Here is a 57671-nt window from a genome sequence, read left to right as displayed (position 1 = left end):
ATGAGGGACTGCGCCGGATAACCGGCCCTGGCCGCCTGGTTGAACACCTTGGGGAAGCTGTTCTCCTGCCCCCAGGAATTCATCGCGTCGAGGGTGTCGACCGCTGTCCGCAGCCGCGCCGCGTCGGAGTTGATGCCGAGCTGGTCGGCGGGCTGGATGAATTCGAGGTTGATGGTGTTGTCACCGGGGTGGATGTCCCTGGTGTCCGAGCCCTGCATGGTGCCGGCGGTCGCCAGCGAGAAGACGGTCTTGCCGTTGTACACCGCGGTCGGCTGGGCCGGCAGGTTGGTGAGGATGTTCTGCCAGGTCGTACGCCTCCCCGCGTCGACGCCGAGCTTCTGGCTGCCGGCGATCAGCGCGGACAGGACCCGCTTGAGCAGCCCGAGGTCGGCGGAGGAGTTCTGGCCCCACGTGCCCTCGTGCGGACCGCTCCAGAGGCTGTAGCGGCCGGCGGCGTCGCGCTCCAGGTAGCTCTCGAAGAACAGTGAGACCTCGTTGAGGAACGGGTACGCCTTGTTCCGCAGGAAGTCGACGTCCTGGGTGTATTCGTAGTAGTCGACGAACTGGGAAGCGGTGAAGAGGGAGTTGGAGACCTGCTGGTGGTACTGGTCGTCCGTGGTCGATCCGTACGGGCCGATGCCCACGGGGAACAGGACCCCGGCCGGGACGCCACCACTGGGGAAGCGCCCGCTGATGTAGTCGGGCTTCACCCGGTTCAGATCCTGCTTCGCCCGGCGCTGTGCCTCCGGCACATAGGCCAGGATCGTCTCGTGGAAGGGCAGCGACAGTTCGGGGCGGTTGCTGGAGTAGACACCGTAGAACGGTGCCTGCGCGTTGTAGTTCAGGTGGAAGTCACCGTTGAACTGCGGATTGTCCGTCGTGGTCCAGATGCCGTAGAGCGCGGGAGCGAGCTCGCCCCGGCGGCTGGCGGAACCGATGAAGTACTGGGCGGCGTAGTAGAACTTCTCCAGGGTGGCGTCGCCCAGTTCCACGCCCGACTGCATCCAGTAGGTCTTCCACCAGTCGACGCGCTGGGTGTCGAGGGTCGCCAGCGATCCGGTGCTCTGGCCGCGCACCTGCGTCACCGCGTCGTTGTGCGGAGCGGCCGGGTTCTGCCCGCCGCCGCCCACCGTGGTCACGACGGTGACGGTCTGTCCCGCGGGGACGGTGAAGACGGTCTTCGCGGTGGCGCCCGACACGGTGGGCTGCTGTACGGCCGTCCCGCCGAGGACGGTGGTGGCCAGGGCGGCCCTGGACACCCACTTGCTGCCCGACGCGGTGGCCCGCTCGGCCCACATCACCTGGCCGTCGGTCCCCGCCGTGTTGCTGTAGGCGGAGTTCGGGGTGGTGGCGCCGGCGAACGTCGACGCCTGGAGCTGCACCGGCTGCGAACCGGTCGACGTGATCGAGGTGACCATGACGTTCTTGTCGGCGGCGAGCCAGGTCTTCATCGACACGGGCGCGTTGCCGAGCGACATCGACGTACCGACGGTGCCGTCGACGATGTTCTGTTCCTCGCGGAAGGGCTGGGCGGGCGGCGGCGTGCCGCCACCGCTCTGCTGGTACAGCTCGATCTGGCCGATACGGGCCCGGGGGTTCTGGATCGAGTCACCCGTCGTGCCCTGTGTGGGCTCGGTGATGTTGAGCCGGATGTACCGCGCCTGCACGGAGCTGATGGTCCGGTCGATGACATCGGCGGTGTTGTTCTGGACCGTGTCGACGCTGTTCCAGGTACTGCCGTCGTTGCTGGTCTGGAACGCCAGCGTCTTGGTGTTGAAGGCCTCGTTCCCCGGGCGGGCGGCATTGTCGTTGCGCACGACGTAGCGGCCGATGGTCTTGACCGAGCCGAGGTCGAGGGAGATCCACTGCGGCTTGCCGACCTGCGAGACCCAGCCCTCGTATCCGCCGCCCCACTGGCCGTTGACGGCGCGGTCCGGTGTGAAGGAGCCCTCGGTGGTACTGGCGGTGGCGCGGGCGCCGAGGGCCAGGTTCTGGCTGGTCTGCGGGGCGGTGCTGGTGATGGTCACCCCGCCGATGGGGGCGGGCTTCGGATTGGGGTTGGCGTTCCAGAAGTCCCCCTTGGAGACATAGAACGTCTTCACGCCCGTGCTGCCGCCCGAGGTGATGCCGACGTCACCATTGCCCAGGAGGGCGGTGTTGGGCATGGCGTTCGTTATGGACCCGGCGTAGCTCTGGTCGGTCCATACACCCTTGATCGCCGAGAGCTTGGCCTTCATGGTGTCCCACTGCTGAGCCGCCGTGGGCGGGCCCGCGGCCGCCGCCCGCGCGGCCGTGTCCCCGGCCAGTGCGGTACCGGGAACCATGAGCGGTACGGCGACGGCCAGGGCGAGCAGCCCCGCGTAACCGCGTGCCCGCCCTCGTCCCTGTCCGCGTCCTCGTCCGAAGCTGCGGGAAACTCCCCGCGTCGTTCTCTCCTGCCCCATTCTGGCTCTCCCTTGAGTCGGGGTCTTGCGAGAGGTCGGTGCGTGTGCGTTGCGCTGCCCTGCGGCCGGGTGCTGTCCGCACCCGGCCGCAGAGGTTCGGGGGACCGCTCTATCCCAGCGGTCTGGGCAGGTCGAAGCCGATGGCCCGGACGTTCTCGAGGCGGCCGTAGGGGGTCAGGGCCGTCCCGATGTCCTTGCTCAGGCTCTCGACGCCCGCTTCGATTCCGAAGAGTCCGGCGATGACGGCCTCGGTCACGGCCACGCCGGCGTTGCTGTCGCGGTTCGCCACCCCGCGTCCTGCCACGCGGTAGGTGCCGTCCGCGGTGACTTCCATCGCCTGGCCCCACAGCCCGCCGGAGGTGGCGCGGTGCGCGCGGCGCAGTACACCGGCCGCGATCTCCGGCCGGCCGAGCCGGCACAGACCGAAGGCGGTGGCCCCCGGCCAGGCCCCGAACGCGCCGGCCGCGCCGTGGTCCGGGCGGTCCGAGAGCGGCGCGATCGGGTCGTCGGGGTCGAGGGCGCGCATCCAGTCGCCGTCCAGCAGGCGTTCGGTGACGAAGCGGACCATCTCCCCGCGCTGGTCCGCCGACAGGTCCTCGGCCATATCGGCGGCGACGAGTTCGAAGTCGAGGCAGTGGCCGATGACCTCGTTGCCCTCGGGGTGGGAGATCATCCAGCGTCCGTCGCCCGCGTACTGCGCCAGGACGGCCGCCGACAGCGCGCCGGCCTCGCGCTCCGCCTCGGCGGCCTCGGCCTCGTTGCCGTCACCGAGCGCGCGCAGCAGCGCCGCCAGCGAGCGCAGCATGCCGACGTAGCCGGCGTTCAGCGAGACCACGGCGTCGCGGTAGTTGGGGACGCACTCCAGCAGCTCCCAGGCGTCCCGGCCGAAGTCGGCGAGCACTCCCCCGCCGAACGCGGCGCGCAGGCCGCGCGGGCGGAAGGCCATCGCGCGCAGATGATCCAGCACACTGCGTCCTCCCGCGCTCTCGCCGAGCAGCGCGAGATCGCCGGTCACTCCCACGTACGCCTTCACGACGCGGAAGAGGGAGTGGTCGTTGGCCGAGTAGTGGTTGCCGACCGGCAGCAGATTGCGGGTGTCGAAGGAGTGGCAGCGGTCGTACGGCTGCGCGAGCGCGGCCAGGACCCAGCGGCGCAGACCGTCCGGCTCCAGCAGCGCCGCGGTCCTGGCCCATTCCGAGATGTCCCAGAAGAAGGTGGTGGTGGCTCCCAGCCGCGGTCCGCCGGTCAGGAACACCGGGCCGAGCGGGCTGACGGTGGTGTTGCGCAGATAGATCGCCAGCAGTGCGCCCAGGTAGTACGTACGGGCGAGGTCGGCGTCCTCGGTGTGCAGCGTGGGCAGATGGCCGGAGAACTCGGAATTGCCCGGCTGGAACGCGCTGCGCCAGGTCCGGCGCCAGCGGCCGGCCACCGCGTCGAACTCCGTACGGAAGGAGGCGGCGGCTTGGACGGCGTCGCGCGTCACGCCCTCGGCCGAGTCGCCGATGTCGAGGACGATGCCCAGCTCGGTCTCCTCGCCGGGCTCCAGAGTGACGCTCCAGCGGGCGACCGCACGCGCTCCGGCCGTTTCGACGGAATCGGGCGCCGTCGAGAAGGCGTAGGCGCTGCGGGCGACCGTGCGGGAGTCGGCGACGGACACGGTGGCGCCGTCGGTCGTAGCCCGCCAGCGCTGCCCCTCCCACCAGGCGGCGGTCCCCAGCAGGGGCGCGTCGTCCAGCCGCAGTTCGGCCCCCTCGTCGCTGACGAGGACCGTCACGGTGTGCCAGCCGCCGGTCGCCAGGGGCGCCGGCGCGGTCAGGTGCTCACCCGCGATCCGCAGCGACAGATGCCCGTCCTCCAGGGCGACCTGGAGCGAGTCGGGGTGGTTGCCATGGGTGAGGACGACTCCGGTACGGTCCGGCTCGTCGGCCCGTACGTCGAAGCGGAGGACATCGCCGTCGCCGAGCCGCACCGTGCCGATCCGCAGATCCGTGTCGGGGCGGACCGTGTGCTCGGCCGCTTCGCCGATCGCCACGGCCTCGCCCGTGGCGCGGCGTACGGAGATCTCCCGGACCCGGCAGGCGGCGCCCGGGGCCCGTACCCGCCCCGAGTCCGGTGTCGAGTGGTCCGGCAGCTCCGATTCCAGCAGCATCGGTTCGGAGTCCTCGTCGCGCTGGATTCCGGGGATACGGGGACTGCCCAGCCGCACCCATCGCTCGCCGATGGGCAGGAACTGCACCTGTCGCGGCCGGTCGGCGGTGGCTTCGTCGCGGAGCCGCTCGGTGGTGAAGTAGTCGTGGTAGTGGCCGTCGTTCCACGGGCTGCCGTAGAGCCAGCCCCAGTCCACCTCCGAGTGGGCGAACGGCGCGAGCAGTTCCTGCTCCACCACCGCCGTCACCGGCACGGCCGACGCGTTGCGCAGGACGAGCCGCCACAGGAGCCGGCTCTGCTCGTATCCCATGCGTACGTCGGTGGTCACCGCCAGCGCGCCGGCCGTGGCGGACCGCCGTACGCCCCACGGCGCCCATCGCATCCGCTCGGCGGCGGGGACGGATCCGTCGATCCGCAGCACGCCCGTGTGGTAGCCGCCGCTGTACGGGGGGAACGCCAGCCAGGACAGCGAGGTGAGGTCGCCGTTGACATGGCCTTGACCCCACTGGTTGCGCAGCGAAGGGAGGTGGTTGAGTTCCGCGCGGTCGATCCAGGCGCCGGCCAGGTCGTCGAGGGCCGGCACGCCGTTGATCGGCTGGTTCACTTGGACGCTCCAGACATGAGTCCGTGAATGAACTCGCGCTGGCTGACCAGATATCCCACCACGGGGATGACAGCGGCGAGGAACATGATTCCGAAGAGCTGGCTGTAGTCGGTCGAATAGGCACCGAGCGAGACATAGATGCCGGTGGTGATCGTCTGGCCCTGGAGCGGTCCGAGAATGAACTGCGGATTGAGGAAGTCGTTCCACACCCACAGTCCGAGGAAGATCGCGACGGTCGCGGTGGCGGGACGTACGACGGGGAAGACGATGCGCCACCACAGCCGCAGATCGCCGGCGCCGTCCATCCGGGCGGCCTCGATGACCTCGCGGGGGATGGTCCGCAGGAATCCGACATAGACGAAGACCGCGAACGAGAGATACCCGCCGCCGACGTTGGACAGGATCAGGCCGGCGTAGGAGTTGGCCAGACCGATCGAGCGCAGCAGCGTCACGATCGGAAGCAGGATGACCTGCGGCGGGACCATCAGCCCGAGCGCGAACACCGCGAGCAGGACGGCCCTGAGGCGGGGCGCGCGCTCGGATATGTAGAAGGCGAGCATGGAGCTGAGCGGGACGAGGATGACGAGGGTCGCCGTCGTCACCAGGATCGAGTTGAGCAGCCCCGCCTGGACGAGATGGTCCGGCCTCTGTAGCGCGTTGAGGATGTTGTCGAAGGTGAACGGGACCGGCGGAGAGGCCGGATTCGAGACGATCTGGTCCTGTGTCTTGAACGCGCTGACGAACGCGACGTACACGGGCAGGATGAACGCCAGGGTGATCAGCCAGGCGCCGATCAGATGCGACTTCTTACGGAGGTTCGGTCCGGCGGACCGGGCGGACCGGGCGGACCGGGCGGCGGGAGCGCTCACAGGTTCGTCTCCCTTCGGCGGAGCAGGGTGGTGACGCCGTACGAGACGACGGCGGTCAGCGCCAGCAGGAACATCGCGATGGACGAGGCATAGCCGAACCGGTTGTCGGTGAAGGCCACGGAGATCAGGTAGAAGGCGGTCGACCGGGTCGACTCCGCCGGGCCGCCGCCGGTGAGGACCGCGATCACGTCGTAGAGCTTGAGCGTGGTGATCAGGCACAGCACGACGCTGATCGTCATGCCCGGCGCGATCATGGGAAGGGTCACGTGCCGGAACCGGCTGAGGACCCCCGCCCCGTCCATCCGGGCCGCCTCGTAGAGCTCCTGCGGCACGGACTGGAGTGAAGCGGTGTAGACGACCGTGGCGAACGCGATGGTGATCCAGCTGACGACCGCGCAGACCGACACCACCGCGAGAGTGTCGTCGCCGAGCCAGGCGATGGGCTCGTCGATCAGGCCGATGCGGGACAGCGCGCTGTTGAGCAGGCCGTTCTGGGTGAGGATGGATCGCCAGATGAAGCCGACGATGACACCGGAGAGGACCTGCGGGATGAAGATGAGGGTCCGCATGACGCGGTAGTTGGCGGAGGAGCGGTTGAGGACGACGGCCAGCAGCAGCCCCACCACGTTGGCTATGACGGTGACCGCCACGACCACGATCATCGTGAACAGGAGACTCGACAGCAGCCGGTCGTCCGAGAAGAGCTCCCGGTAGTTGGCGAGGCCGACGAAGTCACTCCCGGCCTGCAACGGGTTCTTGTCCGTGAAACTGAGGAAGAGGCTCTGCACCAACGGGTACAGGAGGAACACCCCGTAGAGGATGACCGCGATCCACGCAGCGGGGGCCAGCCCGAGGCTTCGGCCCGCTCGTGGAGATCGACTGGGCACAGCTTGATCCTTTCTGTCCCCCGTGCCTCGCTGCGGCCGCTCGGGGGTGGGTCGGCGCCCCGGAGGGCCGCACGGCGACCGAGGTGGTGAGCGAGGAAAAGGCGGGAGCCGCGGCCGTCCGTTGTCGTACGGCGTCGGTCCGTCGACGTCAGGGTGTACACCGTCAGGTCCGCCCGGCGGGGGGCGTACGGCGTCAGGTCCGTACGCTATATCCCGCCTGGCCGAAAAACACCTGACAACGATGTCACCCTTGGCCGGACCGCGGCCCCCGCCCGTCTCTTCCGCGGGCGGCGGTTACTTGGCGGCCTTGTCCCAGTCCGCGTCGAGCGTGGCGAGCGCGCCCTTGGTGTCGGAGCTGGTGAACAGCTTCTGCGCCAGGGAGTTGAACTGCTCGACCACCCCGGGCGGGAGCGCGTCGTCATTGTTGACCTGACCGAACGCGCTGACCTTCGCGTTGTCGTCGGTCACGAGCTTGAACCCGTCGGTGTAGAGCGGGGTCACCTTCGCGCCGAAGTCCTCGAAGGGGACGTTCTTCAGCATCGGGAAGGCGCCGTCGGTCTCGATGAGCGTCTTCAGGTTCGGCTTGGACAGCGACCACGCCTGCGCGAACGTGGCCGCGGCGTCGACGTCCGAGGACTTGGCGCTCACCGAGGTGGTGCCACCGGTGTTGAACGGCACGATCGCCTTGCCGGTCTCGCTCGGCAGCAGGAACGTACCGAAGTCGTCCGCGTCGGCGGCGGGGATCTGGCCGATGAACCAGCTGCCCATCGGGTACATGGCACTCTCGCCGGCCAGGAACTGCTTGTTGGCGTCCGCGTAGCTCACGCTCAGGGCGCCCTTGTCGAACGCGCCCGCGCCGATGAGCTGGCGGTACTTGCCGACGGCGGCGGTCATCTCGGGACCGGTGAACGCGACCTCACCCTTGTAGCGCTTCTGGATCCACTGCGGATCCGAGCCCAGGACATCCGCGGTGATGATCCCGGACAGCGGGATCCCGGCCGACCACGGCTCGCCGCCCGCCATCTCGACCGGAGTGACGCCGGCCTTCTTGAGGGTCGTGACGACCTTCGTGAACGCGTCCCAGGTCTGCGGGACCTGGAGGTTGTGCTCGGCGAAGATCTTCTTGTTGTAGAAGATCATCGGGATGACCTGGGAGTTGGTGGGCGGGATGTACGTCTTGCCGTCGATCGCGTTGCCGTTGGGGTCGGTGAAGTTCTCGTCCAGCCACTTCTGGTCGAACGGCTTCAGCAGCCCGGCCGCGGTGAAGTCCTTCGGGTTGATGGAGGAGAGGATGTCCGGGAACTGCCCCGACGCCTGGAGCTGCTTGGCGTAGGCCGTCCGGTCGGCGTCCGGCGAGACGATCTTCTTGACCTTGACGTCGGGGACCGCCTTCTGCGCCTCCGAGATGGAGGTGTCCCAGAACTTCGCGGTCAGCGCCGGGGTCTCGAACGTCATGAACGTCAGGCCACCACCGCCGCCGCCCGCCGCTGTGCCGCTGGTGGAGCAGCCCGTGATCGCCAGGGCGCTCACCAGACCGGTGACCGCCGCCATGAGGGCAGGTCTGCGCTTCATGTCATCCTCCTTGATGCTTCACGCGATGCGGCCGGACTCCGGCCGCCCTGTGCCGTCGTGCGAATTGCTTGTCCTGAAAACCCGCGTGCGGAGGCGGGGTGGGGCAGTGCGCGAGAACCGGCCCCTCGGTTCTGAGGCCCGGTAAACACCCTCGTTTCGTATACTTTTCAGAAGAGTAGCCAGCGTCCCGGCACAGTCAAGACTCGTACCGACCTTTACCGGATCGAGATCGGAGGCGATGCGGCCACGGCGCCACATTTTCGCGAAAAGACCTGCTCACACGAGGTATTGACAATCCGGCCCGGGAGAGGACCACACTGGTGGGGCACGGAGGGACAGCGGCGGACGCCGCCGGCTCCGGGCCTCGCGAGAGGGAAGAAAAAAATATGATCGATGGGCGGTAGCATCGCGGGACGCCCAGGAGGGACGGCGGGAGCCGTCATTTCACAGGCCGTCACGTGGGTGTGAGACCGAAACGAGGAGCAGCACGATGGCAGGCACGCCTCGACGGCAGGCACTGGCGGACACCGCCTACGACACGATCCGTCAGCGGCTGGTGGACCACGACATCGAGCCGGGGTCGAAGATGAACATCAACACCCTCGCCCAGGAGCTGGCGATCTCGCCCACGCCGCTCAGGGAGGCCCTCGCGCGGCTGGAGGCGGAAGGCCTGGTCGTGAAGCGGTCGTTGGCCGGCTACACGGCGGCCACGCTGCTCAGCAGCCGCAGTCTCGGTGAGCTCTTCGAGGTACGTCTCCTGCTCGAACCGACCGCGGCCGCGCACGCGGCGAGACAGATCAGTGAGGCGGATCTGCTCCAACTCGCCGAGCAGCTGGCCGAGATGCGCACGGCGGCGCAGGACTTCCGCAGCCGGTCGACGCTTCTGCTGTACATGCACCACGACTCGGTGTTCCACGACCGGATCGCGCGCCTGAGCGGCAACGCGTTCCTCCGCGCGACGCTGGGGCGGCTGCACGCGCATACGCATCAGTACCGGCTCTCGTTCCGCGAGGGGTGGGCGGAGGAGACCTGTGGCGAGCACGAACGAATCCTGGAGGCGCTGCGCGAGGCCGACGAGGAGACCGCGTTCGCCCGGATGCGCACGCATCTGCGCAGGGCGCACACCCGGCTGACCGACGCGGCGGAGCAGCACTAGGCCGCGTCCGCAAAGTTTCGCCTGGCCGACGACGCCCGGCACGCACACTCGCCGCGTTGTCGGAATCATCCGAGTACATCCAGTACACGAATGATCCTCCGCCTTGCGATCGCACGCACCGAACGCCGCCGGCCCCGCCCTCCGGGCGGACGGCGCTACTTTGCGGACACGACCTAGGCGGGCCCGTACGGTCAGGACCCGCCGGGAGAGCGGTGGTGACGCCCGCGCGCGTCCGCCGCGCCGCCGAGCCGCTCCGTCGGTCCGCCGAACGGCAGAAACGCCGACCGCGTGGCGAGGAGCCAGCTGTTCCCGACCTTGCGGAAGGTGTCTTCGTAATGGCCGATGTTCGCCGGTAGCCGGGGCGGTACCAGACCCTCGGTGTAGCCGTCGACGCGATATGTCGCGAAGTACGAGGTGGCCGTGGCTGTCGTCGCGGAGTCCACGGTGACGAGGATGTTCGTACACATCCGTCGCGACAGACGGTCCACGGGCCGGGACCCGAAGTAGCGCCGGAGGGCGTCCCGGCCCTCCACCCGACGGCCGTCATGCGGCCACTCCCACACCCCGTCCGAGGTGAACAGGTCCGCCACCGTGCCCGGTTCCCCGAGGTCGAGCCGGCGGACGAAATCAATGATCAGACGCTCGCAGGCGCGCTCGGCGAGCAGGCACTGCGTCGGGTCCGGGGATTCGGTGGTCATCTCCCCTTCCTACCAGCCCCGTTCGCGGCCCCACCAGGGATTTTCCCCCGGCGCGACGAAGCCGGCGGGCCACTGTGGGACGCGCATCGCCGTGCGGGGCGAGGTGGCTGAAACTCGGCGATCAGCCAATGGATTGGTCTGGACCACATGGGCGGCGACCGCTAAGGTCCCTGCCAGCCGACGACCCGTACCGAGCGTCCCCCGACCGGCTCCACCCTGTCCCGCTCCCCCTGTCGGCTCCGTACCGAGGACCGAAGTCCGTGATCGATATCGTTGTCGTACTCCGGGCCGAGGACGCCGTCCTCGACTTTCTGTCCGTGCTCGCCGATGACCGTGGCGGGGAGACCCGGGTGATCCTCGGTGACCGCGCCGAGGCGCTGACGCTCCCCGCGGGTACGGACCTGGCCGAGCGCCTCGACCTGCTCGCCCCATATGTCGGGCCCGTGGCCGGACACATCACCTCACCCGGTCCTGACGCCCTCGCCGGGCTGATCCGCGACGCGGGGGCCGGGGCCGTACGGCCCGTCCGGATCTGGACGCACTCCCCGGCGGACAACCGGCGCAGCCGCGGGCGGCTCGGCCGTGACACCGCCATCGCCTGCGCCGGTCCGGGTCAGGGGCCTGTGCGCCATGCCGTCGGATACTCGCCGTATCTCCAGTTCCTCAGCGATCTCGACCGCCCGCTGGACCGGCGGCTGATCGCGGCGAAGCTGGATTTCGTCAATCGTTCCTGCGGGCACCTGCTGGCCGAGGAGGCTCCCGAGTACGTCGTACAGACGCCGCGCATCCCCGCCACCGAGCGCTTCTTCGACACCGAACCCGACCAGCGCGAGCGGCTCTTCGCCCTGCTCGCCAGCCTGGACGACGAGGCCGCTTCCGTGGTGGACCCCTGGGAGTTCGGCAGTTCGCCGTACGAGTCGGAGCGGCTGGACGCGACGGCGGCCTGGGTACGGGACCGGTGCCCGGCCACGGACGGCACGCTCGTGGAGGTGGGGGCGTGCGAAGGAGCACTGACCCACCGGCTCGCCGCCGCGGGCTTCGCCGTACGGGCCACCGAGCCCAACCCCGTCTTCCGGCCGCGGCTGGCCGCGGCGCTCGCCGGCGCCGGGGCGGTCACCGTGGACGACGCGGATCTCGCCGGGCTGGCCAAGGAGGACGGCGGTCCCCGCGCCGCCGCCCATCTGCTGATCGAGATGCTCTATTACGGCCAGGATCTCGCGCTGCTCGACGACCTGGCCACGGACCTCGTGTTCGTCGCCCTCGAACCCGACGCGCTCCGCACGCGCGTACGCCCCTGGCTGGAGCGGTCGACGACCTGGCGCGCGGACGGAGAAGTCGTCCTGGTGCCGCCACGGGTCGAAACCGTCTGCGCGGGACGCGCCTATCTGAGCAAGCGCGGCAGCGTGGGACTGCTCCTGCGGCGTACCGCGGCCTCCTGACCCTCGCTCATTCCTGAGCCATTCCTGAGCCGTTCCTGACCCTTTCCTGTTCCTGACCCGCCCAGGAGAACAGACATGTACGACAGCTGCGTCGGGCTGGGCTACCACTGCGAGTCCACCCACCAGATCCGGCGGATCACCGGCGACGACCGCGCGCACTTCTTCGACTGGCTCGACCTCGACTTCGAGTCGGTCGTGGAGACGATCGCAAGCGACTTCGCCGACGTGCTGCGGCCCGGCATGGTCGAACCGTTCAGCGACGGTCTGTGCGCGCTGGACCGCGGTTCCGACATCCGGTTCTTCCACGACTTCCGCCCCGCCGCGGGCAGCACCCTCGGACAGCGGGACATCGACCGGCAACTCCCCGATGTGCGCGCCAAGTTCCAGGCGCTGGCCGGGCGCTGGCGCACCCTCGCCCAGTCGTGCGCACGCGTGCTGTACGTCCACCACGACGCCTTCGACGAAGTCACCGCGGCTGATCTGCGCCGGCTGCGCCTGGTCCTCGCGACGGCGCACCCGGGCCACCGCTTCGATCTGCTCTGGCTGCGCCGCACCCCGCCGGGGGACGGCCACACCCTCGGCCCCGGGATCCGCTGGGGCACCGTGGCGGCCGCCCCCGGGCGGTGGCAGGGCGACGACGCCCAATGGAACGCCGCGTTCCGCGATGTGCGATTCACCGACGCGCCACGGCTTCGGCCCGCGACCGACAGGAGTACGTCCGTATGACACCGCCCTCGCCCGCCACCGTGATCCTCTCCCCGCACTTCGACGACGCCGCGCTGTCGCTCGCGGGGCTGATCCCCGGGCTGCCCTCCCCGGTCACCGTCGTGACCGTCCACGGCGGTGCGCCCTCCCCCGGTCACGACGTCTCCTGGTGGGACAGCACCTGCGGCTTCTCCTCGCCGGGCGAGGCGTATCTCGCGCGGCTGGCGGAGGACGCGCGGGCCTGCGCGCTGCTCGGTGTCGAGAGCGTCGTCCTGGGACATCCGGACGGCCCGTACGGGGACGGGGAGGTGCCCGACGAGATCGACACGTACCTCGCGGGCCTCGCTCCTGAGACCTGTCTGCTGATCCCCCTGGGCACCAACCAGCCCGATCACGCGAAGGTCCGCGACCGCGCCCTGCACCTCCTCGACACGCTCGGCAGGCCACTCCCCCTTGTCTACGCCGACCTGCCCTACACGGGGCATCTGCCGGAGTGGGGCACTCCCGGCACGGAGGCGGGACTCGCCGGGAGTCTGGACTACGGGCCGGCCTACCGGGACCTCGCGGGCCGCTACCGGACCCGGGTCGCGTACGACCTGACCCTCTCCGACGCACAGTGGGCGGACAAGCGGGCGGCGGTGCTCTGCTACGCCTCGCAGCTCGCGCCGCTCGCCGTCGATCACGGAAGTCTGCTGGCCCGCGGCGGGCCGCTGCGGGCCGAACGTGCCTGGTCGCTGGAGGACGCGGGCCGCGCGAGCGGCTGACCGGCCGCACGGCCCGGGGCGGGATCCCGCCACCGACGACCGGCACCCATCCGGGGGCCCCGCCCGGAGCGGGGCGCCCTTCGGGGTAGTAGACGACCTATGACCCGAAAGCGTTTCGGTGCGCCGGAGGACCGGCACCGGTTCCAGAACCTGTACCGCAGGATGACCACTTCTTCTGCCGTGCTCGCCTGGAACCGCGGCCGTGAGATGGAGCTGATGCATCGGGCCATGAGCTTCGCCGCCCTCGGGTTCCTGACCCTGGTGCCCCTGCTGATCCTCGTCGCCGCGGCCGACCCGGCGAGCGGCACGGGATTCGCCCGCTGGCTGGGGCAGGGGCTTGGGGTGTCGGCGTCGTCGCAGGGAGAGCTCCAGCAGCTGTTCGGCAGACCGGGGCAGGCGTTGCAGCGCACGACGGCGTTCGGCCTCGCCGCGCTGGCCGTGTTCGGGCTGACGTTCGGATCCGCCGTACAGACGGGGTACGAGAGGGTCTGGGAGCTGCCGACGGCTCGCTGGCACACCATATGGCGGCATGTCCTGTGGCTCGCGGTACTCGTCGCCTTCCTCCTGGCCTTCGTCAATACGCCCGTCACCTCCGCGTCCGCCGTCACGACGGTGCTCAGCACCGTGGGCGATGTGATCGGTACGTTCCTGTTCTTCTGGTGGTCGCAGCGCGTGCTCCTCGCCGGGCGGGTCCGCTGGCGAGCCCTGCTGCCCGGCGCCGTGGTGACCGCCGTGGGCCTGCTCGGCCTGAGGGTCTTCTCCCGCCTTGTCTTCTCCCCTCTGATCGCCTCGAACGCCGTCACCTACGGCCCGTTCGGAACGGTTCTGGTCATTCAGTCCTGGCTCGTCGGCGTCGGCTTCGTCGTCTACGGCGGCGCGCTCGTGGGCCGCCTCGTCCACGAACACCACACCCACCGGCGCCTGCAGGAGGCGATCGAAAGGGCCGTGGAGGCGGAGCGGACCGGCCGGCCCGGCGGGCGTGGCGAGGCGCCCGGGTAAAGTGACCGTCCCTCGTGCGAGCCGTCGAAGTCTCCGCACCACCCCGCCCGCTGGAGACCCGGTCCCCGATGTCGTCGATCGCCGCACCCGCGCCTGCCCTCGTACCGCGCCGGGCCTGGCTCACCGATCTGCCGGTCCTGCTGGTCGCCGTGTTCTGGGGGACCAGCTATCTCGCCGCGAAGGACATCACCACCAGCCACACCGTCGTCGCCGTTCTCGTGCTGCGCTTCGCGGTGGTCCTTCCCGTGCTGGCCGTCGCGGGGTGGCGGAGACTGAGGGCGCTGGACGCGGCCCAGTGGCGCGGCGCCGGGCTGCTCGGGCTCGTACTGGGCGGGATCTTCCTGCTGGAGACGTACGGGGTCGTGCACACGTCGGCGACCAATGCCGGGCTCATCATCAGCCTCACCATGATCTTCACGCCGCTCGCGGAGGCCGTGATCACCAGGAAGCGGCCGCCCGGGGCCTTTGTCGCGGCCGCGGGGCTCAGTGTCTCCGGGGTGGTGCTGCTGACGCAGAGCGGCGGATTCACCGCCCCTTCGGCGGGCGATCTGCTGATGCTGCTGGCCGCGCTCGCCCGTACCGTCCATGTGCTGGCCATGGCCCGGATCAAGGCGCTGCGCGGCGCCGACTCGCTGTCGCTGACGACCGTCCAACTCAGCGGCGCGGTGGCGGTGTTCGCGGTACTGGCCACGCTGCCGGGCACCGGCTCCGCGCCCTGGGCCGTGGCCGCCGGCTTCGGTCCGCGCGCCTGGGCGACGCTGCTCTTCCTCGCCGTCTTCTGCACCCTCATCGCCTTTTTCGTACAGATGTGGGCGGTACGTCGCACCTCACCGTCCCGGGTCGGTCTGCTGCTCGGCACGGAGCCGCTGTGGGCGGCCGCGGCGGGCATCGCGATCGGCGGCGAACACCTGGGTCCTGCCGGAGCGCTGGGCGCGGTACTCGTCCTGGCGGGCACGGCCTGGGGACGCCGCGCGGCGGGGCCGCGACCCGGCTGAGGACAAGAAGGGCGTGCCGCGGGGAAGGCGGCACGCCCGGTTCCTGACCGTCAGAGGTCGAACTCGCTCGGCGCGATGCCGACGGCGAAGCAGGCCTCGCGGACGACCGCGCGCTCCGTCTCGTCGAAGTCGCCGTCGGCTCCGCCGATGACGATGCCGATCTGGATGACCGCGCGGGCCTCGGTGGGCTTCTTGGCGACCTTGCCGATGGTCTGCAGGATGCCGACCTTGCCGAAGTCGAAATCGGCCGTCAGCTTCTGGCAGTAGTCGTTGAAGCGCACCTGCAGGTCCTGGGCGGGGAAGTTCTGGAGCACCTCGTTGGTCATGATCAGCGAGGCGACGCGCTGCCGCTCGGACGGGTCGATGGAGCCGTCGGCGGCGGCGACCAGGGCGCACATGGCCATGCTTGCGTCACGGAAGGCGCCGCTCTTGAGGTCGTTCTTCTTGGCGTTGAGCTGCGTCTGCATCGACGAAGCGGAATCCTTGATGCGGTCCCACAGGGCCACGTGACTCTCCTGAGCTGGTTGGTTGTCCGAGGGCCGTAAATCTACAACACTGTAGAAGTTAGCTGGGAGCCAGTAGAGTCGAGCGCGTCGCGCGGCGACGCCCGGCGCGTCCGGTGGTTGGGCGGGCCGGGAACGGGGCACGGAGGATCAGCGTGGACACGGAATCCAGGGGGCGGCGCGGAAGCACCCCACGCAGAGGTCGTCCCCTCGGCCACGGAACCGGCAGGACCAGGCTGACCCGGCGCGGCCGGACAGTCGTGTGGTCCGGCGGTGTGCTGGCCGTCGCACTCCTCGCCGTGGCGGGTGCGGCGGCATGGGTCTACCAGGATCTCAACGGCAACATCCACTCCGCGGACGTCGACAACAAGATCGGCGGCGGACGGCCGGTCAACATGAGTCCGGGTTCCAAGAACATCCTCGTCGTGGGCTCCGACTCACGGAAAGGCGCCAACGCGAAGTACGGCAAGGATCTGACCACCATGCAGTCGGACACGCTGATGGTCCTGCACGTGGCCGCCGACCGGAAATGGGCCACGGTGGTCTCGCTCCCCCGCGACTCCTGGGTGAGCATCCCGGTCTGCGACCGCGGAGACGGCAGCACATCCGCCCCGCACCACTTCAAGATCAACGAAGCGTTCGCCATCGGCGGTACGGGCGGCGAGGTCGCCGGCGCCGCCGCCTGCACCATCAAGACGGTGGAGCGGAACACCGGGCTGCGCATCGACCACTTCATGTCGGTCGACTTCCAGGGCTTCAAGGGCATGGTCGACGCGCTCGACGGTATCGAGGTCTGCCCCGGGACACCGATACACGACAAGAAGGCCCACCTCGACCTGGCCGCCGGCTGCCGGACGGTGCGGGGCGAGCAGGCCCTGGGCTATGTCCGTACGCGCTACAGCCTGGGAGACAGTTCCGATCTGGGGCGGATCGGCCGGCAGCAGGAGTTCATGGAGGCCCTGGCCGCCAAGGCCCAGCAGAAGCTGACCAGCCCGAACGCGCTGTACCGGTTCCTGGACTCGGCCACCGGATCACTGACCACCGACAGGGCGCTGGCGGGGATCAAGCCCCTCTCCGGCCTCGCCTCCGAGGTCAAGGGCATCCCCGGCGACCGTCTGACGTTCCTGACCGTGCCGAATTACCCGCGCGAGGCCGATGTGCCGGCCGACAAGGCCAATGTCCTCTGGCAGTACCCGCAGGCCGCCGGCCTGTTCGCCGCCCTGGCGAAGGACCAGGAAGTGGACAAGAAGCAGCTGGAGGCCGCCTCCAGGAACCCGGTCCACGCGCATACGGTGCGCGTCCAGGTCCTGAACGGCACCGGCACCCCGGGGCAGGCGGCGAAGGTCGCGGACACGCTGCGCACGGTGGGATTCACCATCGCGGGCGTCGGCAACGCGCCCCTGGCCGCGGACCGGACCACCGTCGCGTATCCGCAGGGCCTGGCGGCGCAGGCCCGGGTACTGGCCTCCCGGCTGCCGGGCGTCGGGGCGCGGCAGGACGCGGAATCCGCGCCGGGCGTGGTGACGCTGACCGTGGGGGCGGATTTCCATGCCCTCAGATGACACCGCATAATGCCTGACACTGTCCGAAATCATCTGATGTGATCAGCCGACATCCGACGACGCGGGCGGTGGCCGACACCAGCCACCGCATTGCACTGCTTTGCGATTCCTTTACTATTGGCGGACGGGGTGCCCCCCGTCCCGACCACCTGATCCGAGAAGGAGCTGCGGTCCCGCAATGGGTGAGCCTCCCAGTACGAGCCGTGCCATTCCCGACCCCTCGATCCATGGGGCGGAGGTGACACGGTGACCGAAGTACTTCTGCTGCTCCTCGCCCTCGCACTCACCCTCGCTTGTGCGGTGTTCGTCGCGGCCGAGTTCTCCTTGACCACCATCGAGCGCGGCGAGCTCGAACGGGCCGCCGCCGCGGGCGAGCGCGGAGCCGCCGGCGCGCTGGAGGCGGCCAAGCGGCTGACCTTCCAGCTCTCCGGCGCCCAGCTGGGCATCACCGTGACCTCGCTGGTGATCGGCATGCTCGCCGAGCCCTCCCTGGCCGTGCTGCTGCGCGGGCCACTGGAAGCCGTCGGCCTGCCTCACGGGGCGGTGCCCACCGTCGCCACCCTGCTCGGTGTCTCCCTGTCCACCGTGGTGCTGATGGTGATCGGCGAGCTGGTCCCGAAGAACTGGGCGATCTCCAGCCCGCTCGCGGTCGCCAAGGTCGTCGCGGGTCCGCAGCGCGGCTTCACCGCCGCGTTCGCCCCGCTGATCCGCCATCTCAACAACACCGCCAACCGTCTCGTACGGCGGTTCGGCCTGGAGCCCGCCGAAGAGCTGGCCTCCGCCCGCACCCCCGAGGAGCTGGTCGCCCTGGTGCGGCACTCGGCCCGGGAGGGCGCCATCGAGGCGGACTCCGCCGAGCTGTTCGTACGGACCCTGCATCTCGCCGAGCTGACCGCGGAGAACGTCATGACCCCCCGCGTGGATGTCCGGGCCCTGGAGGCGCACGCCACCGCCACGGACGCCGCCAACCTGACCCTGGCCACCGGCCTGTCGCGCTTCCCCGTCTACCGCGACAGCCTGGACGAGGTGATCGGCACGGTCCATATCCGTGATGTCCTCGCCCTGGACGAGACCAGGCGCGACCACACCCTCGTCACCGAACTGGCCACCGGCCCGCTGCTCGTCCCCGACTCCCTCCCGGTGGACCGGCTGCTGCGGCGGCTGCGCGAGGCGCGGACGATGGCCGTGGTCATCGACGAGTACGGCGGCACCGCCGGCGTCGCCACCGTGGAGGACATCGTCGAGGAGGTCGTCGGAGAGGTACGCGACGAACACGACCCGGACGAGACCCCCGGCCTGGCCCCCGGCAAGCCGGCCGCGGACGGCCGCCGCGTCTGGGAGGCGGACGGCAGCGTCCGGCTCGACCAGCTCGAAGAGATCGGTCTCAGCGCGCCGGAAGGCCCCTACGAGACCCTCGCCGGGCTGCTCGCGACGCGGCTGGAACGGCTGCCGGTGCTGACCGACACGCTGGAGATCGAGGGCTGGCAGTTCGCCGTCCTGCGCATCGAGCACCACCGGGCCGACCGGGTCAGGATCACCGGGCCCGCCCCGGCCGCACAGTTCGTGGAGGACGTCCGATGACTGCCCTGCAGCTCGCCATCGGCGCGCTCACTCTCCTCACCAACGCGTTCTTCGTCGGCGCCGAGTTCGCTCTCATCTCCGTACGGCGCAGCCAGATCGAGCCTCAGGCGATCAAGGGCAGCAGGCGGGCGAAGAGCACCCTGTGGGGCCTCCAGCACCTGTCCGCCGCCATGGCCACCGCCCAGCTCGGCATCACCATCTCCTCGCTGGTGCTGGGCGCCGTCGCCGAGCCGGCGATAGCCCATCTCCTGGAGCCGCCGTTCGAAGCGGCCGGGGTGCCCGAGGCCCTGATCCATCCGATCGCGTTCGTCATCGCGCTGACCCTGGCGACGTATCTGCACATGCTGGTCGGTGAGATGGTGCCGAAGAACATCGCGCTGGCCGCGCCGGCGCCGACCGCGCTGCTGCTCGGTCCGCCGCTGGTGGCCCTCACGCGCGCGCTGCGTCCGGTGATCTTCGGGATCAACGCGTTCGCCAACGCCCTGCTGCGCCTGCTCAAGGTGGAGCCCAAGGGCGAGGTGGCCTCGGTCTTCACGGATGACGAACTGGCCCGTCTGGTCAAGGACTCCAGCGAGGCGGGACTGCTCGACCCGGCGGACGGCGAGCGGCTGCGTGACGCGCTGGAGCTGGGCACCCGCCCGGCGGGCGAGGTGATGGTCGCGCTCAACCGGACGGTGACCGTCGACCACCTGATCACCCCGCAGCAGCTGGAGCGTACGGCCTCCTCCTCCGGATTCTCCCGGCTGCCGGTCACCGGCCCCGACGACACCATCCTGGGCTATCTGCACATCAAGGACGCGCTCGGCGCCGCCGAGCGCACCCAGCCCTTCCCCCGCGGCACGCTGCACACGATGGTCCGGGTCGAGATCGACACCCCGCTCGACGACACCATGACCGCCATGCGGGCCGCCGGTACCCACCTCGCGGCCGTCACCGGCGACAAGGGCACCGTCATCGGCTTCGTCACCATGGAAGACGTCCTGGCGGAACTGGTCGGCCCCGCCGCCGGCTCACCGGCCGGTCAGGGTTTGCGCGCGATGCCGACGTAGCAGGCCGCTTCCTTGTCGGTGACGCTCTCGCTGCCGTCACCGGGGTCGGGGCGCCACTGGTGCGAGGCGGTGATCCCGGGGTCGAACAGCTGCCAGCCGGTGAAGAAGCGGGCGATCTCCTCGCGGGTACGTGCCTGTCCGGGCGTACCCGCGGCGCGGTACGCGGCCGTGAGCCGGGCGATGCCCTCGGGGTCGAACTCCGTCGTGACATGAGCGATGGCGAGGGTACTGCCCGACGGCAGCGCGTCCTTGAGGTGTTCGACGATGTCATGGGCGCCGTGGTCGTCGGTCACGAAGTGCAGCAGCGCGTTGAGGCTGAGGGCGATCGGCCGCGTGAAGTCGAGCGTGCCGCGTATCTCCTCGATGTCCAACAGGGCTTTGGGGTCGGTGACATCGGCGTGGACGTACGCGGTGCGGCCCGCGGGGTCGCTGTGGAGCAGCGCGCGGGCGTGGGCCAGGACGATCGGGTCGTTGTCGGTGTAGACGACGCGCGCGTGCGGCACTTCCCGCTGGGCGACCTCATGGAGGTTCGGGGAGGTGGGGATGCCGGTCCCGATGTCGAGGAACTGGTCCATGCCCTCGCGGGCGAGGAAGCGGACGGAGCGGTGCATGAAGCGCCGGTTGACGCGCGCGGTGGCCAGAATGGAGGGGAAGGCGGCCATGGCCCGCCCCGCGGCCTCGCGGTCGGCGGGGAAGTTGGTGGTCCCGCCCAGGTAGTAGTCGTACATACGCGCCGAGTGCGCCCGGTCCAGTTCCAGATCCACCGTGCCGTTGTCCCCCACCGTGCGGTCCCCGTCCTCGTTGCCGGCTATCGGTCCGTGCCTGCCCGCCACCGCCTGCGGACAACCGTACGAGGTACCCCGCAACTCCGGTAACGAGCGGTGTAATCATATGATGACTATGAGCAAAGTGCCCCGGGGGGTGCCCCGGTGCGCGACCGAGGGGAGCGGCATCTGATGGTCCGTGCCACCAACGGCGCCCGGGGCGTCGACGACCCGGGCGTGCGGCGCTCCGCCGACCGGCCCCTGCGGCGGCTCGCGTTGACCTTCGACGCCTTCGACTCGCACCACCACACCCTGTGGCTGCGCTACGCCCACACGCAGGTCGGCAGCCGGTCCGCCGCCGAGACGGTGGTGGACGCCACCTGCGCCCGGCTGCTGGACCACTGGCCCCATGTCCTGGTCCAGGAATCGGTACCCCGCTACGCCTGGGCGGTCCTGAAGGAGGAGGTGGCACGCTGGCTGAACGAGCACGACGCACAGCCGGTCCTGGTGGACACCGCCGCCTTCCACGCCGCGATGCGCAAGCTCCTCCAGTCCGAGGTGAGCGATCAATTCGCCGTTCTGCAGAGCGAGATCGGCCTGTACGGGGCCATCGCCCGGCTGCCCGAGCGGCAGTACGACGCCGTCGTCCTGCGCTACGTCCTGCAGGTCCCTGATCAGGACGTCGCCGAATACCTGGGCATAGAGGTCGCCACCGTCCGCTCCCATGTACGGCACGCCAGAAGGCGGCTGGCCAGGCAACTCGGCGTACGGGAAACCGGGACGGAAGAATAGACCGTGGCCCGCACCGACGAACCCGCCCCCATCGACGCGCTGCTGGACGACGCGGAAGTCCTCGCCGACACCTATGACGACTACGACACCGAGGCCGCGCGCCGGCGTGTCACCGCCCGGCGGACCAGGGACGGCGCGGCCTGCCCCGGGGGCGCGGCGGCCGTGCCCCGCCACCATCCCTCCGCCCACGAACAGGCCGCCCACGACCTCAATCTCGCGGTGGCCCTGATCCTGAACGCCCCCGAGGCGGCGGCCGGCCTCACCCGTCTGGTCGACCACGACCGGATCGACCCCGAGGGCGCCGTCGTCTTCGCCGCTCTCCTGCATCTGACCGGCCACCAGGACGCGGCGCAGTTCTGGTGGCAGTTCGCCGCCGGCGGCGGCAACCGGACGGCGGCCTTCTGTCTCTTCCTCGCCCACCAGCGGAGAGCCGAGTTCCAGGACGCCGCCCACTGGCGCGCCCAGTCCCGCCGGCTGCCTCGGTCAGGACGCCCCAGGACACCGGCGACGCTGTCCTCCCTGCTGCCCGAGACGGTCAGGCACGATCTCCTCAGCCAGTGCCGCCACGGCCGCCACCCCACCCTGCCGGCCCCCCTCGAAGCGGTCATCAACCGCCTCCGTATCGACAGCGCGGACGAGGACTTCGGCGAAGTCCCCCAACCGGCGGTCACTCTGCCCGACGACCTCACCCCGGACAGCTGACACCGTTCGTTTCGGACCCGGGACCGGCGCCTCACCGCTCGTACTGTGGCGCGCATGATCGTTGACAAGGGCGGGCGCCGGCGCCTCGGCTATCCGGTGGCCGCGGCGGTGTTCGCCATCGGCATGGCGGGCACGACCCTGCCCACCCCGCTGTACGGGCTCTACCGCGAGCAGCTCGGCTTCTCCGAACTGACGGTGACGGTGGTGTTCGCCGTCTACGCCGTCGGTGTGATCGCCGCGCTGCTCCTGGCGGGCGACCTCTCCGACGAGGTGGGCCGCCGGCCGGTGCTGCTCTGTGCGCTGGGGCTGTCCGCGGCCAGTGCCCTGTGCTTCCTGTTCGAGGGCGGACTCCCGCTGCTGTTCGCCGGCCGGCTGCTGTCGGGCTTCGCCGCCGGGCTGCTCAGCGGCGCCGCCACGGCCACCGTGATGGAGCTGGCCGCACCGGGACACGAGGCGCGCGCCGGGCTCGCCGCCACGGCGGCGAACATGGGCGGCCTCGGCTGCGGCCCCCTGCTGGCCGGACTGCTCGCCCAGTACGCGCCATGGCCGCTGCGCCTGCCGTTTCTCGTGCATCTCGCGCTGCTGGCGGTGGCGTCCGTACTGACCTGGTTCCTGCCGGAGACCGTCAGGAATCCGAAGCGCCGGCCGCGGCTGCGGCTCCAGGGGCTGGTGGTGCCGCCGGAGGTCCGTGGCGTGTTCGCGCCGGCGGCGCTCGCCGCGTTCGCCGGCTTCGCGCTCCTGGGTCTGTTCACCGCGGTGGCGCCGACCTTCGTCGCCCAGACCCTCCAGGTGAACAACCTGGCCGTCTCCGGTGCGATCGTCTTCTCGGTCTTCCTGGCTTCCACCGTCGGACAGTCGATGATGGGGCGGCTGGGGGTACGCAGCGCGCTGCCCGCCGGCTGTCTGGTACTGACGGCCGGTCTGGTGCTGGTGGGCACCTCGCTGGCGGTGGAGTCGCTGCCGCTGCTCGTCGCGGGCGCGCTCCTCGGCGGGCTCGGCCAGGGGCTGGCCTTCCGCGCCGCGATCACCGCGGTCGGCGGCGCGGCTCCGCCCGAGCACCGGGGCGGCACGATCTCCGCCCTCTTCGTCGTCGCCTATACGGGCATCTCGTTGCCGGTCGTCGGCGTCGGCGCGCTGACCCTCTGGCTGGGCCTGCGGGGCGCCGGGCTGACGTTCACGGTCTGCGTGGTGGTGCTCACGGCGTGCGTCGGACTGTACGTACTGCGCCGGCCCCCGGACAGGACCTAGGGACGTCCCGCCGGGGGGACTTCCTCTCCCGGCGGCACCGGGCCCGGCGGTGTGCCGTCCCCGAACGGCCGTCCGCCCAGCTCCTCGCGGTGGTGCGGGGACAGCCAGGAGGACAGGTCGGGGCCGAGGGGGACGATGCCGGTCGGGTTGATACCGGTGTGCACCCGGTAGTAGTGCCGCTTGATGTGGTCGAAGTCCACCGTGTCACCGAAGCCGGGGGTCTGGTACAGATCCCTGATGTAGCCCCACAACACCCGGTCCTCGGTCAGCTTTGACCGATTGCACTTGAAGTGACCGTGGTAGACGGCGTCGAAGCGCACCAGTGTGGTGAACAGCCGGATGTCCGCCTCCGTGATGGTGTCCCCCACCAGATAGCGGCGGTCCGCCAGCCGCTCGGACACCAGGTCCAGCCGCCGGAACACATCGTGGTAGGCGTCTTCGTAGTCGCTCTGCCGCGTCGCGAAGCCGGCCCGGTACACCCCGTTGTTGACGTCGCGGTAGATGCCGTCCATGACCTCGTCGATCTCCGCGCGCAGCTGCTCGGGATAGAGATCGGGCGCCCCGGGGCGGTGCAGCGCCGTCCACTCGGTCTCGAGATCCAGCGTGATCTGCTGGAAGTCGTTGGTGACCAGTTTTCCGCTGGGTACGTCGACGACGGCGGGCACGCTGACACCCCCGGGGTAGTCCTTCTCCCGCGCGTCGTACGCCTCGCCGAGGAAGCGGATGCCGAGTACGGGGTCGCGGTCGTCCGGGTCCAGCGTGAAGCGCCAGCTGCGGTCGTCCTGGATCGGGTCGGTGACGGCGAGCGAGAGCGCGTCCTCCAGGCCCAGCAGCCGGCGCACGACGAGCGCGCGGCTGGCCCACGGGCAGGCGCGGCTGACCACCAGCCGGTAGCGGCCCGCCTCGACCGGCCAGCCGTCCCTGCCATCGGCCGTGACGCGGTCCGCGAAGTGGCTCCTGGACCGCTTGAAAGGCTTGTGCCCGTATCCCTTATTGCCCTCGGTGGTCCCGGTCATGGCGGGTCTCCTTCCTGCGGATGCTCGGCATGCTGACGCTCGGCGTGCTGTCCGGACGTCGCCCGTGCAGCGCGCTTCTTCTCCCAGTGCCCCTCGGCCACATCGGCAAGCGCGACGAGCAGCGAGGCCATCACGAACGCCACGGCCACCACCAGTCCATGGTCGTACGCCGTGGTCCAGCCGTCGGGCGTCACCTGGGCGAAGAAGACCGACCCCGCCGCGGCGATACCGATCGCGGACCCCACCCGCTGCCCGGTCTGGAGCGTGCCGCCCGCGCTGCCGGCGGAGGGCACCGGTACCCGCGCGAGGGTCAGTGTCTGGTTCGGGGAGATGACCAGCCCGCTGCCCAGGCCCGCCACGAGCAGCGGCGCCGCCATCGCCCATCCGACGCCGCGTCCCGGTACCAGGTGCACGGCGAAGGTGGTGGCGGCCAGCCCGACCGTCACCATGGCGAGTCCGACGGCGACCAGCGGCCGGCCGAAGCGGCTGACCAGCCGGCCGCCGATCCCGGCGGCGACGGCGGAGCCCAGCGCGAAGGGCGTGATGGCCAGACCGGCCTCCAGCGCGGTGTAGTGCACCCCGCTCTGCAGATAGAGCGTGCTGATGAAGAAGACCGACGTGAACCCGGCGAAGTACAGCAGGATCATCAGACAGCCCAGCCAGAAGGAGCGGATGCGGAAGAGGGACATGTTCAGGACCGGCTGCGTACGGCCCGTCCGGCACCGGGACTCCCACTTCACGAAGCCGGCCAGCAGCGCCACGGCGACCACCAGCAGCAGATATCTCTCATCGCTGTGCCACTGCTGCGCCTGGACGAAGGGCAGCAGCAGGGCCAGCACTCCGGTGCCGAGCAGCAGGACGCCGAAGGGGTCGAGGTCGCGGATCCGGACGTGGCCGGCCGCCGGGGTGTCCGGCAGCAGCCGCCGGGCCAGCAGCAGGCAGACGATGCCCAGCGGCAGGTTGACGTAGAACACCCAGCGCCACCCTTCCTGCGCGCCGGCCACCTGGATCAGCAGACCGCCCAGCAGAGGGCCGACGGCGGTCGAGATCCCGACGACCGTGCCGAACATGCCGAACGCCCGGCCCCGCTCACGGCCGGAGAACATCTGCTGGATCAGGGCGGAGATCTGTGGCGAGACCATGCCGCCCGCGAGTCCCTGCACCAACCGGGCGATCACCAGCCACTCGCTGGACAAGGCGGCTCCGCAGGCCGCGGAGGACAGAGTGAAGAGGGCCAGCCCCACCATGAACACCGGGCGCCGGCCCCGGGCGTCGCCCAGCCGCCCCGCGGGGATCAGGAAGAGGCCGAACGCGAGCGCGTAACCGGACACCACCCACTGAAGATCGGATTCCGGTGCCTTGAGGCCCGCCCGGATGGACGGCAGCGCGACATTGACGATGGAGACGTCCAGGAGCGTCATGAACCCGGCGACGAGACAGACCGCCAGCGCCTTCCAGCGCCGCGGGTCCGGCTCCGCGCCCCCGGTGCCGTCGGCCGCGCCGGTACCGCCGGAAGGGCCGCCCCGGCCGGGTTCCGGCTCGTTCGCGGGCTGCGGAGCCACAGGAGCCATGAATCGGACCCTAGTTCGTGCGCCCCGATCCCTCATCCGGAGGGCGCCGACCGGTCTATCGCGCCGGACGCGCCGAGGGCACGGGCCCGCGCGCGAGGAACGCGGCGGACCCGTGCCCGGGGCTGTCCGTTACACCGGACCCCTGAGGGTCACTTCACGTTGATGGCGGTCCAGGCGGCGCCGACCGCCTTGTACTCGGCGCTGGTGGTGCCGTACAGGGAGCCCGCCGCGCTCAGCGTCGCGGTGCGCGCCTTCGCGTAGTTGGTGGAGGACGTCATGTACGTGGTGAGCGCCTTGTACCAGATCTTCGTGGCCTTGTCCCGGCCGATGCCGGTGACCGCGGCGCCGGTGTAGGTCGGGCTGTTGTAGCTCACGCCGTTGATGGTCTTCGCGCCGCTGCCCTCGGACAGCAGGTAGAAGAAGTGGTTGGCGGGGCCGGAGGAGTAGTGGACGTCGAGGTTGCCCAGGGTGGACGACCAGTAGTCCTTCGAGCCGCCGTCCTTGCTCGGCTTGTCCTGGTAGCGCAGCGGCGACCCGTCGCCGTTGATGTCGATCTCCTCGCCGATGAGGTAGTCGCCCGGGTCGCTGGCGGTGGCGGAGTAGAACTCGACCGCGGTGGCGAAGATGTCGGAGGTCGCCTCGTTGAGCCCGCCGGACTCACCGCTGTAGGTCAGGTTGGCGGTGGCGGAGGTGACGCCGTGGGTCATCTCGTGCGCGGCCACGTCCAGCGAGGTGAGCGGGTTGGCGTTGCCCGAGCCGTCGCCGTACGTCATGCAGAAGCAGCTGTCGTCCCAGAACGCGTTCACGTAGCTGTTGCCGTAGTGGACGCGCGAGTAGGACGCGACACCGTTGTTCTTGATGCCGTTGCGGCCCAGCACGTTCTTGTAGAAGTCCCAGGTCTCCGCGGCGCCGTAGTGCGCGTCGACGCCCGCGCTCTGGCGGCCGCCGCCCCAGACGTCGTCGGCGTCGGTGAAGAGCGTGCCGGTGCCCGAGGTGCGCTGGTTCAGGTCGTACGTCTTGTGGCTGCCGCGGCCGCCGTCGGTGAGGTTGTACGTGCTGCCGCTCTTCGTGGTGCCGAGCGTCACGGTGCCGTTGTAGTCGCCGGTGCCGGTGCCGGTCTCGATGGCCTCGTCCGTGAACAGCTGCTTGCCGGTGGCGGCGTCGGTGACGACGTGCAGCTCGCTCGGCGTGCCGTCGGGCTGCACGCCCTTGACGACGGTCTCCCAGGCCAGCACGGGCTTGCCGTCGGCCGCCCAGATCACCTTGCGGGGCGCGGTGCCGGCCGCCGCCTCGGTGGTCTTCTCCGCCGAAGCGGCCTTCAGCGCGGTCGACTTGGCGGCCGACGAGGCGACGGCGGCGTCCGTGGTGGCCACCGATATCCGGGCCGTGGTGGCCTTGGTGAGGCTGCGCTCGCCGGCCGGGGTCGCGTGGACGACGAGGTCGCCGCCGAGGACCGGCAGTCCCGCGTAGGTCCGCTCGTAGCGGGTGTGTACAGTGCCGTCCGCGTCCTTGATGACGTCCCGGACGACGAGCTTCTCCTGCGCACCGAGCCCGAGGGCCTTGGCCTCGCTCGTGGTGTCCGCCTGGGCGGACTGGATGGCCTCGACGCGCTGGCCGGGGGTGAGGGCCAGGGCCGTGGCGCCACGCTCCCGGGCGGTGTCGGGCTGAGCGCTGGCCGTGCCGGTCTGGACACCGACGACCACCATGGCGGCGGAGGCGACCAGGGCCGCGAGACGGACGGAGTTCTTGCGGGGGGCGGAAGCTACGAGTCTCACTCAGTCTCCAAGAGTGCCGGACCGCCGGTGAGGGCGGTCCTGTGTGGGGAAGCGGCCGCCTTGGGGGGCTGCCGTTCGATGGTGCTGAGCTGTGCGAGGTGCTGAGCTGTGCGAGTGCCACAAACAGACTCACCGCGACATCTACGCGCGGTGAGCCGTCCAGAGAGTGACATTGATCGGTCAAGTTCGAACAGATCAGAAACCAGAATTTGACCTTGTGTTGCCCGTCGAGCGCGGCATTCAGCCACCAAACGGTCACAGCCGGACAGAGGTTGGGCGCGGACGCACTCAGCGGTGGCCCCCTCGGGGGCAGTTGGGGCGCTACGGGCAGGAGATCCGATCAATGCAGGAAACCGGAGCAAGAATTCTTCTGCGCCGCTACTTGACGGCCCGAAACCTCCGATGTTCACTGCCTGTTACGAACATGTCACCTCGCTGCTTCACTGACCGCCGGCCCAGCCCGGTGGTCCGCGCTGTCGCGTCCTCGCACCCCCCTCGCCGCTCGTGGGAGTGACACACGATGAAAGCAACCCGGCTCCTCGTCTTCGTCCTTGCCGCAGTCTGCTCGATGGGCGCCCTCGCCGGTTCACCGGCGTCCGCGTCACCGGCCGACGCCGCCTTCAACCCCGCGAGCGGTGCGTTGAATGTGGACTACGCCAACTACCTGTCCAAACACGACATCGTCTACAACCGCCCCAACACCAACCCGCAGCACGGCCTGACGGTCGGCAACGGCCGTATGGGCGCGATGGCATGGCAGGCCAACGGCCTGTCCATGCAGGTCTCCGGGGTCGACACCTCACAGCAGACCGCGTTCGGCGCCGGGTCGCTCAACCTGGCCACCACACCGGCGATGGACAGTGGATACTCCACGTTCCAGCAGCGCCTCTCGCTGTACGACGGGACGCTCACCACCAAGTACGACAACAACCGGACCGTCACGGTGATGGGTTCACCGAACTCCGAGGTCATGGGGGTCCATGTCGAGGACACCCGCGGCGGGGTGTCCAGCATCGCGCTGGAGCTGAGCCTGTGGGACGTCAGCTCGCTGGGGAACAGCGGGGACGTGCCCAACCTCGACACCTGGAAGACCGTGTCCACCTACGCGGATGCCGGCGGCGCCGGGCTCAGCCGGGGCCAGGCCGACCCGCAGAACTTCGGCTACACCCTCGCGGCGACCGTGGAGGGAGCCCCGTACACCGCGCAGGTCGTCGACGGCCGCAAGGTACGGCTCACGATCACGCCGTCCACCAGCTACACGATCTGGTTCACCGCCAGCAGCCGGCTCAACGCGCCGAGCCACAACTCCGTGACCCAGGCCAAGAACGCGCTGAACTCGGTGAAGGGCACGGGATACACGAACACCCTGAACAGCTTCCGCAACTGGTGGCACGGGTTCTGGGAGAAGTCGTTCGTGCAGTACTCCAACGGGTCCGGTGAGGCGGACTACATGGAGAACATCTACTACCTCAGCACCTACATGATCGCCGCGGGCGGTTACGGAAACTATCCGTTCCACTTCATCAACGGCGCGTTCCGGGCCACCGGGGACGCGACGAAGTGGAGCAATTCCTACTGGTACTGGAACCAGCGGGACGTCTACAACTCCTTCCTGGCGTCCAATCACGTCGATCTGCTGTCCGGGTTCAACCGGCTGTACAGCCGGAACTTCGACGCGCTGAAGGCGTACACCCGGACGAGATACAACGTGGACGGCATCTGGGTGCCGGAGACCATGGGCTGGGACGGAAACGCCCGCGGCACGGTCAACAGCGAGTACACCCAGGACATCTGGTCGACCGGCGCCGAAGCCGCGTACAACATGTATCTGCAGTACCGCTACACCAACGACACCAACTACCTGCGCACCACGGCGTATCCGTTCATGCGCGAGGTCGCCAAGTTCTACCAGGCGAAGCTGTCGCTCAACAGCGGCACGGGCAAGTACTACGTGGCCACGTCCAACTCGCACGAGACCTACTGGGACGTGCCCAACGCCATCACCGATCTGGCCGCCGTGCGGAACCTGTTCCCGCTGGCCATCCAGGTGGGACAGCAACTGGGTCTGGACGCCGATCTCCGTCCGCAGTGGCAGCGGATCGTGGACAACCTGATCGCGTACCCCTCGGACGCGAACACGTATCTCCCGCACACGCCCCCGATAGCGCAGACCCGCAACAACGAGAACGTCGCGGCCGAGCTCATCTGGCCGTACGACGTCACCGGCATCGGATACCCCGATCAGCAGAAGGCCATCAACACCTGGAACAGCCGGCCGTTCCCCTACGGCAACGTATGGGCGAACGACGCGGTCCAGGCGGCCCGGCTCGGTCTCGGAGACCAGACGTTCCAGGGCATGAAGACCATGCTGCGCAAGTACCAGACCTATCCGAACGGCCTGACGGACAACACCAACGGGGTCTTCGAATATCTCGGTGTGCATCTGTCGGCGATGAACGAGTCGCTGCTCCAGTCGTACAACGACAAGATCCGCGTCTTCCCCGCCGTGCCCGCGGATTCCAGCTTCGTGGGCAAATTCAGCCTGCTCGCCAAGGGCGGCTTCACGGTCAGCTCGGAGCGTGAAGCGGGTGAGATCAAGTATGTCGGGCTGAAGAGCCAGTACGGCAACAGCACCCGGATCGTGAACCCGTGGGGCGGCCAGCAGCTCCGGGTCCGCCGGGTCTCGGACAACGCGACCGTCCTGACCACCAGCGACGCCGAGTTCACCCTCAACACCACCGCCAACACGGTGTACGTGGTCGAGCGCACCGCCAAGCCGCTCACCTCGTACAGCTCGACACGGCTCACCGGGACCGCCAACCAGGACGTGAAGTCCTTGCGCGACACCAATTCCACCCTCGGCCTCAGCCGGTCGCCGAACCCGATGGTCAACGACACCGCGGCGACGTACGACAGCAATTGGTACAGCACGAGCGCCCGGGGATACGGCGACTACAACGACGACACCCATCACAGCAACACGGTGGGCGCGACGGCGCAGTACACCTTCACCGGGACCGGAATCCAGTACCTCTCCGAACGCAACGGGGACATGGGAACGGTCGACGTCTACCTGGACAACGCCTTCCAGGCCACCGTCGACTTGAGGATCTCCGGCGCACGCCAGGTCCAGCAGGTCGTCTGGGAGAAGTCAGGGCTCACCCGCGGCACCCACACCATAAAGATCGTCAACCGGTCCACCTCGGTCGGCATCATCGACGCCTTCCGCATCACTCCCTAGATCCCCACGACAGTGGGCCCCGGCGGATGTCCGCCGGGGCCCGCTCTCGTGCCGGGGACCGCTATTCGTTGGTGCGGCGGCGGTGGCTGGTGTCGCACCAGGGGTAGCTGCGGCTGCGCCGGCAAGTGCAGAGCGCGACACAGAATCGGTCGGAGGTGACGGTGGTGCCGTCCTCCAGTACGACCTCGACCGGGCCTTCCACCAGCGTCGGGCCATCGCGCTGGATGGTGATGCGCCTGGGCTCACGGGATGCGTCGGGCACGGACGACCACCAGCTCTTCCTTGTTCTGGTCCGCCGCCAGCAGACCCTGGGAGTGCAGCCAGGTCCGCCGGGCGCGCATGACCGGGCCGAAAGCGACCGAGCGGCGCTCGGTGACCATGGCGTCCAGACCGGCCGCCCGCAGCCGGCGCAGGGTGGGTTCCTCCCCGCACAGCGCGGAGTGCACGATCAGCAGTACGCCGCCGGGGCGGAGCAGCGCGGGCGCCTCCTGGCAGATGCGGTCGAGGAGGAGCCGGCCGTTGTGTCCGGCGTCCCAGGCCCGGGCCGCTCCGTGGCCGGGACGCGTGCCACCGGGGGCGGGCACATAGGGCGGGTTGGAGAGGATCACGTCGTAGTCGTGCCCCGCCACGGGAGCCAGGAGGTTTCCGCGCAGTACGCGTACCGGGAGGCGGGCCAGCCGCGCGTTGAGCCGGGCACTCAGCACCGATCGCCGGGAGATGTCCACGGCCGTCACCCGGGCGCCCAGCTGTGCGGCGACCAGGGCGAGCGCTCCGGTGCCGGTGCCGACATCAAGAACCTGGGCCCGCGGCGCCAGAGTCTCGTTGCGCAGGGCTTCGGCCAGCAGGGCCGTGTCGTCTTGCGGGGCGTAGACACCCGGCAGTGCTATACAAGTCACCTTCGCCACCTACCCGAATTTACCGGGATGATCGTTATTTTTCCTGGCAGAAGTGGCGACCAGGACCAGTCAGGTGATCACGCGCAGTGATGTCTCCCCGGCCCGCCAGGCCAGGAGGAGGCGCTCGGCCAGCCGGTCCTCCAGGTGTCCCGTGGCGTCGACACCGAAGGCGATGTCGCCCGCGAGTTGCGGTTCCTCCTCCAGCAGGCCGCCGATGACCTCGTGACGCACGACCTGCTCGTGGACGGCGTCGGCCTCGACGTGCTCGCTGTAGAAGAACTCAGCGGCGGGCCCCGCCCCGGTCCGTTTCATGGCCAGCGCGAGACGCCTGGAGCCGGGCGAGGAGGTGACCTCGACAGCGGCGAAGTGCCCCACCAGCGCTCCGCGCAGGCTCCGGTGCAGCCCCAGCAGGGACATGAGATTCACCGTGGCCAGCATTTCCGCGCACCCCGCGTCGAGGTAGTGCCCGTACGTGGTGTCCAGGTCCAGATCGGCCATCAGGTCGGCGAACAGCCGCGCGTGCACCCGCTCCGCCCGGCCGCCGCCCCACTCGTCGAACTCCACCGCCGCCATGCCGGCCTTCGCCCGGCCCCACAGCCGAGGCAGCACCCAGGCATGCGGATCCGCCTCCTTCAGGTGGTACAGCGACCTGTGGGCCGCGTACTCGCGCACCTGCCAGAGCTGTCCCTCGTCCTGGAGGAAATGGGATACGCCCCCTCCGTGCACCGGCTCCACGAGAAGCTCCGCGAGGGCCTCACCGGGATCGTCATGGCGGGCGGCGTCCCGGCGCAGCGCGTCGAGGAACCGCCGCTCCAGCGCGGCCCGTACCCGCAGCAGATCCGGATCCCACTCGCGCGAGGAGTCGACGCCCGCGAAACCGCGGTAGTGCAACTCGTAGCAGACGTACAGGGCGAGCTGGAGATCGTCCCCGTACGGGTCGGCCCGCCGCACGGCGCTCTCGTCGGGCAGCGCCGTACCGCACCGCAGAGAGCCGGTCACCGCGGCCGAGAGAACTCCCCGCGCGTGCGGCAGTGACGGTCCCCGCTGGTCAATAGCCATACCTCTTCTGTACCCGGAGACCGGCCGCGGCACCGGACCGACCGCGGCGCGCTGGGTATTCCGCTCTTGTTACTCGTGCGTAGTCCACGTCGAGCAGGTGACATCGGCGACTGTCTGGCGTTTCCGGCGCCTGGCACCGTTGGCGCTGTCGCCGACCGAGGGAGTGCGCGTGAACAAGGGGTACGCCGTCTTCTGCGATGTCGACCGGCATTTCTACGACGCGCCGCACCGGCTGTCGTCCGACGGCGGCACGGGCCGTGAAGCCCTGTACGAGGCCGCCACCCGCCCGGCACCGGCCGGGTGGCAGCGGCATCGCGCCGGGGACTGGCTGGCCTGGCGTCCACGCGACAGCACACTGCCGGCCCAGGGCTGGAAGATCCACGTGTCGGCGTGCCTGGACAACGCCGAGTCGATCCTGAGCCGGGTCATCGAGTACTGCGTTCCGCGTGGAGTCGCGTTCAAGTTCGTGCCGAGCAGATATCTGCTGCACACCCGCAACGCGAAATACGCGGACCGCAGCGCCAGCGGGAAGTTCATCACGGTCTACCCGACCGACGACGAGGAGTGCCGCACCGTCGCCGAGGGACTCGACGCGCTGCTGACGGGCGAAGCGGGGCCGTACATCCTGAGTGACCTGCGCTGGGGCCAAGGACCGCTTCACCTTCGCTACGGCAGCTTCACCCAGCGCGACTGTTACGACGCCGACGGCGAACTGCGCCCCGCGGTCGAGAACGCCGACGGAAAGCTCGTACCGGATTTCCGGGGCCCGGTCTTCCGGATACCCGACTGGGTCGAACCCCCCGACTTTCTGCGGGCTCACCTCGACGCGCGGGACGCCACGACCGTCGTCGACATCCCGTACACGATCGAGCAGGCGCTCCACTTCTCCAACGGCGGCGGTGTGTACGTCGGCCGGGACAGCAGGACCGGCGAGAAGGTCGTGCTGAAGGAGGCCCGGCCGCACGCGGGGCTGGCCGCCGACGGGGCCGACGCCGTGACCCGCCTGAAGCGTGAACAGGAAGCTCTGGAGCGGCTGTCGGGTCTCCCCTGCACGCCCGAGGTGCTGGACAGCTTCGTCCTGGGCGATCACCACTTCCTGGTGCTCGAATACATCGAGGGCAAGCCCCTGAACACCTTCTTCGCCCGTCGGCACCCGCTGATCGACGCGGACCCCGACGCGGGACGGCTCGCCGAGTACACCGCCTGGGCCCTGCGGATCCACCAGCTGGTCGAGAAGGCCGTCGAGGCGGTGCACAGCCGCAAGGTGGTCTTCAACGATCTGCACCTGTTCAACATCATGGTCTCCGAGGACGAGTCGTCGGTCGTCCTGCTCGACTTCGAGGCGGCCGCGCACGTCGATGACAACGCGCGCCAGACCGTGGCCAGTCCCGCCTTCGTCGCCCCGTCCGACCGGCGCGGCTTCGATGTGGACCGCTATGCGCTCGCCTGTCTGCGCCTGGCGCTCTTCATCCCGCTGACCAGCCTTTTCGCCATCGATCGCGGCAAGGCCACGCATCTGGCCGAGGTGGTGGCCCGGCAGTTCCCGGTCGAGCGCGCTTTCCTCGACGAGGCCGTGGCCGAGATCCTCCGCGACCCCGCGGGCGACAGCGGGACGACCGGCCGGCCGCGGACGCCGGACCGCGGTCCCGCCACGGAGCCCTTCCTTCCGGCGGAGCCCGCCGACTGGCCGCTCAGCCGGGAATCCATGGTGAACGCCATCCTCACCTCGGCGTCACCGGAACGCGAGGACCGCTTCTTCCCCGGCGACATCGCCCAGTTCGCCACGGCGGGCGGCGGCCTGTCCTTCGGCTACGGGACGGCCGGGGTGCTGTACGCGCTGGCCGAGAGCGGAGCCGGCCGGTGCGTCCCGGCGGAGGAGTGGCTGCTGCTGAGGACCAAGCAGCCCGCCTCGGGCACTCCGCTCGGCTTCTACGACGGCCTGGCCGGCCTGGCCTGGACCCTGAACCGGCTCGGTCATCCTGAACGCGCCCTCGAATTAGCCGAATTGACGATGGCCCAGCCATGGGAGGACCTCCCGCCCGACCTGCACAGCGGCGCCGCCGGAATCGGTCTCGCGCTCAGCGCCCTCGCGGACGCGTCCGGCGAGTCGGCGCTGCACGAGGCGGCTCTCCGCTGCGCGGGGCTGGCGGCCCGTTCGGTGCCGGCCGAGGGCGGGATGTCCCGCGCGGGGCTGCTGCACGGCGCTTCGGGCGTCGCCCTGCTCTTCATCCGGCTGTACGAGCGCACCCACGACACGGCCCTGCTCGATCTCGCGGCCCGGGCGCTGCGGCACGATCTGGCCCGGTGTACGCACGGCGTCGGCGGAACCCTCCAGGTCAACGAGGGATGGCGCACGATGCCGTACCTGGGAGCGGGCAGTGTGGGCATCGGCATGGTGCTCGACGACTACCTCGCCCACCGCGCGGACGACGCGTTCGAGCAGGCGCGCGGTGAGATCGTCCAGGCGGCGCAGGCCACCTTCTACGCGCAGCCGGGGCTCTTCCGAGGCGCCGCGGGCATGGTGCTGTACCTCAGCCGTACGACGGCCGGAGGACCCGGCACCGAAGTCGCCGACGTACGGCGGCAGATGGACGCCCTCGCCTGGCACGCCATGGCGTACCGAGGTCAACTGGCCTTCCCCGGAGAGCAGATGATGCGGCTCTCCATGGATCTCGCGACCGGCACCGCCGGTTGTCTCCTGGCACTCGCCGCGGCCTCGCACGACCGCCCGGCGCAGCTGCCGTTCCTCCCGCCGCTCCGGCGGCCCTAGAGCCGGCTCCCTCCGGGAGCCGTGATCAAGCACACCGTCCCCATGAATGAGAGGAAACATCATGACCCTTCTCGACCTGCAGTCGATGGAGACCCCGAAGGAAGAGGCCACCGGCGACGTGGCCACAGGAAGCCGCGCGAGCCTGCTGCTCTGTGGTGACAGCAGCCTGAGCATCACCACCTGTAACTGAAGCCCCACCCGGCTGACGTGGTGTCCCGCTGGTCGCACCGGTAGGCAGCGGCCGCGGTGAACGAGGTCCCGGGCGGTCCGCCGCCCGGGACCTTCGCGCCGCCGGGAGACCGTGGCCCGAAGTCCTGACCGCCGGCTCGCGCGCACGGCCCGGCCCCTGAACCGGAGGAGGCCCCGCCCCGATGGTGTTCCCGCGTCAGCGTCGCGGAGCACGCGACTCGCCCGCTTCCGCGCGTACCGGCCCCGGCCCTCTTCTGGGCGCGGCCCGGCACAGCGCGGGCCGCACGACGGCGGTCTTCGTCTGCTCGGCCGCTTCGGCCGCCGCATCCCTCGCCCTGCCGGCGCTCGTCGGACGCGCCCTGGACCTGCTGCTCGACCGGGACCGCGACGCCGGATTCTGGGTCGTCCTGTGTGCCGTCGCGATCACCGCGGAGGTGCTCCTCGACGCGCTCGTGGCCCTGCTGAGCGGGACGACCAACGCCCGGTCGACCGCCTGGCTGCGGACCCGCGGCCTGGCCCGGTTCCTCGCGGCGCCACCGGAACACGGCGCCCGCTTCTCCCCCGGTGAGGTGGCGGCCCGCCTGTCCGCGAACGCGACGGAGGCCGGTACCGCGCCGGTGACGGCCGCGGCCCTCGCGGCGTCGCTCCTCGCGCCGGCCGGGGCGATCGTCGCACTGCTCCTCATCGACCTGTGGACGGCCCTCGCCTTCCTTGTCGGGCTGCCCCTCCTGGTGCTGGTGCTGCGCTCCTTCGCCCGTGGTTCCTCCGACAGCGTCGCGCGGTACCAGCGGGTGCAGTCGGACATCGCGTCCCGGCTCGTCGAGGCGCTGGGCGGGGCGCGCACGATCGCCGCCGCCGGCACCAGTGAGCACGAGCGCGCCCGTATCCTCGCTCCCCTGTCCGAACTGGGCGTGCAGGGCCGGCGTATGTGGAGTGTGCACGGCAGCGCCGTCGCCCGCAGCGGCGTCCTGATGCCGCTGCTGACGACCGGGGTCCTGGCGGTCGGCGGGGCGCGGCTGGCGTCCGGCCGGATCAGTGTCGGCGAGCTGCTGGCCGCCTCGCGGTACGCGGCCCTGGCGGCCGGTGTGGGCGCGGTGGCCGGGCTGCTGGGCTCGCTGATCCGGAGCCGGTCCGCGGCGCGCAGGACCTCCGCGCTCCTGGACCTGCCCGCCATGACGTACGGCGACGCGTCCTTGCCGCCCGACGGGCGCGGCACGCTCGAACTGCGCGGGGTCCAGGTCGTACGGGACGGCCAACGCCTGCTCTCCGACGTGGACCTGGAGATTCCCGGGGGCACGTCGGCCGCCGTGGTGGGGCGCTCGGGAGCGGGCAAGTCCATGCTGGCCGCGGTCGCCGGACGGCTCACCGATCCCGACGAGGGCCGGGTCCTGCTCGACGGCGTGCGTCTGGAGGCCGTCGAGCGCGGCCGGCTGCGTCGCGAGGTCGGGTACGCGTTCGAACGGCCCGTGCTGTTCGGTGACACGATCGGCGAGGCCCTCTCCAGCGGCGCCGAGCGGGCCTCCTCGCGACGGATACGGTCCGCGGCCCGGGCGGCGAGCGCCGACGCCTTCGTCCGGCTGCTGCCGCGGGGGTACGACACCCCGCCGGCCGAGGCGCCGCTGTCCGGGGGCGAACTCCAGCGGCTCGGTCTGGCGCGGGCCTTCGCCCATGCCGGACGTCTGCTGATCCTCGACGACGCGACCTCCAGCCTGGACACCGTCACCGAGCGTCAGGTGGAGCGCGCACTCGTCCAGGACGTCCGGGCGGGCACCCGGCTGGTCGTCGCCCACCGGCTCTCCTCCGCCGTCCGGGCCGATCTGGTGATCTGGCTGGAGGAGGGGCGGGTACGGGCGGTGGGACCGCACGCGGAGCTGTGGCGGAACCCGGCCTACCGCGCCGTCTTCGCAGTGCCCGACGCGGACCCGGCGGACCCGGCGGACCCGGCGGCGCAGGGCCCGGCCTCCTCAGGACCACCGGCCTCCTCAGGAGCTGCCTCGGAGGGCTCCGTACGGTACGGAACGGCGCAGCCCGCGGCCGCTCCCCTTGAACGGCCCGGCCGGTGACGGCCACGGACGTGGCCGGCCGGCCGCCGGAGGGCCGCGGCATGCTGCGCCGGATCCTTCCGCAGGGCCGGGCCTTTCTGCTGCGCAGGAAGGGGGTCCTGGTCAGGCTCGCGGGCTGGTCCCTGCTGGAGTCCGCGCAGACCTTCCTCGGTGGATATTGCCTGGCGCGCGCACTCGACCGCGGATTCCTGGTGGGGCAGACCAGCACCGGCCTGTGGTGGCTGGCCGTGGCGGCCGCCGCGATCCTGGTCGGCGGCCCGCTGGTCCGTGGTGTCTTCGCCCAGCTGGCGGCGCTGGTGGAGCCGTTGCGTGATGCCTTGGTCCGCCGCGCGGTGACCCAGTCGCTGCGCCGCGCGGTGGCCGATCCGGCGCGTGCGGACGGCGGCGCGGTGTCGCGGCTCACGCATCAGACCGAGATCGTCCGGGACAGCTTCGCCGGACTGGTGCTCACCGCGCGCTCCTTCGTCTTCACCGCGGCGGGAGCGCTGGCCGGCCTGCTGACCCTCGCGCCGCAGTTCCTGCTCGTGGTCGTGCCGCCGCTGGCGCTGGGGCTGCTGCTGTTCCTTGCCACGCTCCTGCCGATGGCGACCGCCCAGCGCGCCTTCCTGGACATCGACGAGGACATCGCCCGCCGGGTCGGCACGATCGGCGCCGGACTGCGCGACATCGTGGCCTCCGGTACGCAAGAAGATGTGGCGGACCGTACGGGGAAGCTGATCGACGCCGGGGCCCGGGCGTCGGACACCCTGGCCCGCTGGGCGGCCGTCCGCACCCTGGCGCTGGGCGTGGCCGGTCAGCTGCCGGTGATCCTGCTGCTGACCGCCACGCCGTGGCTGCTGCGGCAGGGCGTCACGGCGGGCGCCCTGATCGGAGCCCTGACCTATCTCGTCCAGGCCCTGCTGCCCGCCCTGCACACGCTGATGACCGCCCTGGGGGCAGCGGGCACCCGGCTGCTCGTGGTGCTGGACCGGTTCGAGGAGGAGACAACCGAGGACGGGACGGTCCGGGCGGCCCCCGTGGGCGCCGCCCGCGAAGCAGCCGCGCCCGGGCCGTTCCCCGCGCCGGCGGCGGAGGTCCGCTCCGTGACGCTGGCGTACGGCCCCGGTGCGCCACCCGTGCTGGACCGTCTCGACCTGGTCGTCGAGCAGGGCGAGCATGTCGCGGTGGTGGGACCGAGCGGTATCGGCAAGTCCACCCTCACGAGCGTCCTCTCGGGGCTGCTCGCTCCCGACCGGGGAACCGTTCTGCTGGCCGGGCAGCCCGTAGCCGGCCTGACCGCGCGCGACCTGGCGGGTCTGCGCGTCCTGATACCGCAGCAGGCGTACGTATTCACCGGCACGGTCCGCGACAACCTTCTGCAGCTGCGGCCCGACGCGTCAGCCGCCGAGCTCGCACGGGCGGTCTCCGCGGTGGGCGCCGACGAGCTGGTCGGCCGGCTCGGCGGCCCGGACGCCCTGGTCGATCCCGCCAGGCTCTCCCAGGGCGAGCGGCAGTTGCTGGCCCTGTGCCGCGCCTATCTGTCCCCCGCGCCCCTGGTGGTGCTGGACGAGGCCACCTGTCATCTGGATCCGGTCGCCGAGGCGCGGGCGGAACAGGCTCTCGCCGAGCGCGCGGGCTCACTGATCGTCGTCGCGCACCGGCTGTCGTCCGCGCGCCGCGCGGACCGCGTTCTCGTACTGGACGGGACCAGCCCCGCGTACGGGACGCACGACCAGCTGCTGGCCCGCTCGCCTCTTTACCGCGATCTGGTGGGCCACTGGCAGAGCGGTTGAGGAACCGTCCGGCGCCGGTCACAACCAGCCGGCGCCCCGGGATATCCGTATCGCGTCAACTCGGTTGCGTGCGCCGACCTTTCGTATCGCGGCGGCCAGGTAGTTGCGTATCGTCCCCTTGGACAGATGCAGGGATCGCGCGATTTCGTCGATCGGCGCCCCTTCCGCCGCCATGGCGAGCACGCCGAGTTCGCGTGGCGTCAAGGGCATATTCGCGGCCTGCAGAAAATCGAGAGCCAGCGATTCATCGATGAATCGCTCGCCTCTGGCGACTTTGTGTATCGCTTCAACTAAACGCCCCGGCTCACCGTCCTTGTTGACGTATCCGAGCGCCCCCGCTTCAAAGGCTCTACGGAGCGCTCCTGGCTTGCGCGCGGTGGTGAGAACCAGCAGCGCGGGATCATCGCCCGGGTCACCGGTGGCGTTGCCCGCGCCGTCGCCGTACACCGGATAGTCCAGACAGTCGACATCGGCCACACAGACATGTGGACGGGTCCGCGACCGGGACGCCGTTCGTCCGGAGACCGAGGTCACGTCCAGTGTCTCCTCGGAACGCAGAAGCGCCACCAGAGCCGAGCGGAACAGACTCGCATGGTGCAGAACAAGGACCCTGATCATGGCACTTCCCCCCTTTATGCCGCCGTACGGCGGTCATGCGTTGTGATCGTTCAGTGTCTCGTACGCACCCCCACCCCACTGCCCCTTCAAAGAAGGAAGGAACACGAATTTCCGGCAGCACGGGAGGCATTCTTCAGGGCGCATGAGCCCTGGTGTGCGCCAGTGCGCCACCGTGCGCCCCCGGCAATACGGAGCCTTGTTCGAATCCCATCCGGCGCATATTCCGTTTCGCCGCCGAAGGAGGAAAATTAACAGCAGAGAGAGTGAGTGGAGGCGACGATGACACGAACCCGGTACACCCCGGACCGCGGTCTGACCACGCGCATGGTGACCACCATGTTCCTGATCGGTCTGCTGTACGTGGTCCTGGTCGGTGTACTTCTGGCAGTACTACGAGGCGCCTGGCCGCTCATCGTGATCGTCGCGGGCGGCCTCTTCATCGCGCAGTTCTGGTTCAGCGACCGCATCGCCGCCTTCAGCATGGGCGCCCGGGAGGTCACCCCCGAGCAGGCACCCGAGCTGCACGGCGCCGTCGACCGGATCTGCGCGCTGGCCGACATGCCCAAACCACGGGTGGCCATCGCCCAGAGCGACATCCCGAACGCCTTCGCCACCGGCAGGAGCCAGCGCAGCGCACTGGTCTGTGCCACCACCGGCCTGCTGCGCAGACTGGAGCCCGAGGAGCTGGAAGGGGTCCTCGCCCACGAGATGTCGCATGTCGCGCACCGCGATGTCGCCGTCATGACCATCGCCTCGTTCCTCGGCGTCCTCGCGGGCCTGATCACCCGGATAGCCCTGTGGAGCGGCCTCGCGAGGAGCGCCAGGAACGCCGGCCCGGCGGGGATCGCGATCCTGCTGATTCCGCTGGTCAGCGCGGTGGTCTACGCGATCGGCTTTCTGCTGACCCGGCTGCTCTCCCGCTACCGCGAGCTCTCCGCCGACCGCACCGCCGCGCTGCTCACCGGCCGCCCTTCGGCGCTCGCCTCTGCACTGACGAAGGTGAGCGGTCAGATGGCCCGGATCCCGACCGAGGACCTGCGGAAGGCGGAGCCGTACAACGCCTTCTACTTCGTGCCGGCGTTCTCCTCGAAGGAGAGCCTGGGCCGTCTGCTCTCCTCGCACCCGACGCTCGAACAGCGGCTGGACCAGCTCGCCCACATCTCCGCCCAGCTCGCCCGCCCGTGAGCGCCGTACGCCCCTGATACCGACGGCACCGATCGCCCCGTCAACCGCACCGAGCAGCGAGGAGCTGGTCCCGTGGGTCTTCTCGACACCATCCTCGGCCGGAGCAAGCCCGTCCGGCCCGATCTCGACCAGCTCTTCGCGCTGCCGTCGGCCGCCCTCACCCTCCAGGCGGGCGCCGGGTTCACCCCCACCGGCCTCGGCTCGGTCTGCTTCGCCGGCGTCGAGGGCGGCGGGTTCGCGCGGATCCGGCAGGACGTACAGGAACTGCTCGACGCGGACACCGGCCGGGCCGGATCCCCGGTGGAGTTCAGCCAGGACTCGTTCGGCTACACCTGGCTGCTCGCTCGGCAGGCCCCCGATGACACGGCCGCCCTGGTGAACGATCTGCACGCGGTCAACACACTGCTCCAGGACGGCGGATTCGGCCCGCAGCTTCTCTGCTCGCTCGTCAGCTTCCGGGACGCCGAACGGCGGCCTCTCGCTCTCGTCTACCTCTACAAGCGCGGCACCTTCTATCCCTTCGCTCCCCTGCCCGGCGGCGCCGAGAAGCGTGACAACGAGCGGGAACTCCAGGTCAGAGCGGTGCTCGGGGAGGACCTGCGCATCGAACCCGACCTCTCCCGCTGGTTCCCCGTCTGGGGCGCCCCAGGGCTGTGACACCTGCCCGCCCGGGCGGGAGGCCGGCTCGATTGTCAGTGGCCGGCGGCAGGATGAACAGCATGACGACGACTTCTGCCACAGTCACCGACGCCTCCGTGTACGCCCAGGCGGTGGAGGATGCCGCCAAGGCCGCCGCCGCGTATTACGCGGGCGGCGACAGCGCCCTGGACGACGACACGTACGACAGGCTGGTCCGCGGGATCGCCGCCTACGAGCAGGCGCATCCCGACGAGGTGCTGGCGCATTCGCCGACCGGGAAGGTCGCCGGCGGAGCCGCGGTCGGCGATGTGCCGCACACGGCCCCGATGCTGTCGTTGGACAACGTGTTCTCCGCCGAGCAGTTCACGGCGTGGGCCGCCTCGCTGGAGCGCCGGCTGGGCCACCCGGTGGATGCCTGGAGTGTGGAGCCGAAGCTCGACGGTCTCGCCATCGCCGCGCGCTACGAGAACGGGAAGCTGATACGGCTGATCACCCGCGGGGACGGCATCGCCGGCGAGGACGTCTCGCACGCCGTCGGCACCGTCGTGGGCCTGCCGGGACAGCTCGCGGAACCGGTCACCCTGGAGGTGCGCGGCGAAGTCCTGATGACGAACGAGCAGTTCGAGCGGGCGAACACGGTGCGTACCGCGCACGGTGCCACGCCGTTCGCCAATCCCCGCAGCGGTGCGGCCGGGACGCTGCGGGCCAAGGACCGCCCGTACACGGTGGAGACCACCTTCTACTGCTACGGGGCGCTGCCCCTGCCCTCCTCCGGCCGGCTCGCCGAGGAGCTCCGGCGCCTGCCGCACAGCCAGGTGCTCGCCCATGTGGCCGGTCTGGGCGTCCACACCGCCGCCGCGACCGCGGTCCCGCCCCGCGCGGTGACCACGACGGCCGAGGTCCTGGAACGGGTGGCGGAGATCGCGGGGCTGCGCGCCGGACTGCCGTTCGGGATCGACGGCATCGTCATCAAGGCCGACCGGGCCGAGGACCAGCGCGCGGCGGGGTCGGGATCACGGGCGCCGCGGTGGGCCATCGCGTACAAGCTTCCCGCGGTCGAGAAGATGACCCGCCTGCTGGACGTGGAGTGGAATGTCGGCCGCACCGGGATCATCGCGCCGCGCGCCGTTCTGGAACCGGTGGAGATCGACGGATCCACCGTCACCTACGCCACGCTGCACAACCCGGCGGACATCACCCGCCGCGATCTGCGGATCGGTGACCAGGTGATGGTCCACAAGGCCGGCGACATCATCCCCCGTATCGAAGCGCCCGTCGCCCACCTGCGGACCGGGGACGAGCGTCCGGTCGTCTTCCCCGAGAGCTGTCCTCGGTGCGGATCCGGCATCGACGGCGGCGAGCAGCGCTGGCGCTGTGTCCGCGGCCGCGACTGCCGCGTGGTGGCGTCCATCTCGTACGCGGTCGGCCGCGACCAGCTCGACATCGAAGGCCTCGGCACCACCCGCGTCGTCCAGCTCGTCGACGCCGGGCTGGTGACGGACTTCGCCGATCTGTTCACCGTACGGCGCGAGCGGCTCCTCGCCCTGGAGCGGATGGGCGAGACCAGTACCGACAACCTCCTCGCGGCCATCGAAGGGGCGAAGAGGAAGCCGCTGTCCCGGGTCCTGGCGGCGCTCGGTGTCCGGGGCACCGGGCGCTCCATGTCCCGCCGTCTCGCCCGTCACTTCGCCACCATGGACCGGGTCAGAACGGCCGACGCCGAAGCGATCCGGCGCGTCGAGGGCATCGGTCCGGAGAAGGCACCGGTGATCGTGGCCGAACTCGCCGAACTGGCCCCGCTGATCGACAAGCTCGTCGCCGCGGGTGTCAACATGACCGAGCCGGGCGCCACCGAGCCGCCCGCGACGCAGGAGAACAGCCCCGAAGGCGCCTCCGCCGGCGGGCCGCTGGACGGCATGACCGTCGTGGTCACCGGCGCGATGACCGGGCCCCTGGCGGAACTGTCCCGGAATCAGATGAACGAGCTCATCGAGCGGGCCGGTGGGAAGTCCTCCTCCAGTGTCTCCAAGCGCACCACCCTGGTCGTCGCCGGGGAGAACGCCGGATCCAAGCGGGCCAAGGCCGAAGACCTGGGCATCCGGACCGCCACGCCCGACGAGTTCGCCGGTCTCATAGCCGGTCTCCTCGCCGAGGACGCCGCCGGGACGGCCGCGGATCGCTGAACGTCACAGCCCGGCCTTGGGGCGCTGGGGGGCGCGGACTTCTTGAGTGACCGGCACGCCGCCATGCGCTCCGCCATTCAGGTGACTCTCCGTCAAGATGCTTGCGCCATATTCCACTGGTATGGGTCACTGAGATCCGAACCGGTGGGAAGCCCAGCCCACTTCGGGGAAGCGCGGCATTCGGGCTACTCGCGAAGAGCCCCCTAGCGCGCACAAGACACTGAAACCAATTCTGTCGTTGCGTCGCCCTGCGCGCCGCAGCGCACGTGGGTCCGACCAGCCAACGCCCCGTTCCGGGCTCGTGCCGGCGGCGATTTCCCACCTTCTGCACATGAGCGGTACGTGGTCCTGTCCGCGTACACGGCACGACTCTGGCGGCCACGGTCCACGACCCCGTGCGGCAGCCGACTGTGGACGAGTCCGCACTCGTCGACACCGTCGCTACCCCCAAGAGGTCTTCTCCGGCCGGCAGTTCAGAACCCGCGATGCGGAAATCCCCCTCCACGGGGCGAGTTCGGCATCCCACCCGGCCCCGACGTTCCGAGTGCGGCGGCAGTAGTCCGATGGCCGGCCCGCACCCCCAACCGGAGCCAACAACCACTTTCATGCGCGTAGTTCACTCAGGAGGAGCACCATGCCTATCTCTCCGAACCAGGGATCCACCGGGGGCGGTACAACCGTCACCATCACCGGCACCAACCTCTCCGGCACCACCGCGGTGAAGTTCGGCTCCAACCCGGCCACCGCCGTCACCAACGTCTCGCCGACGCAGGTCACCGCGGTCTCACCCGCGGGCTCCGGCACCGTCGGGGTAACGGTGACCACCCCGGGCGGAACCAGCAACCCGATCTCGTTCTTCTACGTCGGCGCGCCGTTCAAGTCCGGTCTGAGCGACACCTCGGGCGCCACCGCGGGCGGTAACACCGTCACCATCAGCGGCACGGGCCTGTCCACCGCGACCGGTGTGTCGTTCGGTGCCAACACGGTGACTCCCACCGTGGTGTCGGACAGCCAGATCACTGCCGTCGTTCCCGCGGGCGCGGCGGCCGGACCGGTGGGAGTCAGTGTGACCACCGCCGGGGGCACCAACAACGGCCTGTCGTACACCTATATCGACGCGCCCACCATCGTCGCGCTCGCTCCCACGTCCGGTCCGACCTCGGGCGGTACCGCGGTGACCATCACCGGCACCAACCTCACCTCCACCAACCAGGTGACCTTCGACGGCGCTCCGGCACCGTTCTCGGTCATCAACGCGACCACGGTGTCCGCCGTCACCCCGCCCGGAACCGCCGGCGCGGTCGACGTCACCCTCACCAACCCCGCGGGCACCGCCACGGACGCGGGCGCCTTCACCTACGCCGCGGGTCCTGGCATCTGATCCACGCCCGGCACTCAACTGCCGGACCGCACAAACGTCCGCCCGGCCGGGGCCGCGTCCCCCCGGCCGGGCGGGCCAGCCATCAATCGACCACCGCCGCCCGGCTCGGAGTTCGGGCCGCGCCCCGACCCACGATCCCCCTGGACAGGAGAATGGCCATGGAGACCCCCGGCAGCCCACTTCCTCAAGCTGCCCACCCGTCGGCCGCGCTGGCCGCACCCGTGATCACCGTGAGCACCCCCTTTTCGGGGATCGCCGGGACCACGGTCACGCTGACGGGTACCGGATTCACCGGCGCGACCTCGGTCACCTTCGGTGGCGTACCCGCGACGTCCTTCAACGTGGTCTCCGCGACCCAGATCACCGCGGTCGCGCCGGCCGGCGCGGGAACCGTACAGATCGTGGTGACCACCTCCGGGGGCACCAGCAACGGCATCAACTTCACCTATGCGACGGCCACCGCGGTGATCACCAGCGTGGTCCCCAACCAGGGGCCGGTCGCCGGCGGGAACACCGTCACGGTGAGCGGCAGCGGTTTCACCGGGGCGACCGCGGTTCGCTTCGGCACCACGAACGCGGGCTTCATCACGGTCTCCCCGACTCAGATCACCGCGTACGCCCCGGCGGGCCCGGCCGGCACGGTCAATGTCACGGTCGTCACCCCGGGCGGCACCAGCAACGGCGTCCCCTACAGCTACGTCAACGTCCCGACACTCAGCGGCGTCGTGCCCAGCCAGGGACCACTCGCGGGGACGAACACGGTCACCCTGACCGGGACCAATCTCACCGGCGCCACCGCCGTTTCCTTCGGTGGGCACGCGGCGACCTCGTTCACGGTCGTCTCCGCGACGCAGATCACCGCGGTGGTTCCCAGCGGGAGCCCCGGTGGGGTTCCTGTCACCGTCACCACACCGGGTGGGACCACTGCCGGCACTGTCTTCTACTTCTACGTCGCCCCACCCACCCTCACCGCCGCCACTCCCGGTTCTGGAGCTGTCGCCGGCGGCACCTCCGTGACACTGACGGGGACGAATCTCCTCGGGACCACCGCGGTGCTCTTCGGCGCCACGGCGGCCACCAGCTTCACCGTCGTCTCCGACACGCAGATCAACGCGGTCGCTCCCGCCGGAGCCGGCGGCACGGTCGCGGTCACCGTCACCACCCCGGGCGGCCCGAGCAACGGCGTGGCGTACACATACGTGGGCGCCCCGACCGTCAGCAGCGTGGCTCCCAACCAGGGGCCGTTGTCGGGCGGCAACACGGTCACCCTCACCGGTACGAACCTGACCGGTGTCACCACGGTGCAGTTCGGGGGCGTGTTCGCCGGATTCACCGTGATCTCCGACACCCAGCTGACGGCCACCGTTCCGGCCGGCGCCGCCGGCACGGTCAATGTCACGGTCACCGCCCCCGGCGGCACCAGCGCGGGCGTCCCCTACACCCGGCTCGCCCCGCCCGGTATCTGAACCAACAGGGCGACGCGCGGCGATCTCCACGAGATCCGCCGCGCGCCGCCTGTTCCAGCTGTATCGATTCCAGCTGTATCGATCCGGTCGCTTCAGCTACTCACACTGCTTGCGACACGCCGGTGATTCAGTACCCGGCCTTGCAGGGGACGAAGGTGGCCTGCATGGCGCGGTAGTCGCCGCCGTAGCCGTCGTCCTTGCCGTAACCGCCCTTGTTGCCGTGGTCCTTTCCGTGCTTCTTCTCGTGCTTCTTGCCATGGTGCTTGCCGTGCTTCTTGCCGTGGTGCTTGCCGTGCTTCTTGCCGTGGTCACAGCGACCGTGCGGGGGCCGACCGCCGCCGGTGGTGCCACCGGTCGTCGTGGAGCCGGTGGTCCCGCCCGTCGCCGTACCGCCGGTCGTCGTCGCGCCGGTGGTGCCACCCGTCGCCGTACCGCCGGTCGTCGTGGCACCGGTGGAGCCGCCGGTCGTCGTACCACCGGTGGTGCCGGCAGTCGTCGTGGCGCCGGTGGTGCCGGCAGTCGTCGTACCACCGGTGATGATGCCGCCCGAGGTGATTCCGCCGATGACGCCCGTGGTCGTGCCCGTGGTCACACCTGTGGTCGTGCCCGTGGTCACACCGGTGGTGGTACCCGTGGTGGTCGTGGCACCGGTCGTGCCCGTGGTCGTCGCGCTGGTCGTGCCACCGGTGGTGACGGTGCCACACGCGCCGCGGCTGATGACGTTGGTGTCCATCGTCACCGAGCCATTACGGGCGAGCGCCCGCCCATTGACCGTCGCGCCCGTGTTCAGCGTGATCGACGTCAGCGCCAGGATGTTGCCCACGAAGTTGCTGTTCGTGCCGAGCGTGGCGGAGCTGCCGATCTGCCAGAACACATTGCAGGGCGAAGCCCCGTTGATCAGGAGCACCTGGCTGGCGCTCGCCGTGGTGAGGGTCGATCCGACCTGGAAGATCCAGACCGCGTTGGGGTCGCCCTGGGCGTCCAGAGTGAGCGTCCCCGTGAGCCCGATGGATGACGAGGCGTTGTAGACGCCCGGTACCAGGGTGAGCCCACCGAGGTCCCCGGCGATGCTGCTGTCGGGGGCCTGGCCGGCGGCGTTGTTGTACGCCGTGGTGAGGTCGGTCTGCGCCTGGAGAGCGACCGCGTCCGTGGGGTGAACAGCTCCGTTGACGATGCCCGGCGGGAACCCGGTGATCGACGTTCCCGGACTTACTCCAAGGTCACCCGTGACCACGGAGGGGCCGGTGTTGGTAACTGACTGACCACCAAGAACCGCGAAAGTGGACGCGGTACCGAGAGGTACGGCTGTGCCGATGGCCTGCGCCCGTGCCGGAGTCACCGCGACCGCGGCAGCGGCGATCAACACGATCGCCGCGAACCAGCTGGAAAGGATGCGCCATTGAGCCGCGCAAAGGGTGTTCGGTTTCATTGAGGGCTTACTCCCGTGGGGAACGGTGGAATTGTGCGGCTCTCATCGAACCGCGAAGTCTCTTCCCAGCAAGCGCCCCAGCGATTTCCATTGGCCATGAAATGCCATGGAGATGCTCGCGGGAGGAGGCTGATCCACAACGTAGCCGATACAAAATATTCCCGTGCGTCGCATTCGAGTGAACTCGCGTACGTGTTCTCAGGAATTAAAGAACACAGCGTAAGGGCTCAGCTATCGTGTTACTGGTTATTGACTACGAGCGTGTCGCCCCGAATGGACCAGCGTTGGCGGTGATACCGGATACGCAGCGCTCCGCGAGAGTGAGGCAGGCGGCCCGCAAATGGGTGATGCTCTCCGAGAGGGAGTGCAGGATGATCGGCTCGAAGGCGTTGAGCCGCAACTGCCCGGCCTCGGCGGCCATGGTGATCGTGACATCGTTGCCGATCACCTCGAAGGCCACCTGGTTGACGACCTCGGGGATCACCGGGTTGACCTTCCCCGGCACGATGCCGGAACCCGCCTGGACCGGCGGCAGATTGATCTCCGCGAAGCCCGCGCGCGGGCCGGAGGAGAGCAGGCGCAGGTCGTTGCAGGTCTTGGAGAGCTTGACCGCGATGCGCTTGAGCACGCCGGACAGATGGACGAAGGCCCCGCAGTCCTGGGTCGCCTCGACCGGGTTCGCCGCGGTGACCAGGGGCAGGCCGGTCAGGGCGGCGAGATGGCCCCGGGCGGCTTCGGCGTACCCCTGGGGGGCGTTGAGGCCGGTACCGACAGCGGTCGCGCCGAGGTTGATCTCGTGTACGAGCAGCACGGCCTCGGCCAGGCGGCTCCGGTCCTCCTCCAGCATCACCACGTACGCGGAGAACTCCTGACCCAGCGTCATGGGCACCGCGTCCTGAAGCTGGGTGCGCCCCATCTTGAGGATGTCGCAGAACTCCTCAGCCTTGGCGGCGAATGCCTCGCGCAGGATCGCCATCGCGTCGAGCAGTTCATGTACGGCGATGATCGTGGCGACGTTGACGGCGGTCGGGTAGACGTCATTCGTCGACTGTCCGAGGTTGACGTCCTCATGCGGATGCAGGTGGCCGTAGTCGCCCTTGCCATGGCCCAGAATCTCCAACGCCCTGTTGGCGATGACCTCGTTGGCATTCATATTGGTCGACGTACCGGCGCCGCCATGGATTACGTCGACGACGAACTGGTCATGCAAAAGCCCGTCTTCCCGGATCTCCCGGCAGGCGGCGGCGATGGCGCCGGCCTTCTCCGGGGTGAGCAGCCCGAGGTCTTCGTTGGCGCGGGCCGCCGCTTCCTTGACGGCCGCGAGCGCGTTGATCAGATGCGGGTACGCGGCTATCGCCGTACCGGTGATGGGGAAGTTCTCCGAGGCGCGCAGGGTGTGGACCCCCCAGTACACGTCGGCGGGTATGTCGCGCTCGCCGAGCAGGTCGTGTTCGCGGCGGAGGCCGGCGGCCATGGCGCGGGTGTCCCTTCGTCAGGCGGTGGGAGTCGCCGGCGCGCGGATACGGAGCGGCGTCACGCCACGGGCGAGACCGCCGGGGCGGGCCGGGCGGACGGACGTGCGGATGGGGCGAGCTCGGCGAAGAAGGGGGCCAGCGCGCCCGCCGCCCGCAGGCTCCCGACTGTCACCCCGCCCCCGGTGACCGGCGTACGTTCGAATCCGGCCAGGCTCTTCGGGTCGACTCCGCAGAGCGCGAGGGCCGCCGCCGTCACCGGCATCCGGGCGCGGTCGGCGCCGTCGGCTATCTTCACGCCGACGGCCCGCCCGTCCGGCAGCGCCGCGATCTGCACACCTTCGAATCCGTCCTTGGCGAGGAGGCCCGGCACCGCGCGCATCAGCCGGGCGACGTCCCGCCCGCTGCCGGAGACCATCTCGGGGTGCTCACGCATGGCGTGCGCGACCCGGCCCTCGTGCGTGTCGGACGCGGCCGTCGCGAGCCGGGCGGCGGCCCGGGTGAGGCCCTGCAGGGATACGGAGAACAGCGGCGCGCCACATCCGTCGACCGTCACCCGGGCGATGCGCTGTCCTGTGAGGTCCTCCACGGTCGACGCGAGCACCTGCTGCAGCGGATGCCCGGGGTCGAGGTAGCTCTCCAGCGGCCAGCGCCTGGCCCGCGCGGTCATCAGCATGGCGGCGTGCTTGCCCGAGCAGTTCTGGGCGAGCCGGGTGGGTCCGAGGCCACTGCGGATCCACTCCTCGCGCAGCTCCGGTTCGTACGGCAGATCCGGGACATTGCGCAGGTCGTGCTCGGTCAGCCCGGCGGTGTGCAGGATGCGCAGGGCGGTGGCCAGGTGCCGTGCCTCACCGGAGTGGCTGGCCGCGGCGAGCGCCAGTGCCTCGGCGTCCAGCGGCGGAAGTCCCGCGCGCAGCAGGCCGACCGCCTGGAGGGGCTTCAGCGCGGAGCGCGGGTAGAACGCGGCCTCGATGTCGCCCGCGCGGAATTTCACACTGCCGTCCGCGGCCAGCACGACGACCGAGCCGTAGTGCACGCCCTCGATGACACCTCCGCGCACGACATGGGCAAGGGGGACATGGGCGGGTTCGCGGACGGCGGGCCGCTCCCTCGGGGTGGGGCGCGGCGTGGTGGGGTGGCTCACGCCTGGTCTCCGTCTTCCGTGCGGGAATCCGTGCGGGAATCCGTGTGATGGGGGGACCGCACGATGGTGGTCAGGGTCGACTCGACGCGCGCGAGATGGTGGGTCATGGCCGCCACGGCCTCCTGCTCGGAACGGTCGACGAGCGCGTCGACGATCGCCCGGTGCTCCCGGTTCGACTGCTCGCGCCGTCCGCCGAGTTCGTTGAGGAACGCCGACTGGCGGGCCAGCGCGTCACGGATCTCCTCGATGACTCTGCGGAAGACCGGGTTCTGGGCCGCCTGGGCGACGGCGAGATGGAAGACGGTGTCCATCGCCACCCACGCGGTGGTGTCGGTCTCCCGCTCCATCCGCTCCAGCAGGTGTGCGAGGTGGTCGAGGTCCTCGGGGGTACGGCGCACGGCCGCGTACCCGGCCACCGGGATCTCCACGTGCCGGCGCACCTCGAGGAGGTCGCTCGCCGAGTAGTCGCCGAAGGTCGGATCCTCCACCGGTCCGTTGGAGACGACGAAGGTGCCCTTGCCGGTGCGCGAGACGGTGAGCCCCATCGTCTGCAGAGCGCGCAGCGCCTCACGGAGCACGGGCCTGCTCACCTCCAGGCGGCGGCAGAGCTCCGCCTCGGAGGGCAGCTTCTCCCCCACCTCGTACTCGCTCCGCTCGATGGCGCCGCGCAGATGGCCCAGTACGGCCTCCAGCGCGCTGATCCGCCTGGGCACATCACCAGCTGTCTGGCTGTCTGACAGGTTCACTCGCGCATCCTCGAACGCGCATCGGAGAACTGTCAAGCCGTGGGGCAGGTCCGGCGACCGCACCGCGGCGGCCGAGGTGTCTCGGCGCGGCCGCCGCGTCCATGGCCTGCTTCAGCGCCGCCTGATCTTGAGGGCGTTGTCCGTCCGGGTCGTCGGCCGGCCGTCGGGGCCCGTCTGGCTGCGCTGGTGTTCATCGCTGAGCAGCACGTCCCACTGCCCGTCCGGGAGTTCCAGCGATGCGAGGACCTCTTCCGGCGTGGGGAGGTGCACGCGGGGATGGGGATTCGGCTCCCAGGAGGGGTACCCCGCGTGTCCGACGACGAGGAGTACCCCGCCCGGCGCGACGGCCGAGGCGGCGGCCCGCAGGATCTTCTCGCGCGGCATGTCGCCCGGGGAGTGCAGGAACTGGGCGGAGACGAGAGCGAAGGTGCCGGCGGGGAAGGACGTACCGAGGTCGTGCCGTTGCCAGTCGATACGGTCGGCGACGCCCTCGGCCGCCGCGTGCCGGGCCGCACGGTCGAGGGCGACGCCTGAGATGTCGGTGGCGGTGACACGCCATCCCCGCTGTGCGAGCCAGATCGCGTCGGCTCCCTCACCGCACCCCAGGTCCAGGGCGCTGCCGGGCTCCAGGCCGGTGATCTCACGGACCAGGACGGTGTTGGGGTTCCCGCTCCAGATCCGGTCGCTCTCCCCGTAACGGCTGTCCCAGAACTGCTCTTCGGTGGCGGTGTCGTCGGTCATGGGTGCGTGGCCTCTTTCGTCTCGTCAGGTCGGACGATGGTGCGGCCGCACGGAACCGTTTGACAAAGCTTCTTGCCGGGACGGCAAATGGAGGGATGGCAGACGATGACTTCTCGAGCGTCCTGACCGCCGTGGGCCCGCGCCTGCGGGCCCTGCGCCGGGATCGCGGCAGCACCCTTGCCCAGCTGAGCGAAGCGACCGGGATCTCCCTCAGCACGCTCTCGCGTCTGGAGTCCGGCCGGCGCAAACCCACCCTGGAGCTGCTCCTGCCCCTGGCGAAGGCGTACGGCGTGCAGCTGGACGAACTGGTGGACGCGCCGGCGACCGGCGACCCACGCGTCCATCTGCGCCCCTTCACCCGCCACGGAATGACGTTCATGCCCCTGACCCGCCACCTCGGCGGGCTGCACGCCTACAAGCAGATCATCCCCGGCGGACAGGGGGGATCCGGGGAGCTGGAGCAGCGGGTGCACGAGGGCTACGAGTGGCTCTACGTCCTGGCCGGCCGGCTGCGGCTGGTCCTGGGCGAGCACGACCTCGTCCTCACCCCCGGGGAAGTCGCCGAGTTCGACACCCGCACCCCGCACGCCTGGGCCGGCGCGGGACCGGAGCCGGTCGAATTCCTCAGCCTGTTCGGACGGCAGGGCGAACGCATGCACGTGCGCGCCCGCCCCGCCGGCGCGTAACCCTCCCCCCGCCCGGTCAGGACGCCCTCGTGGACGGCGGGAGGCGCCGCACGACGGTTCCCAGCACGCGGTCCGTGGGGAAGAAGCCCAGCTGCCGGGAGTCGAGGCTCTTGGCCGCGTTGTCGCCGGTCAGGATCAGTCTGCCCGGCGGGATCAGCCGGCCGCCGGTACCGGCCAGGGCCGGGAAGCCGGTCCCGGGGACCGGGGTGCCCGGGACCGCGGCGATGCGTTTGATCATCCAGTGGCGGCCGGCGACCGCGCCGGAGGACTTCGGGAGCGGCGGGGGCGGAACGAATCGCGTGGCGTCCGCCACGGGGCGTTCCACCACAACGACCTCTCCCGGTACGAGCAGCGGCTGCCGGTGGACGAGGACGCGGTCGCCGTCGTGGTAGACCGGCTCCATGCTGGCCCCGCGGACGGTCACCACGACCAGGCGGCGTCTCAGCAGAGCGTGGAGCACCGCGCCGGCGCCGAGCGCGGCCGCGGCGAGTGGCAGGAGCTGGCCGGCCGGGCGGGACGCCCGCGCCCGCGGAAAGGCGGCGGTCATGGCGTCGCCGCCGGGGCCGGAAGCTCGGCGGGGGCGGCGAATTGGTAGCCGGACGCCTGCAGCGTGAAGAGATGCGCGTACTCACCCCGCGCCGCCATCAGGGCCGTATGGCCGCCCTGCTCGACGATCCGGCCTTCGCGCAGGACGACGATGGTGTCGGCCTCGCGTACGGCGCTGAGCCGGTGCGAGATGAGCAGGCTGGTCCGTCCCGCGCGGTACCGCCTCAGCGCGGTGTGGATCTCCTGCTCGGCCTCGGCGTCGAGACCGGCGGAGGGTTCGTCGAGGATCATCAGCTCGCGCCGGTCACGAAGGAGCGCGCGGGCGAGGGCGAGCCGTTGCCACTGGCCGCCCGACAGCACGACGCCCGCTCCGGAGTCCGAGTCGGAGTCTGAATCGGAATCGGAATCGGACTGGGGGCGGGTCTCGGTCGTCTCCATGAAGAACATGCGCGACAGGAGCGTGTCGTAACCGCGCGGGAGTGCGGCCACCGTGTCGTGGATTCCGGCTCTTCGCGCCGCCGTGTGTACGCGTCCGGTGTCGGAGAGGGCCGCCAGGTCACCGAGGGCGATGTTCTCGGCGGCCGTCATGTCGTATTCCATGTAGTCCTGGAAGACGACACTGATGCGCTCCCGTATCTCCTTGACGTCGGTGTGCCGGATGTCCACGCCGTCCCAGAGGATCGCGCCTCGGGTGGGGTCGTAGAGGCGGCAGATGAGTTTGACCAGCGTGGACTTACCGGCTCCGTTGAGCCCTACGAGCGCCATGGCCTTGCCGTGCGGGATGTGCAGATCGACGCCGCGCAGTACCCACGGGTGACTGTCGGAGTAGCGGAACCATACGTCGCGCAGGGTCAGGCCGTCGCGCAGGGCGGGCAGGGGTCGCGGTGACGTGGGCGCCGTGAAGTCCGGGCCCGCCGTGGTGACGACGACGTAGTGATGGAACATCAGCAGTGCCTGGTGCGAGCGGGCGGCCTCATGCGCGAGGCCGGCGAGGCCGGTCTGCACGCCGCCGATCGCGGCGATGAGGATCACGATGCCGCCGATGGTGAGCGTCCCGGTCCGTGCGGCGTGCACCGCCCACAGCAGGCCGCCTCCCGCGAGCAGGGCGGTGAGGAAGCCGAGTCCGGCCTGTGTGACCAGCTCGCGCCGGTCCAGCCCGCGCTTCGCGGCGTTCGACGCCCGGCGTTCGGTGAGCATGCGTCCGCGCAGAAAGGCGCCGGTGCCGAACAGCCGGATCTCTTTCGCGGCCTCCACGCTGGACAGCAGCGAGGTGTAGAAGAACTCCCGCCGCTCCGAGGGCCCGATGTCCCAGAACACGCGCGCCCGGCGGCGCGACAGCGCGATCTCGGCCGCGAGCGTCGGCATGCCGGACAGCAGGACCAGTACGGCCATGAGGGGGCTGAGCAGGAGCAGCGAAGCCGTGAATCCGGAGAGCGTGATCACCGAACGTGCCACTCCCAGAAGGCCGTCCACGGTCTGGTTGGGGCTCGTCCTGCCCGCTTGCTGGGCGATCCGCAGATGGTCCAGGAACCGCGGATCCTCGAAGCGGCCGAGGCCGGCCAGTCCGTCCACCGCTCTGAACAGCCGGTCCTGGGCGAGCAGGCCCGCCTCGCGGTCCATCTCGGACCTCAGGTACTGCGTCAGCTGGGGGACCACGGCGGCCATGACTCCCATGCCCGCGAGTCCGGCGCCCACCGCGATCAGGGTCTCCGTCGCCGCGTCGCCGACCAGGCCGTCCAGGAGCTCCTTGGTCAACCAGGCGGTCGCCACCGGCAGTCCACCCGCGGCCAGCGACAGCACGGTGTACAGCGCCAGGGTGCCGGGCGCCGCCGCGACGGCGAGGGAACACGCCGCGAGAACACGCCGGACCAGGGGGCCGGGGCGGGCCTCGCTCATGCCAGTGCCACGGCCGGGTGGTCCAGCCGTACCTCGTTGGCGGCGACCATGAGCCCGCCGTCGTCATGGGCCGACACCCGGAGCAGCGTCGGGTACGCGGCGGTCTGGAAGGCGGTGTGCAGCGGACCTTCGCGGTCCTCGACCAGCACCCGTGCCACCGGGGAGAGCTGGGTGGTGAAATCCGAGGCCTCGTCGATACCGCCCACCACGACGGCCAGGACCTGGTCCCGCCCGCCGGGCAGCGTCCGCGCGTGCGCGACGAACTTCGGCAGCTTCTCCTTGCACGGCTGACAGGTGGGCGAGAAGAAAGCCACCAGTGAATCCGGCTCCACCCGGTCGGAGTTCACCGTTTCCCCGTCGATCGTGACCGCGGTGAAATCGCCGACTTTCTCGCCGACGGCGATGGTGACCGGCATTCCACCGGCGCCCGCCAGCATTTCGGTGTGCTCGCGCAGTCGCTTGACCACGCCGAGGGTGAGAATCAGGTCCGCCAGGGCCACCAGGCCTACGAGGACCACTGCCGCGATCAGGAAAACCATGACGTCTCCGTGACGTTCGGGGCGGGAGGAATACGGTGTCCCGCGTTCTTGGGGAGGGGCTGGAAGAGGTCGAGAATGGTGTCGGAAGCGATCACCAGCCAGGCCAGCAGCAGACCGGCGGCCACGGCCACACTCACCCCGGCCGCGTGCACAGGACCGGTGCCGAGGCCGGCCGCCGCACCGAGCACGGCGCACAGCGTGAGTACGGCGTTGCGGGCCAGGTGCCGGGGGCCGAGCGGAACCCGGGAGGCGCCGAAGCACCGGCAGGGTTCCCGCGCACCGCGGTTCACCGCACGGGCGATGCCGATCGTGAACGCCGCCAGCAGCCCGGCGGCGATCAGCAGTCCGGCCGGCGCCGCCGGCCGCACCGGGGTGGCGAGCAGCGCGCAGACCGCGAACTCGGCCGCCACGACGGACGCCGCCACCGGCCGCACGAGCGCGGCCGGCAGCACCCTCATACCGTGCACCGACGCGGTGAACTGGTCGAATGCCGTGCGCCCGCTGATCTTTGTGAGGAAGGAGACCAGGAACACGCCGCCGATCAGACAGCGTATTCCCAGCGCCAGATACAGCACCGCGTACTCCTCGGGGTCCGGACGGAAGCTCGGGGGCGGCCCCTTCGCCACAGCGGTTCGCGAGGAGCCGCCGAGCCCGGTGGCGGACGCACCGCCACCGGGCGACACGCGCGGGAGAGCCGCGCGGAGGTGGACATGCCGTCACGATCGCCGCGACGGCACAGTCCGGGGGTCCGCTACGAGCACCGGACCTCGGAGCAGCCGGAGCCGTCGCAGCAGTAGCCGCGGCACGGGCCGTAGTTGCACTCCATGCACTGCGCGAAGTACTTCCAGCCGCAGGCCGCCGACGCGGCCGAGGCGTCGGCGCTCGGCACCAGCCGCTCGAGCATCCGCGCACCCATTGTTTCGAGCCTCTTGAGCATGTCCAACTCCTTTGACCGACCGGGACAGAACGGGGATTCCCTTTCACGGATTCTCTTCTCGGAGATTCCCTTTCCGCGGATTCCCTTGGCCTGAGTATTGCTGCCGCGCCCCGCCCCGGTCTTGTAGAAAACCGACCTAAGGGCTGTCCCGTAATCCGTGGCGGGCGCACGACGACAGCTACGGCACCTCGCTGCGTTGTCGGAACGCCCGAATACATCCAGTATGCGGA

General features: G+C 70.2%; 48 protein-coding genes (1 of these 48 running past the window's edge). 23 read left to right on the top strand and 25 right to left on the bottom strand.

Annotated elements, in window-relative coordinates:
• The 5 genes from ACFVWW_RS26780 to ACFVWW_RS26760 all read right to left on the bottom strand — a co-directional run.
• A protein-coding gene (locus ACFVWW_RS26780; RefSeq protein ID WP_386878073.1) for a discoidin domain-containing protein crosses the window boundary here: on the bottom strand, nt 1-2444 show its 5' portion. Its footprint begins 415 nt before the window's first position; 2444 of the gene's 2859 nt are visible here — the first part of the coding sequence; it begins with the start codon at nt 2442-2444; its stop codon lies off the left edge, out of view.
• Between the two features lie 109 nt (nt 2445-2553).
• Nucleotides 2554-5196 carry a laminin G domain-containing protein gene (locus tag ACFVWW_RS26775; RefSeq protein WP_386878072.1) on the bottom strand — a complete coding sequence of 881 codons (2643 nt, stop codon included), beginning with the start codon at nt 5194-5196 and terminating at the stop codon, nt 2554-2556.
• Nucleotides 5193-6065 (bottom strand): carbohydrate ABC transporter permease, encoded by an 873-nt coding sequence (locus ACFVWW_RS26770; RefSeq protein WP_384186716.1) that lies wholly within the window; start codon nt 6063-6065, stop codon nt 5193-5195. Before ACFVWW_RS26770 ends, ACFVWW_RS26775 begins: the two co-directional genes overlap by 4 nt.
• The gene (locus ACFVWW_RS26765; RefSeq protein WP_384186719.1) at nt 6062-6952 is read right to left on the bottom strand and encodes a carbohydrate ABC transporter permease; all 891 of its coding nucleotides are present in this window, start codon (nt 6950-6952) and stop codon (nt 6062-6064) included. The genes ACFVWW_RS26770 and ACFVWW_RS26765 overlap by 4 nt, the downstream gene beginning before the upstream one ends.
• Nucleotides 6953-7246: 294 nt before the next feature.
• Nucleotides 7247-8524: an ABC transporter substrate-binding protein gene (locus ACFVWW_RS26760; protein ID WP_384186722.1), complete on the bottom strand. Its 1278-nt coding sequence runs from the start codon at nt 8522-8524 to the stop codon at nt 7247-7249.
• Nucleotides 8525-9014: 490 nt separating this feature from the next.
• Between ACFVWW_RS26760 and ACFVWW_RS26755 the strand changes: the two genes are divergently transcribed.
• A complete protein-coding gene (locus tag ACFVWW_RS26755) occupies nt 9015-9680 on the top strand; it encodes a GntR family transcriptional regulator (protein ID WP_386878071.1) in 666 nt (221 codons plus the stop codon).
• Nucleotides 9681-9871: 191 nt separating this feature from the next.
• Here ACFVWW_RS26755 and ACFVWW_RS26750 read toward each other — a convergent pair whose 3' ends face one another.
• Entirely contained in the window at nt 9872-10378 is a 507-nt protein-coding gene (locus ACFVWW_RS26750) for a nuclear transport factor 2 family protein (protein WP_386878070.1), read from the bottom strand.
• Nucleotides 10379-10638: 260 nt separating this feature from the next.
• On the opposite strand from ACFVWW_RS26750, the gene ACFVWW_RS26745 reads away from it, so the two are divergent.
• The 5 genes from ACFVWW_RS26745 to ACFVWW_RS26725 all read left to right on the top strand — a co-directional run bounded on the left by ACFVWW_RS26745 (nt 10639) and on the right by ACFVWW_RS26725 (nt 15280).
• Nucleotides 10639-11817 carry a hypothetical protein gene (locus ACFVWW_RS26745; RefSeq protein WP_386878069.1) on the top strand — a complete coding sequence of 393 codons (1179 nt, stop codon included), beginning with the start codon at nt 10639-10641 and terminating at the stop codon, nt 11815-11817.
• 75 nt (nt 11818-11892) lie between these two features.
• Nucleotides 11893-12543, top strand: a complete 651-nt coding sequence (locus ACFVWW_RS26740; RefSeq protein ID WP_386878068.1) for a papain-like cysteine peptidase — start codon at nt 11893-11895, stop codon at nt 12541-12543.
• Nucleotides 12540-13286, top strand: a complete 747-nt coding sequence (locus ACFVWW_RS26735) for a PIG-L deacetylase family protein (RefSeq protein ID WP_386878067.1) — start codon at nt 12540-12542, stop codon at nt 13284-13286. The genes ACFVWW_RS26740 and ACFVWW_RS26735 overlap by 4 nt, the downstream gene beginning before the upstream one ends.
• Nucleotides 13287-13448: 162 nt before the next feature.
• Complete coding sequence (locus ACFVWW_RS26730) at nt 13449-14285, top strand: YhjD/YihY/BrkB family envelope integrity protein (protein WP_384330767.1); 837 nt, start codon at nt 13449-13451, stop codon at nt 14283-14285.
• A gap of 68 nt (nt 14286-14353) precedes the next feature.
• Entirely contained in the window at nt 14354-15280 is a 927-nt protein-coding gene (locus ACFVWW_RS26725; protein ID WP_386878155.1) for a DMT family transporter, read from the top strand.
• 50 nt (nt 15281-15330) lie between these two features.
• Here ACFVWW_RS26725 and ACFVWW_RS26720 read toward each other — a convergent pair whose 3' ends face one another.
• Nucleotides 15331-15786, bottom strand: coding sequence for a tellurite resistance TerB family protein (locus ACFVWW_RS26720; RefSeq protein ID WP_384186741.1), 456 nt, complete (start codon nt 15784-15786; stop codon nt 15331-15333).
• Nucleotides 15787-16058: 272 nt separating this feature from the next.
• Here ACFVWW_RS26720 and ACFVWW_RS26715 point away from each other — a divergent pair, with 272 nt between their 5' ends.
• The 3 genes from ACFVWW_RS26715 (at nt 16059) to ACFVWW_RS26705 (ending at nt 19975) form a co-directional block, all read left to right on the top strand.
• A complete protein-coding gene (locus ACFVWW_RS26715; protein WP_386878066.1) occupies nt 16059-17345 on the top strand; it encodes an LCP family protein in 1287 nt (428 codons plus the stop codon).
• A gap of 246 nt (nt 17346-17591) precedes the next feature.
• Nucleotides 17592-18926 carry a hemolysin family protein gene (locus ACFVWW_RS26710; protein ID WP_384186744.1) on the top strand — a complete coding sequence of 445 codons (1335 nt, stop codon included), beginning with the start codon at nt 17592-17594 and terminating at the stop codon, nt 18924-18926.
• Nucleotides 18923-19975 carry a hemolysin family protein gene (locus ACFVWW_RS26705; protein WP_384186746.1) on the top strand — a complete coding sequence of 351 codons (1053 nt, stop codon included), beginning with the start codon at nt 18923-18925 and terminating at the stop codon, nt 19973-19975. The genes ACFVWW_RS26710 and ACFVWW_RS26705 overlap by 4 nt, the downstream gene beginning before the upstream one ends.
• Here the strand turns inward: ACFVWW_RS26705 and ACFVWW_RS26700 are convergent.
• Nucleotides 19948-20703: an SAM-dependent methyltransferase gene (locus ACFVWW_RS26700; RefSeq protein ID WP_384330761.1), complete on the bottom strand. Its 756-nt coding sequence runs from the start codon at nt 20701-20703 to the stop codon at nt 19948-19950. The two genes, ACFVWW_RS26705 and ACFVWW_RS26700, sit on opposite strands and share 28 nt — an antisense overlap.
• Nucleotides 20704-20904: 201 nt before the next feature.
• Here ACFVWW_RS26700 and ACFVWW_RS26695 point away from each other — a divergent pair, with 201 nt between their 5' ends.
• Genes ACFVWW_RS26695 through ACFVWW_RS26685 form a run of 3 tightly spaced genes read left to right on the top strand, consistent with a single transcriptional unit; the run spans nt 20905 to nt 23481 of the window.
• On the top strand, nt 20905-21531 hold the full coding sequence (locus tag ACFVWW_RS26695) for an RNA polymerase sigma factor (protein ID WP_386878065.1): 627 nt from the start codon (nt 20905-20907) through the stop codon (nt 21529-21531).
• A gap of 3 nt (nt 21532-21534) precedes the next feature.
• Entirely contained in the window at nt 21535-22233 is a 699-nt protein-coding gene (locus tag ACFVWW_RS26690; protein WP_384330654.1) for a hypothetical protein, read from the top strand.
• Nucleotides 22234-22287: 54 nt separating this feature from the next.
• A complete protein-coding gene (locus ACFVWW_RS26685) occupies nt 22288-23481 on the top strand; it encodes an MFS transporter (protein WP_386878064.1) in 1194 nt (397 codons plus the stop codon).
• Here ACFVWW_RS26685 and ACFVWW_RS26680 read toward each other — a convergent pair.
• The 3 genes from ACFVWW_RS26680 to ACFVWW_RS26670 form a co-directional block, all read right to left on the bottom strand.
• Nucleotides 23478-24497, bottom strand: coding sequence for a glutathione S-transferase family protein (locus tag ACFVWW_RS26680; RefSeq protein WP_384330648.1), 1020 nt, complete (start codon nt 24495-24497; stop codon nt 23478-23480). The two genes, ACFVWW_RS26685 and ACFVWW_RS26680, sit on opposite strands and share 4 nt — an antisense overlap.
• Nucleotides 24494-26068, bottom strand: a complete 1575-nt coding sequence (locus tag ACFVWW_RS26675) for an MFS transporter (protein ID WP_386878063.1) — start codon at nt 26066-26068, stop codon at nt 24494-24496. The genes ACFVWW_RS26680 and ACFVWW_RS26675 overlap by 4 nt, the downstream gene beginning before the upstream one ends.
• A gap of 149 nt (nt 26069-26217) precedes the next feature.
• Nucleotides 26218-27843, bottom strand: a complete 1626-nt coding sequence (locus tag ACFVWW_RS26670; RefSeq protein WP_386878062.1) for a M4 family metallopeptidase — start codon at nt 27841-27843, stop codon at nt 26218-26220.
• Nucleotides 27844-28363: 520 nt separating this feature from the next.
• Here ACFVWW_RS26670 and ACFVWW_RS26665 point away from each other — a divergent pair.
• Nucleotides 28364-31084 carry a carbohydrate-binding protein gene (locus ACFVWW_RS26665; RefSeq protein WP_386878061.1) on the top strand — a complete coding sequence of 907 codons (2721 nt, stop codon included), beginning with the start codon at nt 28364-28366 and terminating at the stop codon, nt 31082-31084.
• 61 nt (nt 31085-31145) lie between these two features.
• Here ACFVWW_RS26665 and ACFVWW_RS26660 read toward each other — a convergent pair whose 3' ends face one another.
• The 3 genes from ACFVWW_RS26660 to ACFVWW_RS26650 form a co-directional block, all read right to left on the bottom strand.
• Nucleotides 31146-31346: a CDGSH iron-sulfur domain-containing protein gene (locus tag ACFVWW_RS26660; RefSeq protein ID WP_384330639.1), complete on the bottom strand. Its 201-nt coding sequence runs from the start codon at nt 31344-31346 to the stop codon at nt 31146-31148.
• Nucleotides 31327-31980 carry a HemK2/MTQ2 family protein methyltransferase gene (locus tag ACFVWW_RS26655; RefSeq protein WP_386878154.1) on the bottom strand — a complete coding sequence of 218 codons (654 nt, stop codon included), beginning with the start codon at nt 31978-31980 and terminating at the stop codon, nt 31327-31329. Before ACFVWW_RS26655 ends, ACFVWW_RS26660 begins: the two co-directional genes overlap by 20 nt.
• Nucleotides 31981-32049: 69 nt before the next feature.
• A complete protein-coding gene (locus tag ACFVWW_RS26650; protein ID WP_386878060.1) occupies nt 32050-33039 on the bottom strand; it encodes an iron-containing redox enzyme family protein in 990 nt (329 codons plus the stop codon).
• Nucleotides 33040-33208: 169 nt separating this feature from the next.
• On the opposite strand from ACFVWW_RS26650, the gene lanKC reads away from it, so the two are divergent.
• The 4 genes from lanKC (at nt 33209) to ACFVWW_RS26630 (ending at nt 39833) form a co-directional block, all read left to right on the top strand.
• A complete protein-coding gene (lanKC, locus tag ACFVWW_RS26645; protein ID WP_386878059.1) occupies nt 33209-35809 on the top strand; it encodes a class III lanthionine synthetase LanKC in 2601 nt (866 codons plus the stop codon).
• A 61-nt stretch (nt 35810-35870) separates the two neighbouring features.
• On the top strand, nt 35871-35999 hold the full coding sequence (locus ACFVWW_RS26640; RefSeq protein WP_384186777.1) for a SapB/AmfS family lanthipeptide: 129 nt from the start codon (nt 35871-35873) through the stop codon (nt 35997-35999).
• Between the two features lie 181 nt (nt 36000-36180).
• Nucleotides 36181-38061: an ATP-binding cassette domain-containing protein gene (locus tag ACFVWW_RS26635; RefSeq protein WP_386878058.1), complete on the top strand. Its 1881-nt coding sequence runs from the start codon at nt 36181-36183 to the stop codon at nt 38059-38061.
• Between the two features lie 41 nt (nt 38062-38102).
• The gene (locus tag ACFVWW_RS26630; RefSeq protein WP_386878153.1) at nt 38103-39833 is read left to right on the top strand and encodes an ABC transporter ATP-binding protein; all 1731 of its coding nucleotides are present in this window, start codon (nt 38103-38105) and stop codon (nt 39831-39833) included.
• 18 nt (nt 39834-39851) lie between these two features.
• Here ACFVWW_RS26630 and ACFVWW_RS26625 read toward each other — a convergent pair whose 3' ends face one another.
• Nucleotides 39852-40451: a LuxR C-terminal-related transcriptional regulator gene (locus ACFVWW_RS26625; RefSeq protein WP_384330629.1), complete on the bottom strand. Its 600-nt coding sequence runs from the start codon at nt 40449-40451 to the stop codon at nt 39852-39854.
• 279 nt (nt 40452-40730) lie between these two features.
• Between ACFVWW_RS26625 and htpX the strand changes: the two genes are divergently transcribed.
• The 5 genes from htpX (at nt 40731) to ACFVWW_RS26600 (ending at nt 47305) form a co-directional block, all read left to right on the top strand.
• Nucleotides 40731-41636, top strand: coding sequence for a zinc metalloprotease HtpX (htpX, locus tag ACFVWW_RS26620; RefSeq protein WP_384186786.1), 906 nt, complete (start codon nt 40731-40733; stop codon nt 41634-41636).
• Nucleotides 41637-41708: 72 nt separating this feature from the next.
• Nucleotides 41709-42293: a hypothetical protein gene (locus ACFVWW_RS26615; RefSeq protein WP_384186789.1), complete on the top strand. Its 585-nt coding sequence runs from the start codon at nt 41709-41711 to the stop codon at nt 42291-42293.
• Between the two features lie 53 nt (nt 42294-42346).
• Nucleotides 42347-44458, top strand: coding sequence for an NAD-dependent DNA ligase LigA (ligA, locus tag ACFVWW_RS26610; RefSeq protein WP_386878057.1), 2112 nt, complete (start codon nt 42347-42349; stop codon nt 44456-44458).
• Nucleotides 44459-45092: 634 nt separating this feature from the next.
• On the top strand, nt 45093-45839 hold the full coding sequence (locus tag ACFVWW_RS26605; RefSeq protein WP_384186794.1) for an IPT/TIG domain-containing protein: 747 nt from the start codon (nt 45093-45095) through the stop codon (nt 45837-45839).
• Nucleotides 45840-45997: 158 nt separating this feature from the next.
• Nucleotides 45998-47305 (top strand): IPT/TIG domain-containing protein, encoded by a 1308-nt coding sequence (locus ACFVWW_RS26600; RefSeq protein ID WP_384186797.1) that lies wholly within the window; start codon nt 45998-46000, stop codon nt 47303-47305.
• 127 nt (nt 47306-47432) lie between these two features.
• On the opposite strand, the gene ACFVWW_RS26595 is transcribed toward ACFVWW_RS26600, so the two are convergent.
• The 5 genes from ACFVWW_RS26595 to ACFVWW_RS26575 form a co-directional block, all read right to left on the bottom strand.
• Nucleotides 47433-48734 (bottom strand): ice-binding family protein, encoded by a 1302-nt coding sequence (locus ACFVWW_RS26595; protein WP_384186799.1) that lies wholly within the window; start codon nt 48732-48734, stop codon nt 47433-47435.
• Between the two features lie 253 nt (nt 48735-48987).
• Entirely contained in the window at nt 48988-50208 is a 1221-nt protein-coding gene (locus ACFVWW_RS26590; RefSeq protein WP_386878055.1) for an aspartate ammonia-lyase, read from the bottom strand.
• A gap of 59 nt (nt 50209-50267) precedes the next feature.
• The gene (locus ACFVWW_RS26585; protein ID WP_384186805.1) at nt 50268-51350 is read right to left on the bottom strand and encodes an asparaginase; all 1083 of its coding nucleotides are present in this window, start codon (nt 51348-51350) and stop codon (nt 50268-50270) included.
• Nucleotides 51347-52096 carry a FadR/GntR family transcriptional regulator gene (locus tag ACFVWW_RS26580; protein WP_386878054.1) on the bottom strand — a complete coding sequence of 250 codons (750 nt, stop codon included), beginning with the start codon at nt 52094-52096 and terminating at the stop codon, nt 51347-51349. Before ACFVWW_RS26580 ends, ACFVWW_RS26585 begins: the two co-directional genes overlap by 4 nt.
• A 111-nt stretch (nt 52097-52207) precedes the next feature.
• Nucleotides 52208-52837 (bottom strand): SAM-dependent methyltransferase, encoded by a 630-nt coding sequence (locus ACFVWW_RS26575; protein ID WP_384330608.1) that lies wholly within the window; start codon nt 52835-52837, stop codon nt 52208-52210.
• 95 nt (nt 52838-52932) lie between these two features.
• Here ACFVWW_RS26575 and ACFVWW_RS26570 point away from each other — a divergent pair, with 95 nt between their 5' ends.
• Nucleotides 52933-53523, top strand: a complete 591-nt coding sequence (locus ACFVWW_RS26570) for a helix-turn-helix domain-containing protein (protein WP_384186812.1) — start codon at nt 52933-52935, stop codon at nt 53521-53523.
• Nucleotides 53524-53539: 16 nt separating this feature from the next.
• Here the strand turns inward: ACFVWW_RS26570 and ACFVWW_RS26565 are convergent, their stop codons facing one another.
• The 5 genes from ACFVWW_RS26565 to ACFVWW_RS26545 all read right to left on the bottom strand — a co-directional run bounded on the left by ACFVWW_RS26565 (nt 53540) and on the right by ACFVWW_RS26545 (nt 57441).
• Complete coding sequence (locus ACFVWW_RS26565; RefSeq protein WP_384330605.1) at nt 53540-54070, bottom strand: S26 family signal peptidase; 531 nt, start codon at nt 54068-54070, stop codon at nt 53540-53542.
• Complete coding sequence (locus ACFVWW_RS26560; RefSeq protein ID WP_386878053.1) at nt 54067-55965, bottom strand: ABC transporter ATP-binding protein; 1899 nt, start codon at nt 55963-55965, stop codon at nt 54067-54069. The genes ACFVWW_RS26565 and ACFVWW_RS26560 overlap by 4 nt, the downstream gene beginning before the upstream one ends.
• The gene (locus ACFVWW_RS26555) at nt 55962-56504 is read right to left on the bottom strand and encodes a redoxin domain-containing protein (RefSeq protein WP_384330599.1); all 543 of its coding nucleotides are present in this window, start codon (nt 56502-56504) and stop codon (nt 55962-55964) included. Before ACFVWW_RS26555 ends, ACFVWW_RS26560 begins: the two co-directional genes overlap by 4 nt.
• Nucleotides 56492-57187: a MauE/DoxX family redox-associated membrane protein gene (locus tag ACFVWW_RS26550; RefSeq protein ID WP_384186822.1), complete on the bottom strand. Its 696-nt coding sequence runs from the start codon at nt 57185-57187 to the stop codon at nt 56492-56494. Before ACFVWW_RS26550 ends, ACFVWW_RS26555 begins: the two co-directional genes overlap by 13 nt.
• A gap of 68 nt (nt 57188-57255) precedes the next feature.
• Nucleotides 57256-57441, bottom strand: a complete 186-nt coding sequence (locus ACFVWW_RS26545) for a hypothetical protein (protein WP_384186824.1) — start codon at nt 57439-57441, stop codon at nt 57256-57258.
• Between the last annotated feature and the right edge of the window lie 230 nt (nt 57442-57671).

This window comes from Streptomyces sp. NPDC058198 (assembly GCF_042882605.1).
In the GTDB taxonomy this organism is placed as follows: Bacteria; Actinomycetota; Actinomycetes; order Streptomycetales; family Streptomycetaceae; genus Streptomyces.
The sequence above is the reverse complement of the archived record's forward strand: the minus strand, read 5'-3'. Positions and strand labels throughout refer to the sequence as shown.

What these genes read in the sequence shown, in the direction of transcription:
- ACFVWW_RS26595 (WP_384186799.1), bottom strand. Translation starts at nt 48,734, where the DNA reads ATGAAACCGAACACCCTTTGCGCGGCTCAATGGCGCATCCTTTCCAGC.
- ACFVWW_RS26565 (WP_384330605.1), bottom strand. Translation starts at nt 54,070, where the DNA reads ATGACCGCCGCCTTTCCGCGGGCGCGGGCGTCCCGCCCGGCCGGCCAG.
- ACFVWW_RS26590 (WP_386878055.1), bottom strand. Translation starts at nt 50,208, where the DNA reads ATGGCCGCCGGCCTCCGCCGCGAACACGACCTGCTCGGCGAGCGCGAC.
- ACFVWW_RS26725 (WP_386878155.1), top strand. Translation starts at nt 14,354, where the DNA reads ATGTCGTCGATCGCCGCACCCGCGCCTGCCCTCGTACCGCGCCGGGCC.
- ACFVWW_RS26760 (WP_384186722.1), bottom strand. Translation starts at nt 8,524, where the DNA reads ATGAAGCGCAGACCTGCCCTCATGGCGGCGGTCACCGGTCTGGTGAGC.
- ACFVWW_RS26755 (WP_386878071.1), top strand. Translation starts at nt 9,015, where the DNA reads ATGGCAGGCACGCCTCGACGGCAGGCACTGGCGGACACCGCCTACGAC.
- ACFVWW_RS26665 (WP_386878061.1), top strand. Translation starts at nt 28,364, where the DNA reads ATGAAAGCAACCCGGCTCCTCGTCTTCGTCCTTGCCGCAGTCTGCTCG.
- ACFVWW_RS26750 (WP_386878070.1), bottom strand. Translation starts at nt 10,378, where the DNA reads ATGACCACCGAATCCCCGGACCCGACGCAGTGCCTGCTCGCCGAGCGC.
- ACFVWW_RS26675 (WP_386878063.1), bottom strand. Translation starts at nt 26,068, where the DNA reads ATGGCTCCTGTGGCTCCGCAGCCCGCGAACGAGCCGGAACCCGGCCGG.
- ACFVWW_RS26640 (WP_384186777.1), top strand. Translation starts at nt 35,871, where the DNA reads ATGACCCTTCTCGACCTGCAGTCGATGGAGACCCCGAAGGAAGAGGCC.
- ACFVWW_RS26575 (WP_384330608.1), bottom strand. Translation starts at nt 52,837, where the DNA reads ATGACCGACGACACCGCCACCGAAGAGCAGTTCTGGGACAGCCGTTAC.
- ACFVWW_RS26605 (WP_384186794.1), top strand. Translation starts at nt 45,093, where the DNA reads ATGCCTATCTCTCCGAACCAGGGATCCACCGGGGGCGGTACAACCGTC.
- ligA (WP_386878057.1), top strand. Translation starts at nt 42,347, where the DNA reads ATGAACAGCATGACGACGACTTCTGCCACAGTCACCGACGCCTCCGTG.
- ACFVWW_RS26685 (WP_386878064.1), top strand. Translation starts at nt 22,288, where the DNA reads ATGATCGTTGACAAGGGCGGGCGCCGGCGCCTCGGCTATCCGGTGGCC.
- ACFVWW_RS26705 (WP_384186746.1), top strand. Translation starts at nt 18,923, where the DNA reads ATGACTGCCCTGCAGCTCGCCATCGGCGCGCTCACTCTCCTCACCAAC.
- ACFVWW_RS26700 (WP_384330761.1), bottom strand. Translation starts at nt 20,703, where the DNA reads ATGTACGACTACTACCTGGGCGGGACCACCAACTTCCCCGCCGACCGC.
- ACFVWW_RS26570 (WP_384186812.1), top strand. Translation starts at nt 52,933, where the DNA reads ATGGCAGACGATGACTTCTCGAGCGTCCTGACCGCCGTGGGCCCGCGC.
- ACFVWW_RS26730 (WP_384330767.1), top strand. Translation starts at nt 13,449, where the DNA reads ATGACCACTTCTTCTGCCGTGCTCGCCTGGAACCGCGGCCGTGAGATG.
- ACFVWW_RS26630 (WP_386878153.1), top strand. Translation starts at nt 38,103, where the DNA reads ATGCTGCGCCGGATCCTTCCGCAGGGCCGGGCCTTTCTGCTGCGCAGG.
- ACFVWW_RS26735 (WP_386878067.1), top strand. Translation starts at nt 12,540, where the DNA reads ATGACACCGCCCTCGCCCGCCACCGTGATCCTCTCCCCGCACTTCGAC.
- ACFVWW_RS26600 (WP_384186797.1), top strand. Translation starts at nt 45,998, where the DNA reads ATGGAGACCCCCGGCAGCCCACTTCCTCAAGCTGCCCACCCGTCGGCC.
- ACFVWW_RS26625 (WP_384330629.1), bottom strand. Translation starts at nt 40,451, where the DNA reads ATGATCAGGGTCCTTGTTCTGCACCATGCGAGTCTGTTCCGCTCGGCT.
- ACFVWW_RS26680 (WP_384330648.1), bottom strand. Translation starts at nt 24,497, where the DNA reads ATGACCGGGACCACCGAGGGCAATAAGGGATACGGGCACAAGCCTTTC.
- ACFVWW_RS26545 (WP_384186824.1), bottom strand. Translation starts at nt 57,441, where the DNA reads ATGCTCAAGAGGCTCGAAACAATGGGTGCGCGGATGCTCGAGCGGCTG.
- htpX (WP_384186786.1), top strand. Translation starts at nt 40,731, where the DNA reads ATGACACGAACCCGGTACACCCCGGACCGCGGTCTGACCACGCGCATG.
- ACFVWW_RS26650 (WP_386878060.1), bottom strand. Translation starts at nt 33,039, where the DNA reads ATGGCTATTGACCAGCGGGGACCGTCACTGCCGCACGCGCGGGGAGTT.
- ACFVWW_RS26555 (WP_384330599.1), bottom strand. Translation starts at nt 56,504, where the DNA reads ATGGTTTTCCTGATCGCGGCAGTGGTCCTCGTAGGCCTGGTGGCCCTG.
- ACFVWW_RS26635 (WP_386878058.1), top strand. Translation starts at nt 36,181, where the DNA reads ATGGTGTTCCCGCGTCAGCGTCGCGGAGCACGCGACTCGCCCGCTTCC.
- ACFVWW_RS26560 (WP_386878053.1), bottom strand. Translation starts at nt 55,965, where the DNA reads ATGAGCGAGGCCCGCCCCGGCCCCCTGGTCCGGCGTGTTCTCGCGGCG.
- ACFVWW_RS26740 (WP_386878068.1), top strand. Translation starts at nt 11,893, where the DNA reads ATGTACGACAGCTGCGTCGGGCTGGGCTACCACTGCGAGTCCACCCAC.